50 protein-coding genes and 4 tRNA genes (2 of these 54 only partly in view) are annotated in these 57,671 nt (G+C 56.5%); 13 read left to right on the forward strand and 41 right to left on the reverse strand.

From position 1 onward, the window contains the following. Positions 1-1,358: the 3' portion of a DUF349 domain-containing protein gene (locus tag HMPREF0045_RS02535; RefSeq protein WP_005985196.1), read on the forward strand. Its footprint begins 121 nt before the window's first position; only the last 1,358 of its 1,479 coding nucleotides appear in the window; the start codon falls outside the window, past its left edge; its stop codon occupies positions 1,356-1,358. Between the two features lie 650 nt (positions 1,359-2,008). On the opposite strand, the gene HMPREF0045_RS02545 is transcribed toward HMPREF0045_RS02535, so the two are convergent. After that, positions 2,009-4,357: a RelA/SpoT family protein gene (locus HMPREF0045_RS02545; protein ID WP_005985199.1), complete on the reverse strand. Its 2,349-nt coding sequence runs from the start codon at positions 4,355-4,357 to the stop codon at positions 2,009-2,011. A gap of 120 nt (positions 4,358-4,477) precedes the next feature. Between HMPREF0045_RS02545 and HMPREF0045_RS02550 the strand changes: the two genes are divergently transcribed. Continuing rightward, the gene (locus tag HMPREF0045_RS02550; protein WP_005985201.1) at positions 4,478-5,314 is read left to right on the forward strand and encodes a hypothetical protein; all 837 of its coding nucleotides are present in this window, start codon (positions 4,478-4,480) and stop codon (positions 5,312-5,314) included. A gap of 92 nt (positions 5,315-5,406) precedes the next feature. On the opposite strand, the gene HMPREF0045_RS02555 is transcribed toward HMPREF0045_RS02550, so the two are convergent. The 21 genes from HMPREF0045_RS02555 to HMPREF0045_RS02655 all read right to left on the reverse strand — a co-directional run bounded on the left by HMPREF0045_RS02555 (position 5,407) and on the right by HMPREF0045_RS02655 (position 23,324). Next, complete coding sequence (locus HMPREF0045_RS02555) at positions 5,407-5,955, reverse strand: adenine phosphoribosyltransferase (protein WP_005985203.1); 549 nt, start codon at positions 5,953-5,955, stop codon at positions 5,407-5,409. Further along, on the reverse strand, positions 5,956-7,059 hold the full coding sequence (gene secF, locus HMPREF0045_RS02560) for a protein translocase subunit SecF (RefSeq protein ID WP_005985205.1): 1,104 nt from the start codon (positions 7,057-7,059) through the stop codon (positions 5,956-5,958). Continuing rightward, entirely contained in the window at positions 7,059-8,948 is a 1,890-nt protein-coding gene (secD, locus tag HMPREF0045_RS02565) for a protein translocase subunit SecD (protein WP_005985207.1), read from the reverse strand. Before secD ends, secF begins: the two co-directional genes overlap by 1 nt. 177 nt (positions 8,949-9,125) lie before the next feature. Then, positions 9,126-9,512, reverse strand: coding sequence for a preprotein translocase subunit YajC (locus tag HMPREF0045_RS02570; protein WP_005985209.1), 387 nt, complete (start codon positions 9,510-9,512; stop codon positions 9,126-9,128). Between the two features lie 79 nt (positions 9,513-9,591). Continuing rightward, on the reverse strand, positions 9,592-10,608 hold the full coding sequence (gene ruvB / locus HMPREF0045_RS02575) for a Holliday junction branch migration DNA helicase RuvB (protein ID WP_005985211.1): 1,017 nt from the start codon (positions 10,606-10,608) through the stop codon (positions 9,592-9,594). Then, positions 10,601-11,209 carry a Holliday junction branch migration protein RuvA gene (gene ruvA, locus HMPREF0045_RS02580; protein WP_005985213.1) on the reverse strand — a complete coding sequence of 203 codons (609 nt, stop codon included), beginning with the start codon at positions 11,207-11,209 and terminating at the stop codon, positions 10,601-10,603. The genes ruvB and ruvA overlap by 8 nt, the downstream gene beginning before the upstream one ends. A gap of 14 nt (positions 11,210-11,223) precedes the next feature. After that, positions 11,224-11,835 carry a crossover junction endodeoxyribonuclease RuvC gene (ruvC, locus tag HMPREF0045_RS02585; RefSeq protein WP_081466774.1) on the reverse strand — a complete coding sequence of 204 codons (612 nt, stop codon included), beginning with the start codon at positions 11,833-11,835 and terminating at the stop codon, positions 11,224-11,226. A 54-nt stretch (positions 11,836-11,889) separates the two neighbouring features. Further along, the gene (locus HMPREF0045_RS02590) at positions 11,890-12,654 is read right to left on the reverse strand and encodes a YebC/PmpR family DNA-binding transcriptional regulator (RefSeq protein ID WP_005985218.1); all 765 of its coding nucleotides are present in this window, start codon (positions 12,652-12,654) and stop codon (positions 11,890-11,892) included. 92 nt (positions 12,655-12,746) lie between these two features. Beyond that, positions 12,747-13,379, reverse strand: coding sequence for an NUDIX hydrolase (locus HMPREF0045_RS02595; protein ID WP_005985220.1), 633 nt, complete (start codon positions 13,377-13,379; stop codon positions 12,747-12,749). After that, the gene (locus HMPREF0045_RS02600; RefSeq protein ID WP_005985222.1) at positions 13,372-14,523 is read right to left on the reverse strand and encodes a PrsW family intramembrane metalloprotease; all 1,152 of its coding nucleotides are present in this window, start codon (positions 14,521-14,523) and stop codon (positions 13,372-13,374) included. Before HMPREF0045_RS02600 ends, HMPREF0045_RS02595 begins: the two co-directional genes overlap by 8 nt. Before the next feature lie 6 nt (positions 14,524-14,529). Next, positions 14,530-15,120 (reverse strand): hypothetical protein, encoded by a 591-nt coding sequence (locus HMPREF0045_RS02605; RefSeq protein WP_005985224.1) that lies wholly within the window; start codon positions 15,118-15,120, stop codon positions 14,530-14,532. Beyond that, positions 15,117-16,307: a glycosyltransferase family 4 protein gene (locus HMPREF0045_RS02610; RefSeq protein WP_005985226.1), complete on the reverse strand. Its 1,191-nt coding sequence runs from the start codon at positions 16,305-16,307 to the stop codon at positions 15,117-15,119. The genes HMPREF0045_RS02605 and HMPREF0045_RS02610 overlap by 4 nt, the downstream gene beginning before the upstream one ends. An 8-nt stretch (positions 16,308-16,315) precedes the next feature. Further along, complete coding sequence (locus HMPREF0045_RS02615; RefSeq protein WP_005985228.1) at positions 16,316-17,272, reverse strand: phosphatidylinositol mannoside acyltransferase; 957 nt, start codon at positions 17,270-17,272, stop codon at positions 16,316-16,318. Beyond that, the gene (gene pgsA, locus HMPREF0045_RS02620; protein ID WP_005985230.1) at positions 17,269-17,895 is read right to left on the reverse strand and encodes a phosphatidylinositol phosphate synthase; all 627 of its coding nucleotides are present in this window, start codon (positions 17,893-17,895) and stop codon (positions 17,269-17,271) included. Before pgsA ends, HMPREF0045_RS02615 begins: the two co-directional genes overlap by 4 nt. Positions 17,896-17,920: 25 nt before the next feature. After that, positions 17,921-18,535: an HIT family protein gene (locus HMPREF0045_RS02625; RefSeq protein WP_005985232.1), complete on the reverse strand. Its 615-nt coding sequence runs from the start codon at positions 18,533-18,535 to the stop codon at positions 17,921-17,923. After that, the gene (thrS, locus tag HMPREF0045_RS02630) at positions 18,536-20,590 is read right to left on the reverse strand and encodes a threonine--tRNA ligase (RefSeq protein ID WP_005985234.1); all 2,055 of its coding nucleotides are present in this window, start codon (positions 20,588-20,590) and stop codon (positions 18,536-18,538) included. A gap of 62 nt (positions 20,591-20,652) precedes the next feature. Then, positions 20,653-21,705: a lipid II:glycine glycyltransferase FemX gene (locus tag HMPREF0045_RS02635; RefSeq protein WP_005985236.1), complete on the reverse strand. Its 1,053-nt coding sequence runs from the start codon at positions 21,703-21,705 to the stop codon at positions 20,653-20,655. A 46-nt stretch (positions 21,706-21,751) separates the two neighbouring features. Continuing rightward, complete coding sequence (locus HMPREF0045_RS02640; RefSeq protein ID WP_005985238.1) at positions 21,752-22,969, reverse strand: carboxylate--amine ligase; 1,218 nt, start codon at positions 22,967-22,969, stop codon at positions 21,752-21,754. Between the two features lie 92 nt (positions 22,970-23,061). Beyond that, a tRNA-Val gene (locus HMPREF0045_RS02645) sits at positions 23,062-23,136 on the reverse strand. A gap of 1 nt (position 23,137) precedes the next feature. Further along, positions 23,138-23,208 (reverse strand) — tRNA-Cys (locus HMPREF0045_RS02650). 40 nt (positions 23,209-23,248) lie between these two features. After that, positions 23,249-23,324: transfer RNA gene (locus HMPREF0045_RS02655), tRNA-Gly, on the reverse strand. A gap of 170 nt (positions 23,325-23,494) precedes the next feature. Between HMPREF0045_RS02655 and HMPREF0045_RS02660 the strand changes: the two genes are divergently transcribed. Then, a tRNA-Val gene (locus HMPREF0045_RS02660) sits at positions 23,495-23,569 on the forward strand. Between the two features lie 190 nt (positions 23,570-23,759). On the opposite strand, the gene HMPREF0045_RS02665 is transcribed toward HMPREF0045_RS02660, so the two are convergent. Together HMPREF0045_RS02665 and uvrA are read right to left on the reverse strand one after the other, a co-directional pair. Next, a complete protein-coding gene (locus tag HMPREF0045_RS02665; protein WP_005985240.1) occupies positions 23,760-25,148 on the reverse strand; it encodes a UTP--glucose-1-phosphate uridylyltransferase in 1,389 nt (462 codons plus the stop codon). 58 nt (positions 25,149-25,206) lie between these two features. Next, the gene (uvrA, locus tag HMPREF0045_RS02670) at positions 25,207-28,053 is read right to left on the reverse strand and encodes an excinuclease ABC subunit UvrA (protein ID WP_005985242.1); all 2,847 of its coding nucleotides are present in this window, start codon (positions 28,051-28,053) and stop codon (positions 25,207-25,209) included. Positions 28,054-28,131: 78 nt separating this feature from the next. Here uvrA and HMPREF0045_RS02675 point away from each other — a divergent pair, with 78 nt between their 5' ends. Further along, complete coding sequence (locus HMPREF0045_RS02675) at positions 28,132-28,416, forward strand: YciI family protein (RefSeq protein WP_005985244.1); 285 nt, start codon at positions 28,132-28,134, stop codon at positions 28,414-28,416. Positions 28,417-28,581: 165 nt separating this feature from the next. Beyond that, positions 28,582-29,553, forward strand: a complete 972-nt coding sequence (locus HMPREF0045_RS02680; protein ID WP_005985246.1) for a bile acid:sodium symporter family protein — start codon at positions 28,582-28,584, stop codon at positions 29,551-29,553. Between the two features lie 65 nt (positions 29,554-29,618). Here the strand turns inward: HMPREF0045_RS02680 and HMPREF0045_RS02685 are convergent, their stop codons facing one another. From HMPREF0045_RS02685 to HMPREF0045_RS02695, 3 genes are read right to left on the reverse strand one after another with little or no spacing between them, the layout of a single operon-like run. Continuing rightward, positions 29,619-30,524 carry a sugar ABC transporter permease gene (locus tag HMPREF0045_RS02685; protein ID WP_005985248.1) on the reverse strand — a complete coding sequence of 302 codons (906 nt, stop codon included), beginning with the start codon at positions 30,522-30,524 and terminating at the stop codon, positions 29,619-29,621. Continuing rightward, complete coding sequence (locus HMPREF0045_RS02690; protein ID WP_005985250.1) at positions 30,524-32,101, reverse strand: ABC transporter permease subunit; 1,578 nt, start codon at positions 32,099-32,101, stop codon at positions 30,524-30,526. Before HMPREF0045_RS02690 ends, HMPREF0045_RS02685 begins: the two co-directional genes overlap by 1 nt. Positions 32,102-32,110: 9 nt before the next feature. Further along, complete coding sequence (locus HMPREF0045_RS02695; protein ID WP_005985252.1) at positions 32,111-33,322, reverse strand: sugar ABC transporter substrate-binding protein; 1,212 nt, start codon at positions 33,320-33,322, stop codon at positions 32,111-32,113. Positions 33,323-33,490: 168 nt separating this feature from the next. Between HMPREF0045_RS02695 and HMPREF0045_RS02700 the strand changes: the two genes are divergently transcribed. Beyond that, positions 33,491-34,513, forward strand: coding sequence for a LacI family DNA-binding transcriptional regulator (locus HMPREF0045_RS02700; protein WP_005985254.1), 1,023 nt, complete (start codon positions 33,491-33,493; stop codon positions 34,511-34,513). Positions 34,514-34,603: 90 nt separating this feature from the next. Here the strand turns inward: HMPREF0045_RS02700 and HMPREF0045_RS02705 are convergent, their stop codons facing one another. The 12 genes from HMPREF0045_RS02705 to HMPREF0045_RS02755 form a co-directional block, all read right to left on the reverse strand. Further along, positions 34,604-37,246, reverse strand: a complete 2,643-nt coding sequence (locus HMPREF0045_RS02705) for a cation-translocating P-type ATPase (protein WP_005985256.1) — start codon at positions 37,244-37,246, stop codon at positions 34,604-34,606. A gap of 106 nt (positions 37,247-37,352) precedes the next feature. After that, entirely contained in the window at positions 37,353-38,408 is a 1,056-nt protein-coding gene (locus HMPREF0045_RS02710) for a TerC family protein (RefSeq protein ID WP_005985257.1), read from the reverse strand. Positions 38,409-38,678: 270 nt separating this feature from the next. Further along, positions 38,679-40,766: an excinuclease ABC subunit UvrB gene (uvrB, locus tag HMPREF0045_RS02715; RefSeq protein WP_005985259.1), complete on the reverse strand. Its 2,088-nt coding sequence runs from the start codon at positions 40,764-40,766 to the stop codon at positions 38,679-38,681. Between the two features lie 39 nt (positions 40,767-40,805). Further along, on the reverse strand, positions 40,806-41,465 hold the full coding sequence (coaE, locus tag HMPREF0045_RS02720; protein WP_005985261.1) for a dephospho-CoA kinase: 660 nt from the start codon (positions 41,463-41,465) through the stop codon (positions 40,806-40,808). Further along, the gene (locus HMPREF0045_RS02725; protein WP_005985263.1) at positions 41,465-42,016 is read right to left on the reverse strand and encodes a pyroglutamyl-peptidase I; all 552 of its coding nucleotides are present in this window, start codon (positions 42,014-42,016) and stop codon (positions 41,465-41,467) included. The genes coaE and HMPREF0045_RS02725 overlap by 1 nt, the downstream gene beginning before the upstream one ends. Positions 42,017-42,184: 168 nt before the next feature. After that, entirely contained in the window at positions 42,185-44,026 is a 1,842-nt protein-coding gene (locus HMPREF0045_RS02730) for an alpha/beta hydrolase (protein WP_050807421.1), read from the reverse strand. A gap of 383 nt (positions 44,027-44,409) precedes the next feature. Beyond that, positions 44,410-44,916: a DUF2004 domain-containing protein gene (locus HMPREF0045_RS02735; RefSeq protein WP_005985268.1), complete on the reverse strand. Its 507-nt coding sequence runs from the start codon at positions 44,914-44,916 to the stop codon at positions 44,410-44,412. 116 nt (positions 44,917-45,032) lie between these two features. Then, positions 45,033-45,728, reverse strand: a complete 696-nt coding sequence (locus tag HMPREF0045_RS02740; RefSeq protein ID WP_081466775.1) for a DUF6318 family protein — start codon at positions 45,726-45,728, stop codon at positions 45,033-45,035. A 34-nt stretch (positions 45,729-45,762) separates the two neighbouring features. Further along, the gene (locus HMPREF0045_RS02745) at positions 45,763-46,479 is read right to left on the reverse strand and encodes a DUF6318 family protein (protein ID WP_005985273.1); all 717 of its coding nucleotides are present in this window, start codon (positions 46,477-46,479) and stop codon (positions 45,763-45,765) included. 31 nt (positions 46,480-46,510) lie between these two features. Beyond that, positions 46,511-47,362 (reverse strand): hypothetical protein, encoded by an 852-nt coding sequence (locus tag HMPREF0045_RS10375; RefSeq protein ID WP_005985275.1) that lies wholly within the window; start codon positions 47,360-47,362, stop codon positions 46,511-46,513. Then, the gene (locus tag HMPREF0045_RS09515) at positions 47,349-48,266 is read right to left on the reverse strand and encodes a DUF6318 family protein (protein ID WP_005985276.1); all 918 of its coding nucleotides are present in this window, start codon (positions 48,264-48,266) and stop codon (positions 47,349-47,351) included. The genes HMPREF0045_RS10375 and HMPREF0045_RS09515 overlap by 14 nt, the downstream gene beginning before the upstream one ends. A 158-nt stretch (positions 48,267-48,424) precedes the next feature. After that, complete coding sequence (locus HMPREF0045_RS02755; RefSeq protein WP_005985277.1) at positions 48,425-49,078, reverse strand: HEAT repeat domain-containing protein; 654 nt, start codon at positions 49,076-49,078, stop codon at positions 48,425-48,427. Between the two features lie 182 nt (positions 49,079-49,260). Between HMPREF0045_RS02755 and HMPREF0045_RS02760 the strand changes: the two genes are divergently transcribed. Continuing rightward, positions 49,261-50,217 (forward strand): alpha/beta hydrolase fold domain-containing protein, encoded by a 957-nt coding sequence (locus HMPREF0045_RS02760; protein WP_005985278.1) that lies wholly within the window; start codon positions 49,261-49,263, stop codon positions 50,215-50,217. Between the two features lie 6 nt (positions 50,218-50,223). Here HMPREF0045_RS02760 and HMPREF0045_RS02765 read toward each other — a convergent pair whose 3' ends face one another. Next, a complete protein-coding gene (locus tag HMPREF0045_RS02765; protein ID WP_005985279.1) occupies positions 50,224-50,448 on the reverse strand; it encodes a hypothetical protein in 225 nt (74 codons plus the stop codon). Next, complete coding sequence (locus tag HMPREF0045_RS02770) at positions 50,438-50,701, reverse strand: type II toxin-antitoxin system RelB/DinJ family antitoxin (RefSeq protein ID WP_004634447.1); 264 nt, start codon at positions 50,699-50,701, stop codon at positions 50,438-50,440. Before HMPREF0045_RS02770 ends, HMPREF0045_RS02765 begins: the two co-directional genes overlap by 11 nt. A gap of 200 nt (positions 50,702-50,901) precedes the next feature. On the opposite strand from HMPREF0045_RS02770, the gene HMPREF0045_RS02775 reads away from it, so the two are divergent. The 6 genes from HMPREF0045_RS02775 to HMPREF0045_RS02800 all read left to right on the forward strand — a co-directional run. Then, the gene (locus tag HMPREF0045_RS02775) at positions 50,902-51,333 is read left to right on the forward strand and encodes an integrase core domain-containing protein (protein ID WP_196793389.1); all 432 of its coding nucleotides are present in this window, start codon (positions 50,902-50,904) and stop codon (positions 51,331-51,333) included. 307 nt (positions 51,334-51,640) lie between these two features. After that, a complete protein-coding gene (gene cas6, locus HMPREF0045_RS02780) occupies positions 51,641-52,273 on the forward strand; it encodes a CRISPR system precrRNA processing endoribonuclease RAMP protein Cas6 (protein ID WP_040315930.1) in 633 nt (210 codons plus the stop codon). Between the two features lie 19 nt (positions 52,274-52,292). Continuing rightward, on the forward strand, positions 52,293-52,838 hold the full coding sequence (locus HMPREF0045_RS02785) for a hypothetical protein (RefSeq protein WP_005985287.1): 546 nt from the start codon (positions 52,293-52,295) through the stop codon (positions 52,836-52,838). 15 nt (positions 52,839-52,853) lie between these two features. Further along, positions 52,854-54,740 (forward strand): hypothetical protein, encoded by a 1,887-nt coding sequence (locus HMPREF0045_RS02790; RefSeq protein WP_005985290.1) that lies wholly within the window; start codon positions 52,854-52,856, stop codon positions 54,738-54,740. Then, on the forward strand, positions 54,737-56,836 hold the full coding sequence (locus HMPREF0045_RS02795) for a hypothetical protein (RefSeq protein ID WP_005985292.1): 2,100 nt from the start codon (positions 54,737-54,739) through the stop codon (positions 56,834-56,836). Before HMPREF0045_RS02790 ends, HMPREF0045_RS02795 begins: the two co-directional genes overlap by 4 nt. Further along, positions 56,833-57,671: the start of an RAMP superfamily CRISPR-associated protein gene (locus HMPREF0045_RS02800; RefSeq protein ID WP_005985294.1), read on the forward strand. The gene runs 1,975 nt beyond the window's last position; 839 of the gene's 2,814 nt are visible here — the first part of the coding sequence; its start codon is at positions 56,833-56,835; its stop codon lies off the right edge, out of view. The genes HMPREF0045_RS02795 and HMPREF0045_RS02800 overlap by 4 nt, the downstream gene beginning before the upstream one ends.

The raw sequence follows: 57,671 nt of genomic DNA on the forward strand, positions 1-57,671 counted from the left end.
AGAGCGAAGCTGCTAAGGCTGCTGATTCCGCCCCTGCCGACAAGGCTGGCGCGCAGGAAGCTAAGCCGGGCCAGGCAGCTGCCAAGCAGAGCGAGACTACGCTAGATCCCGAAGAAGCCCTGGCTGCCTCCAAGTGGGGCCGCGTTGATGGCGAGGGTAACGTCTACGTCCAAGACGGCGACAGTGAACGTCTAGTTGGTCAGTTCCCCGGTGCTCCGGTAGCTGAGGCGATGGCCTTCTACATCCGTCGCTACCTAGACCTAAAGGCGCAGGTAGCCCTGTTTGCTACCCGCCTGCCTCACCTGAGCGTGCGCGACATTGACTCCACGGTTAAGAGCCTTAGCAAGGCCCTGAAGGAGCCTGCCGCCGTAGGTGACCTAAATGGTCTACGCGCCCAGTTCGATGGCCTCAAGGCAGTAGCCAAGGAGCGCCGCGAAGTTGTGGTGGCTGAGCGCGCCGCTGCCCGTGCCCAGGCACTGGCTGAGCGCACCAAGCTAGTGGAAGAGTCTGAGGCTCTCGCTAGCCAGGACCCGGCCAAGACCCACTGGCGTAACTCCATGACTCGTATGCGTGAAATCCTCAACGAGTGGAAGGCTGCCCAGCAGCGCGGCCCGCGCCTGGACCGCGCCACTGAGGATGCCCTGTGGCAGCGTTTCTCTGGCGCCCGCAGCACTCTTGACCGTAACCGCCGCCAGTTCTTCAACGAGCTTGACGAGAAGAACAAGCAGGTAGTTGCTAAGAAGGAAGCGCTGATCAAGCGCGCTGAGGAGCTATCTACCACCACTGATTGGGAGCGCGGTTCACGTGGTTTCCGTGACCTGATGAGCGAGTGGAAGCAGGCTGGCCGCACTGCCCGCCGCCAGGATGACGCCCTGTGGGAGCGTTTCCACGCCGCCCAGCAGGTGTTCTTCAAGGCTCGCCAGGAGAAGGACGCTAAGGAAAACGCTGAGCTGACCGCCAACCTTAAGGTTAAGGAAGAGCTGGCTGCTCAGGCTGAAGCTCTACTGCCGATTAAGGACATCAAGGCTGCTAAGCGCGCTCTGCGTCCGATCCAGGACCGCTGGGAGGCGGTAGGTTACGTGCCGCGTAACGCTATGCGCCGCATTGAGGGCCGTATGCGCGCCGTCGAGGAAGCTATCCGCGAGGCTGAGCGTAACGAGTGGCGCCGCACCGACCCCGAGACCAAGGCTCGCGCCGAGGGCTTGGCCGGACAGCTTGAGGCCTCGATCGCAGATCTGGAAGCCAAGCTTGAAAAGGCTAAGGCTGAGGGCAAGGCCAAGGCTATTGCTGAGCACGAAGCTGCCCTAAGCGCCCGCCGCGCTTGGCTGGACCAGGTACGTCGCTCCGCTAAGGCCTGATAGCTACATATAGCCACGCTAAAGCCGGTGGGTCACTTGATCCACCGGCTTTAGTTATCCACAAACACAGTTAAAGACTATTTAAGATAACTACTTAGTATGACAATCGGGTTATGGAATACATTGCCTATGGCCCACCCGACCTGGAAGCTAACGTAACTGCTTTAAACACTACGGAGACGCAGGTTTTACGCTGCAACACACTAGACAGTGTCTGTTTTACTAGCGTACTGGGTAAACGAGTCCCTAATTATCTGCTTACCACCTGCGCGCAGCGGGCTTTACTGCTCTCCCCCAAGCTACCTAAATACACCTATATTTTTGGTGCTAGCGCCTGGTGGGTGTATACCGGCGAAAACCCACCGCAGCGTTTACAGGTCTGTGCCAACCTAGCGCGTTCAAGTTGGCGCAGCGTAGACATGGTGCGCCGCCAACTACCTGCCAGCCAGTATATACAAATTGCTTCAGTGCCCTGCATTTGTTTAGAACATGCTGCACTAGAAATGGCCCTGCACGCTGGACGCGCACAGGGCCATGAAGTTATCCTCACCGCTTGTCGCCATGGGGCTAACCGCAGCAGATTGCTAACTGCTTTTAACTATCTGCGCGGCCGTAGCCGCAATGGCTGGCTAGAGCAGTTAATTAACGAGCTACTCCCCGCCGTCATCTCGACTAGGACGCTTGGAACTGGTAGTGCGGCGGGCAGAATAGACACCGTCAATCTTGCGCACGATCGTTAGCACATCATCTAGGTGCGCAGCTTCAGCCAGCTCTACCACAAACCAAAGCTTAACTACGCGATCACGCTGCTTGGAGCCCATAACCGCTTCTACCAGGTTAATGTGAGCATCTGCCATAGCCCGGGTAACATCAGCTAGCAAGCCAAGACGGTCTAAACCTTCAACCTCAATTTGCACATTGTAGGTAGCGTGAGCATTTTGGGACCAGGAAACCCCAATTATGCGCTCTGGCTGAGACTCAAAGTTAGACACGTTTACGCAGTTAGCTGCGTGTACGCTGATACCGTTACCGCGGGTTACAAAACCAACAATCGGGTCTCCGGGCATAGGTGTGCAGCAACGGGCCAGCTTTACGTAAACATCACCCTCCTGCATCCCGTCTACAATCACACCAGTGTCACCAGGGCGGATAATCTTAGCTTCGTCTGAAGCACGCGAAGGCAGCATTGCTTCAGATAGAGATTCTTCTGTGCCGGCTTCTCCTCCCAAAGTGGACACCAGGTTTTCCACCACGTGCTGGGCGGAAATGTGGGAGTCACCAACTGCTGCGTAAAGACCGTCAATATCGCCCTTGTTCAGGTTCTGTGCCACTGCCATCAGCGAATCATGAGTCATGATCCGCTGCAGAGGCAGGTTCTGCTTGCGCATAGCCTTGGCGATCTGGTCTTTACCGCGTTCAATGGCTTCTTCACGGCGTTCTTTAGAGAACCAGGCCTTAATCTTGGCCCTAGCTCGCGGTGAAGCTACAAAGGTCATCCAGTCACGTGAAGGCCCGGCGTTTTGTGCCTTAGAAGTAAAGATTTCTACGGTGTCACCGGTTTCCAAGACAGTGTTAAGCGGCACCAAGCGACCATTAACCTTTGCGCCAATGGTGCGGTAACCAACCTCAGTGTGCACTGAGAAAGCAAAGTCAACCGGAGTGGCCTTAGCCGGTAGGGCCTGCACATCACCCTTAGGGGTGAATACATAAACCTGGTTGCCAGAGATCTCGAAGCGCAAAGAATCGAGGAAGTCTGCCGGATCCTGGGTATCTTTTTGCCAGTCAATCAGCTGACGCAGCCAATCCATTTCAGAGCTGGCAGAGGTGAAGTTAACTTCAAACTCGTTACCCTTAGAGCCCTTAGTGGCGTTGGGGTTCTGCTTGTAACGCCAGTGTGCGGCCACACCATACTCAGCCATGCGGTGCATCTCGTGGGTACGAATTTGTACCTCAACCGGTTTACCGCTGGGGCCAATCACGGTGGTGTGCAGCGAGCGGTAGAAGTTGAACTTGGGCGAAGCGATGTAGTCCTTGAAACGCCCGGGCATAGGTGTCCAGCGTGCGTGCACAATACCTAGCACCCCATAGCAGTCAGCTTCAGTATCTACAATTACGCGCACTGCCACTAGGTCATAGATGTCGTCAAACTCTTTGCCGCGCACAATCATCTTCTGGTAGATGGAGTAGAAGTGCTTGGGGCGGCCAGTGACTACACCCTTAATATTGTTTTCTTTCAGGTCAGCATTGATCATGTCAATGACCTGAGCTAGGTATTCTTCACGGGCCGGGGCACGCTCAGCCACCATATGCTCAATCTCGTCATAGACCTCGGGATAGAGCACCTTGAAGGAACGGTCTTCAAGTTCCCACTTGATGGTGTTCATGCCCAGGCGGTGTGCCAGAGGGGCATAAATCTCTAGAGTTTCGCGGGCCTTACCAGCTGCATTTTGGGCAGGAACATACTTCCAGGTACGGGCGTTGTGTAGGCGGTCAGCTAGCTTAATGAACAGGACACGGATGTCCTTGCTCATAGCTACGATCATCTTGCGCACGGTTTCCGACTTGGCGGCCTCACCGTATTGCAGCTTGTCTAGCTTGGTGACTCCATCTACTAGTAGGGCAATCTCATCACCGAACTGTGCACGCAGATCATCTAAGGTGAGGTCAGTGTCCTCAACCGTGTCATGCAGCAAAGCTGCGGCCAGGGTTTTAGGCAGCATCCCCAGTTCAGCCAGAATCGTAGCCACCGCAATTGGGTGGGTAATGTAAGGCTCCCCGCTTTTACGCACCTGCCCTTCATGGCAGCGCCTGGCTACCTCATAGGCACGCAAAATGAGGGTGAAATCCATCTTCGGATTATTAGCTTTAAAAGCGGTGATCACTGGCTCAATCGCTGGTGGCACCGAATGAGCACGCGTCCCAAAGCGGGCCAGCGCACTACGTACACGCGAGCCAGGAACTACACTTTCCCCAACACTGTTGTTCGACGTCTCTCCCATAAACACAGTCTAGTGTGTAATAGCCCATATGGCACGTTTGCCGCGCAACCAAATTACTTGGATATTTACTAAGCTGTTACTTAGTTATAAGGACTAGCCACATATTTAAGGAGTTGACTTATGACGCAACCAAATCCGCCTGGAGGTAACCAGGGTTATCAACAATTTCAAGGTGGTAGCCAGTTTCAGGGCGATAGCCAATTTCAGCAGGCCAACCAGTTCCAAACCGCCGATGGCAGCGGCCTAGGGGCTGGCCAGTCTCAAGCCGCAGCTCAGTTTGCGGGTAACGCGCCCCAGCCAGCTACGACGGCGCCCGTGGGGGCTTTCAAATATGAGCTGGGTCAGCCCTTTGCTATCCCGCTGAGCGAAGACTTTATTGAGGTCCCCCGCGCCATGTCGCGGGTGTGGATTTCTCTGGGTTTGGGCGTATTTTTCCTAATTCCTGTCATTAGCTCAGCGGCTAAATTAGTGGGCGGCAAGGCCACCACCACCGACACGGTAGTGCTGGTGATTTGTTTAATCCTTAGCCTCTTTTTGCTATTTGCAGCTTTTGTGTTGGCAAACACTAAGCTCACTATTAACGCCACCGGCTTCCACATCTCTACCGGCACTGCGCGTCAGCATGTGCCCTGGCCTCACTCACGCACGGCTTTCTACGCTTCCGTCTCTGGACGCGAGATTAACCCGGTTAAAGAAGCCACTATGCCGCACACTTGCAACTGTCTGCTGGTAGATGGCTCTGGTGCTCACCTACTGCCTGGTTTGGTATCTTCAGGTACCGGCACCAATGCGGCTGAGTCCAAGCTAGTAGCCGAAATTAACCGAATCTGGGCTTGGGGCCTAGCTAAGGGATATACGCAGGTATCCCCCGAGTACTTCCCGCTGAGCGGTGTGCACGCACTGAAAGAAAAGCAGCGTCAGGTACAAATCGCGCGATATCAGCTGCAGGATTTCTAATCCCACAGTAATGCGCATAAATGCACTAAAGAGTGCGCATAGATAAGGTGCCGGCAAGCTTTTAGCTTGCCGGCACTTTTGTAAGCGGTCAATTAATCTTCGATAACCACAATCGGCTCAAAGATCGATTGGTCAATCACGTTGCGGCCACCTAAACCCTCAAGTTCTAGTAGCACGCAGATCGCCTCTACCCTGGCACCGGCCTGCTCAAGGAGCTGGACCGAGGCCTTGGCGGTACCGCCGGTAGCCATAACATCATCGATCACCAGTACTCGGTCACCCTCATGCACACTGTCAGGACGCAGTTCCATCCGGGCAGTGCCGTATTCCAGGGCGTAGTCAACACCGATAACCGGTCCAGGTAGCTTGCCGCCCTTACGCACCGTCAACATGCCGATACCAAGTGCGGTAGCCAGCGGGGCAGCCAGGATGAATCCACGCGATTCGAGGCCGGCCACAGCATCAATGCGGCCCCGGTAGTGCTCGGCGAGCCCATCGATAAGCTGCTTGAAAGCCTTACCGTTAGCTAGCAACGGGGTGATATCGCGAAACAGTACTCCCGGTTCAGGGAAGTCTGGGATCTCGCGCAGATTATCTAGTACCAGATCGGTTAGCTCTGCGGGAATGGGGGTTACGCTCATTTAGCGACGCTTCCTGTTCTTCTTGGGCTGTGCCTTAACACCTAGGTGGTGACCGGGAGTTAACGGGGCAGCATAGACAGTGTCATCTGCTGCGTCGTCGCCGTCCACAGTTTCACCATCTGCTTCACGCTTAGCTTTACGCTCGCGCAGCACCTTGGCGTCGTGTTCCTTAATTTCCTTTTCACGCCCACGCAAGTCCACCAGCATAGGGGTAGCCAGGAAAACAGAAGATAGTGTACCGGCAATCATGCCGATAAACAGAGTTAGCGAAATATCGCGCAGAGTACCCGCGCCCAGGATGAAAGCACCCACAAACAAAATCGAGGCTACCGGCAGCACACCCACCACAGAGGTGTTGATACTACGCACGAAAGTCTGGTTAATAGACAGGTTAGCCAGCTCAGCGTAGGTGGCACGGTGCTGACGGGTAAAGTCGCGGGTGTTGTCGCGAACCTTGTCGAATACCACCACAGTGTCGTAGAGGGAGTAACCCAAAATGGTTAGCACACCAATTACTGTGGCCGGGGTAACCTCAAAGCCACTTAGCGCGTAAATACCCACGGTGATCACGACGTCGTGCAGCAACGCAATCAGCGCCGAGGCTGCCATCTTCCAAGTGCGGAAGTAAGCCCAAATCAGGCCGCCCACTAGCACGAAGAAAATTAGCAGACCACGCACGGCCTTAGCGGTAACATCCTTACCCCAGGTGGGGCCGATAGTGGTGGCGTTTACGTCGGCGGCCTTAGCGTTGTAAGCCTTAGCCAGGCCAGCGGAAAGCTTATTCAGCTTGGCCTTATCCAAGGCAGGAGTCTGTACACGCACCGAGGAAGAACCGGTGGTGGTTACACGCGCGCCGTTGGTTAACCCCTGCTGGCGTAGCACCGCATTAGCGGGGCCTTCCTTGGGGTTAGAGAGCGCGGTGATGGTGACTTCACTACCCCCGGAGAATTCAATACCGGGCTTTAGACCCACCGTGGCCACCAGCAGTAGGCTGATCGCCACCGCGCATAGGGCTACGGTGTACCAAACTTTGCGCTTACCTACAAAGGGGAAGGATCGCTTACCCCAATACAGATCGTTACCGATAGCTGCTAGCGATGCCATCAGTTGTCTCCTTCCTTAGCCTCGCTTGCATCCTGTTCACGCTTAGCCTCGCGCTTGGCGCGGGCCAAAGATTTACCGAGGTTGTCGGCAATCTTTTCGCGTCCAGAGCCGTAAACATTGCGTGAACGTGCCCCCAGGTGCTCAGGGTCTAGACCAGACAGGCGGTGGCCTTGACCGAAGAAGGCGATAGACAGGCAGGCCACCATGAGCGGGTGGGTGAAGAAAATAATTACTGCCAAGTCCACTACCGTCGTCACACCCAGCGTGAAGGCGAAGCCCTGCACGCCACCCACTGCCAGCACGTAGAGCACTACGGCGGCTACTAGGTTAACGGTGTCAGAAACGATAATGGTCTTACGGGCGTGCACCCAACCTTCATCGACGGCGGCGCGCAGGCTCAGACCGTGGCGCACCTCGTCACGTACACGTTCAAAGTAAATAATGAACGAGTCCATAGTGATACCGATAGACACAATTAAACCGGCCACCCCAGCTAGGGACAGGCGGTAGCCAATCCCCCAGCTCAGCAGGGCAATAACCACGTAGGTCAGGGCGGCGGCAGCCAGCAGGGAGGCTACGGCCACGCTAGCCAGGCCTCGGTACTGCCAAGCCAGGTAAATGATGATCAGTACGAAACCGATCAGACCGGCAATAAGACCCTTTTGTAGCTGTTCGCTACCCAAAGTGGCGGAAATCTGCTGCTCAGACTGTACCGTGAAGTTCAGCGGCAAGGAACCAAAGGACAGCTGGTTTGCCAGCGAGTTGGCGGCAGCCTGGGTAAAGCCGTGGGTGCCGTTGGCGTTGGTACCACCAGAGATCTGCGCCTTACCACCGGTAATAGCCGACTCAATACCGGGAGCCGAAACAGTCAAACCGTCAAGCACAATGGCGAACTGGTTCTTTTGCGGGGCGGTCTTGTCGTTGCGGTACTGCAGTAGGCGGGTAGAAATCTTGGAAAAGTCTGCCGTGCCCTGCTTGTTAAATTCCAGGGACACAATCCACTGGTTAGTGTTTGAACCCTGGCTGGTTTGCTCCAGTGCCGAGGTGGCGCTGGTCAGGTCAGTTCCCTTCAACTCAGCCGGGCCCAGAATGTAGACCGCGCCGGAGCCGTCACGAGCACAGGAAATAACAGCCTTCTTGGGGTCTTGCGCCCCACCTTTAAGGTTCTTGGGGTTCTTGCAGTCCAGCATCAGGGCGTCATAGATCATTTTTTCGCTGATCTGTGCGTCTGATGAGGCGTCATTACTGGTGGCGGTCAGCGGCGTAGTGTCAATCTTGCCGTTCTGGTTTACATCCGCATAACGGGTAGCCAACTGGGTGGCAGTGACCGGGGTGGGGGTTGCCTTGGGGGTGGCCGCAGCAGTAGCCGACGCCGCAGGGGTAGCCGGCGACGCCGTCGCGCTGCCAGTGGCCTTAGCGGTTGCCTTAGCAGTGGCCTTGGCGGTGGCGGCAGCCTTTATCGCCTGGTTCTGGGCCTGAGCAATGGTTTGCGCATTGGCGTTGTAGACCCGAATAACCGGACGGAAGTAAAGCACTGCGGAAGAACGCACTAGATCCAGGGTTTCCTGGGAGGGCTTACCCGGCAGTGCCACCACAATATTGCTTCCACCCTGACGTGAAATTTCAGCTTCGGCCACACCCGAGGCGTCAACACGTTGGCGAATAATATTGATGGCCTGGTTAAGGTCGTTGTCAGTAACCTGGCGGCCATCGGTGGTGGTTGGCGTGAGGATTAGCTGCGTACCGCCTTCCAGGTCAAGCGCTAGCCCGGGCGTTAGCTTGGTTTTACCGGTAAAGGAACCAATGATTAGCGCGCCGAAACCAATGGCGATTACTAGCAGGAACGTTAGTAAGCTACGTCCTGCGTGCTTGGTTTTATATTTGGACACGGGGTGTCTCTTCCTAGAATCGGTTGTGACTGGTCAGTTCCCCTTAACGCTAGCCGCAGTGCCGTTAAGTTAAGGGGACCAATTGCCACAGCTGAGACTACCAAAATCCCTATTTATTAGCGATTTTGCATAGCCCCAGCTGGTGGTAACTAGTTAAATCTAATCTTGTGGCGACGATTACTTTTTTTCATCGTCGCTAGAGTCTGCGTTATCGCTGTGGGCCTCTTTTATGGTGTTTTCGGCGTCAACTTCTAGCTCGTCGCTAGAGTCAACGTCTTCCTCTTCGTCCTCATCCTGGTCAGCAAAAGGCGGGTTAACTGCGCCATAAATAGCTTTACTGTCCCACATGGACTCCACGCCCTGAGGAGTACGCAAGGTGACCACATCGCCGTCGATCTCAACGAACTTGGCGTAGTAGCCAGAGGTAGTACGTACCCAGGTGTCAGGCACGCAAGCTTCTTCGAGGCGATTGCGCGCGGCTTGTTCTGCCTTAGCATTTTGGCGACGACCAAAATAAGACAGCGCCACCATGGCAACCACCATGAAGATCAGCATAGTGAGCATAGTTTTTCCTCCTAAGTTTGCCTAAAGTCTATGGGAAAGCCCGTATAAAACTAAGTGAGTCCTAAATAGCGGGCAGCGCTTAGATTTCAGGCATGTGTTCGGGCAGTTCTAAGCCCAGGTGGGTGTAGGCAGCGGCAGTGGCTGCACGCCCGCGCGGGGTACGCACCATTAGACCTTCGCGTACCAGATAAGGTTCAGCCACCGTTTCTACAGTTTCTGCCTCTTCACCTACGCTTACTGCCAAAGTAGTCAAACCTACCGGTCCCCCACCAAAGCGGGTGCATAGGGCAGTTAGCACTGAGCGGTCTAGGCGGTCTAGCCCCAGAGCATCCACCTCAAACACTTTTAAAGCCGCCTGGGTGGAAGCCAGGTCAGCTACTCCCGGCGTGCCGTGCACCTGGGCCCAGTCTTGGACGCGCCGTAGCAGGCGGTTGGCGATACGCGGCGTACCACGCGAACGACTGGCCAGCTCGTGGGCGGCCTGAGCATCTATTTCAAGGCCTAACAGTCCAGCGCTGCGGGTAACAATCTGGGCTAGTTCACTGGCGCTGTAGTAGTCCAGGTGCCCAGTGAAACCAAAACGGTCACGTAGCGGCGCCGGAAGTAGACCCGCCCTAGTGGTAGCCCCAACCACGGTAAAAGGAGGCAGTGACAGCGGGATCGAGGTGGCCCCAGGGCCTTTACCTACCACCACATCTACCCGGTAATCCTCCATGGCCAGGTAAAGCATTTCTTCAGCGGTGCGTGCCAGGCGATGAATTTCATCGATAAACAGCACGTCGCCTTCTTCAAGTGCGGAAAGAATAGCGGCTAGGTCACCGGCGTGCTGCACTGCCGGGCCACTGGTTAGCCGCAGTGAGCCACCCAGTTCATTAGCAATAATCATGGCCAAAGTGGTTTTACCCAGCCCAGGCGGGCCAGATAGCAGCACATGGTCAGGGCTAGAACCGCGTGAAGTGGCTGCGCGCAGCACCACGGACAGCTGCCCGCGCACCACATCTTGACCCACAAAATCTTCTAGGTGGCGTGGACGCAGAGCACCTTCAGCAGCCCGCTCAATCTCATCAGCTTCCGGGCCTACAAAACGATCAGACACGCTTTGCTGCTCCTAAGTTTCGCAAGGCTGCCCTCAGCAGCGCCGATACATCAGTGGCATTTTGTGCAGTAGTAACCTGTAGCACCGCGCCGGTGGCCGCCGCTTCATTCCAGCCCAGCCCCACCAAAGCTGCAACTACCTGCGGGTTAGCCTCATCAGTAGCAGCTGGCAAGTCAAATTCCAGCTCCCCTTCACCGCGCAGAGGCCCAAGTTTATCGCCCACATCTAGGATCACCCGCTGCGCGCCTTTAGGCCCTAAACCGGGTACGCGAGTTAAAGCTGCTGTGTCTTTAGCGGCAATAGCTTGGCGTAAAGCGTCAGGAGTATGCACCGCCAACATGGCTAAAGCCAGCTTGGCTCCTACACCTTTAGCGCCCATCAGGGTGGCGAAAGTGTCGCGTTCATCAGTGGTAGCGAAGCCATAAAGAGTCAACGAATCTTCTTTAACCACCAGGTAGGTGTGCACCTTAGCTTGGGCGCCCACCTGCAGGGTACTTAAAGTGTTGGGCGTAGCGTTGAACAACAGGCCCACTCCCCCGGTTTCAATCACGGCGGAGCTTAAAGTCACTGCGGTTACTTCACCGCGCAGGGAAGAAATCACATTAATCCTTGTTATTAGCCACGTCTGCGGCGGGGGTCTACAGCACCGGTTCTGCGAGCATTAGCTTGGGCTTGGGCCCAGCGGCGTTGGGCTGGGGTGCGCGCTGAGGCTCGCACCTGGCCACCGGCACTAACCATTTCAGTAATGCCGTCTTGCCCAGTGCCTCCCCCACGCCAACCGTGACAGATGGCCAGCGCTAAAGCGTCAGCTGCGTCAGCTGGCTTAGGTAGCGCATCCAGGCCCAACACGCGGGCCACCATGGTTTGCACTTGTGCCTTATCAGCCCGGCCATTACCGCTGATAGCAGCCTTAACTTCACTAGGGGTATGCAGAGCCACCTCTAGATCGTGGCGGGCACCAGCCAACATGGCCACCCCCATAACCTGCGCCACCGCAATAACCGAACGCATATTTTCTTGGGCAAATACCCGTTCAATGGCAATTACATGCGGGCTGTGGCGTGCAATCCAGTCATCAATTGCGTCCGCAATACTTTTAAGGCGCAGCTCTGGGGATTGGTTAGGAGGAGTACGGGCAACCCCCACTTCAACTAGTCGCACTCGCCGGCGTGAATCTACATCCACGCAACCTAGTCCACAACGGGTCATACCTGGGTCGATACCCAAGACGCGTTGGTCAGCTACGAATGCTCCAAGTGAAGCGGGGGCCAAGGCGTTTACTCAGTCCTCGTCAGCGTCCAGCTCGGCAGCCACCTCGGCGCTGATGTCCATGGAGGTGAATACGTTCTGTACGTCGTCGGAGTCTTCCAGAGCGTCGATTAGGCGCATAACCTTGCGGGCGGTGTCAGCGTCAACCTCGATCTTGGTACCAGCCACAAACTGAACTTCGGCACTGTCGTAGTCCATGCCGGCCTCGGTTAGGGCGGTACGTACAGCTACCACGTCGTTAGGCTCGCAGTAGATGGAGAAGCCTTCGCCTTCGTTAACAACTTCCTCGGCTCCAGCGTCGAGCACAGCCATCAAAATGCTGTCCTCGTCGACGTCGTCAGCAGCGGAAACCTCAACCACACCCTTACGGGAGAAGTTGTAGGCCACCGAACCGGGGTCAGCCAGGGAGCCGTTGTTGCGGGTGAAAGCCACGCGCACGTCAGAGGCAGCGCGGTTACGGTTATCGGTAAGGCACTCGACCAGGAAAGCTACGCCATTGGGTCCGTAGCCTTCGTACATGATGGTCTGCCAGTCTGCACCGCCAGCTTCTTCACCGCTACCACGCTTAACAGCGCGAGTGATGTTGTCTGCGGGTACAGAGTTCTTCTTAGCCTTCTGAATGGCGTCGAACAGGGTGGGGTTACCTGCGGGGTCTCCACCACCAGTGCGCGCTGCAACCTCAATGTTCTTGATTAGGCGGGCAAATAGCTTGCCTCGCTTAGCATCGATGGCGGCCTTCTTGTGCTTGGTGGTTGCCCACTTAGAGTGACCCGACATAAAAACTCCCGTTAGTTGAAATAACAGTCCGCATAGATTCTACCGCTCCCCTGGCCGGTTTTAGCCCAGCAAACGTGTGTTTATTGCGGCTTTTAGGTGAATTTAAGCAGTGTGTCATCCCAGCCGGTAACTAGCTTAGCGGCGTGATTTACCAGTTCTGACGGGTAAATTGCCAGGCCGGCTTGGCTGAGTTGACGTAATTTATGTGGGCTATACCAATTTAATCCGTCGAGCAGTGAGCGCTCATTAGCGGTCCAGCGTTCTTGGTTGAGCTGGGGTTTGCGCTCAAGGTGCAGATAGTAGAAGGTTTCATTAGCTAGGCAGGTTAGCGCCCTGAATTCAAAGCGGGCCTGTCTGTAGCCCAGCAGAGTGAGAGCGCCGGGGTCCACTATGATGCCGGTTTCTTCAGCTAGTTCACGCGCGGCGGCCTGAGCTGGGCTTTCACCTGCTTCTATACCTCCGCCGGGGGTAAACAGCCAGTGATGCGTGGCGTCAGAAAAATCGTGTCCGGCTACCAGCAGCATTTGTCCTTGGGCTACTACCACTACGCGTCCTGCCTGGCGCGAGGGCATGCCCTGCTGGTTTAGTTCCCAGCCCTGCCCTAGCAGTTGGCGCCAGTTCGCGGGCAGCTGCGGTTTGCTTTTGGCCCCAGGGACGACGACGGCGCTGTCAGGCGCACATTGACGGCCTGCAGCGTCGTCGAGCCCATTTTGGCTGCTAGGCATTGTCTAAACCTAGGAAAACCTGACGTTTAGCAGATACTTCCTGCAGCAGCTTAAGCTGACGTTCACGGTCTTCGCTGTCACCTTCACCAGCTAGGAAGCGCCCGCGAATTTCGGCCAGCTCCATTGAGTCACGCTGAAAATCGAGCATGGCCTTACGTGCCTGGGGACCATGTGAGCGCGCCCAGGCAGTACCCTGACGCCGCCCAGTATTGGTGGTAAGCATGGCCACTTCTGCTGAGGTGTACCAGCCACCAGCGGCGTAATCCATTAGGTTGGTGGCGTAATCACTCTGTTCACGTCGCTTTAGGTAGGACACCAGCAAGCCCATCAGCACGAATATTGGGGCTGAGACCAGCATATAGAACCACCAGTTAGGGCCTGAAAGTAGGTTCCAGCTAAAGTGCAGTACCACCGCGCATAGGTAACCCAGCAGGGTCATCCCTAGCCAGGACCAGCGCCCACGCATGTGGATACCAAAGCCCAAAGCCATACCGGTACAGGCAGTGAAAATTACGTGGGCGAAAGGTGAGGCCACCCCGCGTAGCAGGAAGATTTGTGCCAGCTGATCACTGTAGCGAGCAAAGTACAAAATGTTTTCTGCGAACGCGAAGCCACCTGCAATTACGGTGGCGTAGACGACGCCGTCGACCGGGCCGTTAACGATCTTGCGCCACAGCAGGTAAATAAGCACCAAACCCAGGGCCTTGGTAAACTCCTCAATTAGTGGGGCACTAACCAAGGTGGCGAAGGTGCCGCCGGCGGCTTTAGATTTAGTCATTTCCGCGACCGCAATGGTGGAAGAGTTGTTGACCATCAAGGAAACTAGCGTGGCCACGCCCGCCCCCCACAGGAAGGCGGCTACCAGCACTCCTAGAGGTTCAGGGTCCTGATAGTCAATCCAGCGCACCACCAGCAGTACCAAGCATAGCGGCACTAAAGCCAACAAGAAGGGAACCAGCAAACTGGTGCCCCCTGAATTAGCGTTGATGATCATCATCAACACGCCAAAACCTACCAGGCCACCCATGGCGAGAGCGGTGATTAAGAAGGTTCGCCAAGAGTAGGCGCTTTGCTTAGTCCAAGCGGGCGTGTGTAGGGAAGCGCGGGCGCGAGAGGCAGCCAGCGTGGGAATTTTTTCTTTCACGTAAGTTTAAATCTCTACCAGGGCTGGTAGCGGGGCGCGTCCAGCCAAATGAGCAATTCGTACCAAGGTCCGCTGGCGTACTTTTCTAGCGTCCTTAACCTGGTTGTTGTGGACGTGCACGGCCACTTCAAGTTTTTGTTGGGCAGCGTCAAGGCGACGCAGTAAAGCAGTAGCGTCAGTTTCTTGCATCAGGCGGCTGCGAGTTTCATCGGTTAAAACTTCGCGCATAACGCGAGTCAACTGATTTTCGTAGGCCACGCGTTTAGCGGCGTTACCGGTGCGATTACGCGGATCTAAGCCGTCACCCACAATTGGTTCTTCACAGCGCGAAGCATCGTGGGCAGCCTGGCACAGTTTTTCACTGTCTGCCTGATCCAGCACCTGCGCATTAGCTAATTCAATGGCGGCGTGGGCCCGTTTAGACAGTTGCCCACTGACAATCAGGCGGGCAGCCAGCACTTGGCGATGTAGGCGGTCTACTCGTACCGCATAGGCGAACAGGAACCAGCCAGCTACCAGCACTATTACTACAACGAGTAATACTGCCAGTAAGGCATCAATAGCTGCGGGAGGTAAAAGTGGTGCAGCGCTTATCACAGGCTTTCTCCTTCACGCAGGTTACGCAGCGCCCCGAGCATGGTGCGCTCGCCAGGTTCAGCTTCAATGCGGCTGTTAATGGTAGTTACGGCGACGTCATAAACCGCCAGGATCTGATCGGTTACGTTGGACCAGTCGTAACGCTCCACGGCCACATTGGCAGCGGTAATCTTGGCCTGAGTGGTTTGGGGGTCATCAACTACCCCAATAATTGCCTGAGCTAAAGCATCACTGTCACCGTTTTTGAACATGGTGCCCAGGCGGCCGTTTTCAAGCACCGCTGCAAAAGCTGCCAGATCGGAGGAAATTACGGCGGTGCCCGCCGCCATGGCCTCCACCAGCACGATACCGAAGGATTCACCACCGGTTTGGGGTGCCACATAGCAGGTGGCCGAAGCCAACAAAGCGGCCTTATCGGCGTCGCTAACTCCCCCTAAGAAAGTTACTGCCGCCGCGCTATTGGCATCTAACTGGGCCAGGGCCTGGGGATTTTCACCGCGCCCGGCCACCAAAAAACGTGCCTGCGGGAAACGTGCCAGTACCTGAGGCACAGCTTTTAGCAGCACCCCCAAGCCTTTACGTGGCTCATCAATACGGCCCAAGAAAGCAATAGTGGGGGCCTGCGCGGTGCCGGTGAAACGTTCCTGCTTAGGGGCAGTGCGAAATGGCTTGGTGTATACGCCATTAGGGATCACTACGGCGTCGCCACCATGGAAATGCTGCAGGGTCTTTTTGGCCTCATTAGATACGGCAATTCGGGCCGTGAGCTTTTCGATCAGCCGCGAAACCATAGGCGCAGTGGCTTCACGCACCATGGAGTGGTCCATGGCCGCATGGAAAGTACCTACGATCGGGCCACGCGCCGCTTGCAGCGCCAGCATACCGATTGAAGGAGTGATGGGCTCATGAATATGCAGCAGATCAAAATTGCCTTGCTCAATCCAACGACGAGTGCGCACTGCTGGCGCCGCCCCAAAGTTTAGACGGGCGATGGAGCCGTTATAGGGAATCGGAATCGCGTTCCCAGCGCTGGTGATCCAGTCAGGTAGCTCCATTTCTGGGCCAGCCGGGGCCAGTACCCTCACCTCATGGCCGCGTCGCATCAACTCTTGCGCTAAATCTGTGACGTGAACCTGCACCCCACCTGGCACATCTAAGGCGTAGGGGCAGACGATACCAATGCGCATAGCTTCCTTTAACTTTCTTCACGCTGGCGAGCATGGGAACGTGCCAGGCGTTCTAGATCCAAGTCTTTAGTGTAGATAGCCTGTAGCATATGCCAGTCCTGGGGATAGCGTGCTAGCAGTTGTGCCATCTGAGATGCCCAAGCTTGGGTTTTGTCGAAAATATCTCCTCGATCATTGCTGACCTGATCAGCAACTTTACGCACATGGATGACAATCCCCCAACTGCTGCCAGCTAGGCGACGGCGTTGGCCCTCCAAACGTTCATAGCTAATTGCGCCCATCCACAGTGGCGAGTGGGTGCGGGCCGCCAATACTGCCGGCCCGGCAGCTACCCGCGCCGGTTGACCACCAAAATCCACCTCAATGCCCGCCGCGCTTAGATCACGGTCTGCTAGCAGAGGGATGAAATAGTGGCCCTGCTGGGCTTTTTGAACTAGCTGCTCAAAAACTTTTTGACCCGGCGCCTGAGCAATAATTTCCATGCCCAGCCCCTGGCGAAACTCAATGAACTTTTCAAACAGTTGGGGTGGCTCTACCTTTTCTGCCACGGTGAGTACGGTAGCCAGTTCCTGGCTGGCCCAAGCCCCAGCCAGATCCCAGTTACCGCTGTGCGAGAGAGCAAAGACCACATTAGCCTTGGCTACATCTGCTTTTAGGGCTGCAAATTCGCCTTCTACACGTACCCTATGGCGTAGTTGCTCTGGCTGCACACCGGCCAGAGCAAAAGCCTCATAGAAGTAACGCATATAGGAACGCATACCTTCTCGGCTTAGACCACGCACATCACTGTTGCCAGTAAGGGTGTGTAGATTTGCTTCTAGCTGGCCCACTCCGCGTTTAGACGGGCGTAGGCGCTGGTGCAGCCAAGCCACATCGGCGCCGCGATTTGCTAGTGCGTAACCAAGTCTGGCAGGAATTTTGGGAGCTAGTGACCAGGCGGCTAAATATAGTTTTGCCCCGGTCATTTAGCCTGCTTTGCAAAGTGGGAGCGTACCGCCAAAATTCGCTGCACTACCGTGATAAAGGCAGCTAGCGCCACTACCCCTAAGGCCACAGTTATGCACCAGGTACTCAGGCCAAAACCTACCGCCAACGCCCCTAGGCCAGCGATAATTAGTCGGTCAGTGCGCTCAGCTAGACCCTTATGGGCGTCCGCCCCCACTGATTCGGCGCGGGCACGCACATAGGAAACGCAAGCGCCCAGTCCTACACAGGCCACTGCGAAAGACACTGTCAAGGTGCGCTGGGTGCCGGCAGGCATGTGCAGGGCTGCCCACACTGCCAAGGAACCAAACACGGCGGCGTCGGTCAAGCGATCCAGGCAGGAATCAAGAAAGGCTCCAAAAGGAGAAGATGTGCCCGTGGCGCGTGCCAAGATTCCATCAAAAGAATCCCCGAACAGCACGATCAGCAGCAGCCCTACCCCCAGCAGAAAGTGTCCCTGCGGCAGGGTACAAACTGCCACCACTACCGAAAGCACCGTGCCGGTAACTGTCAGCATGTTGGGGGTAATACCAACTTTAGCCATCGCCAGGGCCGGCTTGGTAAATAGGGTTTTTGTGATGCTACGCCCATGTTCGCCGAGCATAGTTACTCCTCAGTTGCGCTTAGTTTTATTTGACGTCCGCAGCAGTATTGGCTGCATCCCAGGCCTGTGCTAAAGCCTGGCGGGCGTCATCTAGTAACTGTGGAACTGCCTTGGTTTGCGCCACGATAGGCAGGAAGTTAGCGTCCCCACGCCAACGCGGCACCACATGCTGGTGCAGGTGCGCGGCAATACCGGCGCCAGCTACCTCCCCCTGGTTCATACCCAGGTTAATGCCGTCAGGCCCAGAAACATGGCGCAAAGTACGCATGGCCTGCGCGGTTATTTCACCTAACTCAATGCGTTCTGCATCGGTTAGCTCGGTGTAGTCAGCCACGTGACGGTAAGGCAGCACCAGCAGGTGCCCAGGGTTGTAGGGGTACAGGTTCATCAGGGTGAAGCAATGGCTACCCCGGCGCACCACTAAGCTGGCCGCGTCGTCGTCGCTAGCTGCGGCGCGACAAAACGGGCATTTAGGGGCGGAAGGATCCTCAGGCTTATCCTGACCGCCAATGTAAACCATGCGGTGAGGTACCCACAGGCGCTGGAAGGCATCGGGTACCCCGGGGTGATCAAAGGTATCTTCAATCACCCCAGGGATAGCCTGACCAGCACTATCAAGCTGCTCAGCGGCGCCGGTCACTTAAGCTACCTCAAGCTTTTCGCCAGCAGGGTCATTAACGCGACGCTTGATCACATCCACAATGTGGGCCACAGCCTCATCCACGGGCACCTGGTTGTGCTGGCTGCCGTCACGGTAGCGGAAGGAAACCGCGCCGGCCTCCACATCCTCGCCACCAGCAATCAGGGTGAAGGGCACCTTTTCCTTCGAGGCGTTACGGATCTTCTTACCGAAACGGTCGTCAGATAGGTCAATCTCCACGCGCACGCCCTGGCTGCGCAGTTTGGCAGCAACTTCCTTGACATAGTCATCAAAGACCTCAGCCACAGGCACCAGCTTGACCTGCACTGGAGCTAGCCAGGCGGGGAACGCACCGGCGTAGTGCTCTACCAGCACCCCGATGAAACGCTCTACCGAGCCCAGCTTGGCGGAGTGGATCATCACCGGGCGGCGGTGAGAGCCGTCAGCGGCGGTGTATTCCAGGCCGAAACGCTCGGGCTGGTTGAAGTCATACTGCACGGTAGACATCTGCCAGGTACGCCCAATGGCGTCCTTGCACTGCACCGAAACCTTGGGGCCGTAGAAGGCGGCGCCACCCGGGTCGGGTACAAGGTCCAAGCCAGTAGCTGCGCAGGCGTCTTCTAGCGCCTTGGTGGCCGCCGCCCAGTCCTCATCGGAGCCGATGAACTTGTCTTTCTTCTTACCATCCTCGTCGCGGGTGGATAGCTCCAGGTAGAAGTCGGTTAGACCGAATTCTTTAAGGATGGAGATGAAGAAGTTCAGCTGCATCCGAATTTCTTCTTCAGCCTGTTCAGGAGTGCAGTAGGTGTGCGAGTCGTCCTGGGTGAAGCCGCGCATACGGGTTAGGCCGTGTACCACGCCGGACTTTTCGTAGCGGTAGTCGTGGCCCATTTCGAACAGGCGCAGCGGCAGTTCACGGTAGGAGCGGCCGCGTGAACGGAAGATCAGGTTGTGCATCGGGCAGTTCATGGCCTTGAGGTAGTACTCTTGGCCGGCCTTAGTGATGTTGCCTTCAGCGTCGCGTTCCTCATCAGCCAGCATGGGCGGGAACATGGTGTCGGCATAGTAAGGCAGGTGCCCGGAGGTGTGGAACAGGCCGCCCTTAGAAATTTCGGGGGTGTGCACAAAGTCAAAACCGGCCTGCTTGTGACGCTCAATCACGTAAGACTCGATTTCGTGACGCAAAATTCCGCCCTTAGGGTGGAAAATCACCAGGCCAGGGCCGATTTCCTCAGGGAAAGAGTACAGGTCTAGTTCCTGGCCAAGCTTGCGGTGGTCACGGCGGGCCGCTTCAGCTAGGCGGGTCTGGTATTCCTTGAGGGCTTCCTTGCTGGGCCAGGCGGTGCCGTAGATGCGCTGGAGGGAGTCACCGGACTGGTCGCCCTTCCAGTAAGCCGATGAGGACTTGGTTAGCGCAAAACCTAGGCCGATCAGCTTGGTGTTAGGCAGGTGCGGGCCACGGCATAGATCGCTCCAGGCCACTTCCCCGTTGCGACGCACATTGTCATACATGGTTAGGCCGCCGGCGCCTACCTCAACTGAAGCGGCTTCAGCGCCCTTACCCTTGGTCTGGATTAGCTCCAGCTTGTAGGGCTGGTCTGCTAGTTCCTTGGCCGCATCGGCTTCGCTGATGTCGCGGCGCACAAAACGCTGGCCTTCTTTAACAATGCGCTTCATACGCTTTTCGATTTCGCGCATCAGCTCCGGGGTAACGGAGTCAATGTTGCCAAAGTCGTAGTAGAAACCGTCAGTGATGAACGGACCAATACCGAGGTTTACCTGCGGGAATAGCTCCTGCACAGCCTGGGCCATAACGTGGGTGGCGCTGTGACGCAGGATGTTTAGGCCATCTTCACTGTCGATAGCGATGGGTTCTACTGCGGCGCCAGCAGGTAGCTCACGCTCCAGGTCCCAGGGCTGGCCATCGACTTTAACCGCTACTACCTCTTTACGGTCTGCATAGATGTTGGCCCCGGTAGTGCCCGCCTCTACCTTGGTGGGTACGCCGTCGATGTTTAGCTCGATTTGCGGCTGCTGGCTGGGCTGCTGGCTCACAGTATTCTCCTTTAGTTTGTGTTCAGGACGCTGGACAGGTGCGGCCTTTTCAAAGGCTAAGTTTAGCGCTTGATAGCCTCTGAGGCTTTCGCGGCCACCACAGTGGCTTTACGCACTAGGTGCTTGGCCTTCTTGGCGGCCACTAGTGCCTCGAAAACCGGGCGCTGTACGGGCACGTCCCAGGCGCCGTCGACTTCCGTGGGGTGCTGGGCGAAACGCTTCTTGTACATGCCCACGCTGTACAGCTCGGGCACGCGAGTAGAGCCGGCGCCCATAAAGTCATAGCCCTTGTAGCCCTTGGTAGCCAAGTCACAGGCGGTGTACCAGTCGGTGGCCTCGGCAGCGCGGGTAGCGCGGTCAGCGGTGGTAGAGGCGCCATAGTAGGCAACCGCACTAATGCCGTTAACAACGACTAGTACCCAGGCCACGGGGCGCCCGTCTAGGCGAGCCACGTACATGCGGGCCTGCTCTCCTAGGGTGGTGAGCATGGTCCAGTACACGTCTGCACTGTGGGGGGTGAAGCCGTCACGCTCACTGGTTTCTTCTAGGACGCGGTAGACCTCATCGAAGGTGGCGCGGTCCATGCCGGTTTCGTCCTTAATGACGACGCCGGCTTCTTTGGCCACGCGTTCGGCTCGCTTAACCCCACGGCGGCCGTCCTTAGGCATGGCGGCGGCGATTTTCTCAGGGGTCCGGCCGGTTAGGTCGATGATGTAGGTGCGGTCATAGGTGAGCGTGTTAAGTAGCTCGTGGCAGTCCGGGGCGCTGAAACGGGCGTGCATACGCACAAAGGCGATGTTCTTATCACGACGGCGCACCTCGGGGATCAGCAGGCTACGCAGGTGGGCTTCACGCTCGGGTGACTGCTCTTTGAACCAGATGGGACCGTGCTTGGCCCATAGGAAAGGGCGGCCACCAATCTCGTTGGTGTACAGCACCACGTAGGCTACTGGCTGCTGGCCGTCTTCATAGACGTAGCGTCCCCACACCTGGTGGCCAAGGGCTTTTTCATAGCGGGCCCAAGCAGCTGACTGCTCAATGGGGTAGTCACGGCCAGTTAGTAGCTTTTCAGCTTCCTTGGCGGTAAGGCGACGCAGAGTTTCGGTACGGGTCATGTTAGCCCTCCTGTTGATGACGTAACTTCGGTGCGCTGAGCGAACCTTAGAACGAGGTGTCAGTAGCCTTCGGGTAGTAGCGTGCAAACTTACGGTAGTGGTTGGCGCGCTGCGCTTCTACTAATAGCTTACGTTTGATTGAGCGCTCAAGGGGGTTACGCAGCGGGTCAGCTACGCCTTGAGCAGCCAGTTTACGTACCCGGTTGCGTAGGGACTCGTCACGCAGGTAGCGCAACAGCAGCTTGGTGGGCACCAGGCTGTAGAGCACTTCACGGCGGGCTTGGCGCTGTTTAATCTGCTCCCCTTCAACCAGGTCGGCCAGCATAACGCCCATAGGGTTGACTCCCCCGGCGGTCATGTAGAAGGAGTTGCGACCAATACGAGCGTTGACCTCAAAGAAGACTTCACGCCCGTCAGGAGCGATTTTGACGTCAAAGTTAGCAAATCCACGGTAGCCGGCAGCCTTGAGGATCTTTTCGGCTTGCGCCCATAGTCCTTCGAAGGGCTCTACGATCATGGCCACCGGGTTACCGATCATGGTGGGGGCGTGATCTTCAAGCAGCACGCGGGCCGAGCCAATCATGGTCAGTTTGCCGTGAGAGTCCATATAGGCGGTAATTGAACGCATGGCGGTGTTGTCACCGGCGATTAGTTCTTGCACCAGGAAAGTGGAGGTAAAGCCGGCTCCGCGTAGCTTTTCCCAGAGCGAGTCCAGTTCAGCTTGGGTGTTGATGAACCAGATCTTGCGTTTGCCCGGGAAGGAGATGTTGTCGTAGTCAGCTCCGACGGCGGCCTTGGCTACTACCGGGAAGGGAATGTCGATGTCCGGGGCCTGCCACTGCGGGTCGTCGCTGCCGGCAAAGTCCACCAGGATTTCGCGCGGAGTGGTTACCCCTACCTGTTTGCACAGGGCAGAGAAGGAAGCCTTATCACAGACTGCGTCATAAGCCTCCTGACTGGGGAAAGGCACTACCCAGTCGGTTAGTTCATCGCGGCGCTGCACCAGCATTTCGGCATGCTTATCGGTGTTAGCCATTACTACACCGCGCTTACCTTGGCTGGCTGGGTCTAGAGCTTTCAGGGCGGCGATCGGGTCTGCGCCGGGCTCTAGGTGCTCTACATCAATAAAGTCCGAAAGCGTAATAGCTTCGATAGGGGCACTACCAAGTACGGTCACGCGCTGGTGCAAAGCCATGTTTAGCTGTCGAGCTAAGGCATAAGCTCCAATATCTCCACCAATAACAACCGGTAATAGCTCGCTCACGCTTATCCTTTCCCTGTTTTTGCTCAGGTTAGCTTAGCTGCCTGAGCGCTACCTGGATATGAAAAAACCCCGCCACTGACGGGGTTTACATATGGTGGGCGATACTGGGATCGAACCAGTGACCTCTTCCGTGTCAGGGAAGCGCGCTCCCGCTGCGCCAATCGCCCGAGGTGGGTACCGGATTCGAACCGGTGTAAACGGCTTTGCAGGCCGGTGCCTAGCCACTCGGCCAACCCACCAGGAGAAGCGGAAGCACGGAACTAAGCACTACCGGCTTCATGGAGCGGATGACGGGACTCGAACCCGCGACCCTCACCTTGGCAAGGTGATGCTCTACCAACTGAGCCACATCCGCAATATTTAATTAGCTAACCGAATCTGTTCTTTCGAAGCAGGTCCGGCTCGCAACGGGTTAAAGCTTAGCACCCACCAGGCAGGGCTTTGCAACTTTTCAGAGCGTGATCCACCCCACTAGTTTTCAGTTTGCATTGTTAGCCCCGGACCTATTAGAGTCTTTCCACGCAAGGGCGATTGGCGCAGTGGTAGCGCGCTTCCTTCACACGGAAGAGGTCACTGGTTCGAACCCAGTATCGCCCACCAAAGAAAGTGAATATTTCAGCCACCGCAAGCGGTGGCTTTTTTGTTTCACGCCCACTTTTTAACGCCCCACTGAGCTAAGCGTCAACAAGCTGGCTGGGGTGGCGCCAGGCCACCCCAGCCCCACCTCAGCTAGGGATAACAGTTCAACTGGGCCTCAACTCATCTTTAGAGGCCAGCTTTTAGTTGACTACTAGTTGGTTTGTTCCAGGAGTGTGCCGTCGGGTACTTGTGAAGCTACCCCAGCGTCAGCCAGCGTGACTTCACCCTTAATCACTACGTCTGCCCCAAAAGTCCAGTCTCCGTGCACTACTAGGTGCTGAGCTTGACGCAAGGATGGTGCACCTTTACTAATGCGCTGCTCAAACTGGTGAATGGTCTTGTAGTACCTGGGGTCTAGCTCGGCCACACAAACCTGATCCACAGTGGCGTGCAGCTGGCCGCCGTCGTCGATCTCATAGGCGTCACTGCGCAGCACCATCAGGTCATTGGTGGTTTTAACCGGTAGGAAGCGTGAACGGGGCACCTCAATGGCACTAGCCCCTTCAAAGGCTTCAATTGCGGCGCCCATAGCGCATTCGATCTGCACTACCGGCGTGCTGGTGGAGTCGGCCGGATTTACGGTTTTAGCGTTCCTGATCAGCGGCAACCCTAATACGCCGTCGCGCTGACGCAGCACTTCACGCAAGGCCAGCAGGTCAAACCACAAGTTGTTGGTGTGGAAGTAAGGGTGACGGTACTGGTCAGTGAAATAGTGCATCTGGTCGCTAGGAGTCTGAGCAGTGTCACGCAAAATAATGCGCCCATCACTATTACGCACCGCCAAGTGTCCACCCTTAACGTCTGCCAAAGTACGCTCGCACACCTCAGCGGCGTAAGGCGCACCACTGGAGGCAAACCAGCCAGCTACCTTAGCGCTGGGGGCAGAGCCCAAGTTGTCGGCGTTGGCGGTGGTGGCATATTGGAAGCCGGCATCGATCAATTTATCTAGCAGACCAGAGCCGTAGAGCGCAGTGTAAATGTCACCGTGGCCGGGCGGGCACCACTCCAGTGAGGGATCTTGTGGGTAGCTAACTGGGCTTAGATCATCAGCGCGTAGCTTGGGCTCCTGGTTTTGCACAAAATCTAACGGCAGATCATCTACCACCAGCTGCGGATACTTAGCCAAGGCGGCCAAAGTATCAGCCTGGGTACGGAAAGAATCCATGAAGATTAGCGGCAAACGCACGCCGTAACGCTCACGAGCAGACAGCACCTGGCGCACAATAATGTCCAAGAATGTGTCTCCGTTGCGCACTGGCAGCAGCGTCTTGGCACGGTCCATCCCCATCGATGTGCCCAGGCCACCATTAAGCTTGATCATCACTGTTTTAGCCAGCGCCTCACGCTCAGCCGCCGGGCTAACTTCCACCTCTTGCAGGCTTTGCACCTGCGTTAAAGGAGAGATGGTCTCCTCCGGGATCAGTCCGGTGGTGCCCGCCTCTAGCTGGTGGTAGTAGTGGGTGAATACCTTAACGGCAGCCTCATTAACGCCAGCTTGGCGCATTTTGTTCTGTGCGGCTTGCAGCCCCGATTCGCTCATAGAACGATAATAAACCAACAAAATCGAACACGGGGAGGTTTTTAACCTTTTACCCCAATTAGTTTCGTGACTTAGCTAAAACTGGCGCCAGGAATTTACCGGTATAGGACTTTTCAACCTTAGCTACCTGCTCAGGCGTGCCAGTAGCCACCACAGTGCCACCGCCAGAGCCTCCCTCGGGACCCATATCAATGATCCAGTCAGCATTGGCAATAACATCCAGGTTGTGTTCAATCACCAGCACTGAGTTGCCCTTATCTACCAGGCCCTGCAGCACCAGCAGCAGCTTGCGGATATCTTCAAAGTGCAAGCCGGTGGTGGGCTCATCAAGCACATAGATAGAACGCCCGGTTGAGCGTCGCTGCAGCTCAGTGGCCAGCTTTACACGCTGAGCCTCACCGCCAGAGAGTGTGGTGGCGCTTTGCCCCAAACGCACATAACCCAAACCCACATCTACCAGGGTGTTTAGATGACGGGCAATTGCTGGGGTGGCCGCAAAGAAATCTGAGGCTTCACTGATAGTCATATCCAGTACATCAGCCACATTCTTGCCTTTATAGCGGATCTCTAATGTCTCACGGTTATAGCGAGCCCCATGACACACCTCGCAAGGCACGTACACATCCGGCAGGAAGTTCATCTCGATCTTCAAGGTGCCGTCACCCTTACAGGCCTCACAGCGCCCACCCTTAACATTGAAGGAGAAACGCCCAGGCCCATAGCCGCGCACTTTAGAGTCCGGTACGGCCGCAAAAATTTTACGGATATGATCCCACACGCCTGTGTAGGTGGCTGGGTTTGAACGCGGAGTGCGCCCAATTGGTGACTGGTCTACATGCACCACCTTGTCTAGGTGTTCCAAACCAGACACTGTCTTGTGGCGCCCGGGCACGCCCTTAGCGCCGTTAAGTTTATTGGCCAAAGTCTGATACAAAATCGAGTTGACCAGGGTGGATTTACCAGAGCCAGACACCCCGGTAATAGCCACAAAGCACCCCAGCGGGAAGGCGACGTCGATATTGCGCAGGTTGTGCTCACGTGCCCCCTTAACCACCAGCTGACGCTGCGGGTCTACCGGACGGCGCACGGCGGGGATCTCAATTGCCCGGCGCCCGGTCAAAAAAGCTCCAGTCACTGAGTTGGGGTTCTTTTTCAAGCCTGCCAAGCCACCCGAGTGGACCACGCGCCCGCCCAGCTCCCCCGCGCCTGGGCCGACGTCGACAATCCAGTCAGCTGCCCGGATAGTGTCTTCGTCGTGCTCAACCACAATCAGGGTGTTACCCAAGTCGCGCAAACGCTCCAGGGTGCTAATAAGGCGCTGATTGTCGCGCTGGTGTAAACCGATAGAGGGCTCATCAAGCACATACAGCACCCCCACCAGGCCCGAACCAATCTGGGTGGCCAGGCGAATACGCTGGGCTTCACCACCAGAGAGCGTGGCCGCGCCGCGTGAAAGCGACAAATAATCCAGACCCACATCAACCAAGAAACCCAAACGGGCGTTAATCTCAGTCAACACTGCCGCAGCAATCTTGGCGGCAGCACCCTCCAGCTTGAGCTCCGCCATAAACTTACGTGAGCTGGCAATAGGAAGCTCACACAGCTGGGAAATATTTAGGTCCCCCACCCGCACGGCCAAAACCTCCGGGCGCAGGCGGGCACCTTTACAGGTAGGGCAGGCTACCTCACGCATATAGCCCTTGTAACGTTCACGCGACCAGTCAGACTCTGTTTCGTCATACTTGCGTTTGACGTAACCCAATACGCCCTCAAAACCGGTGGAGTAAGAGCGCTCGCGCCCCCAACGGTTGCGGTATTTGACGGTGACTTTATAGTCCCGCCCGTTCAAAATAACCTCTTTGACCTGCTCGCTTAGGTCTTTATAGGGGGTGTTAAGGTCAAAGCCAAGCTCCTGGCCTAGCACCGACAGCTGTCGCAGGAAGTATTCCGAGTGCGAATTCCAGGGCGCCACCGCCCCCTCCCCCAGGGTTAGGTCCTCATCTGGGATAACCAGGCTGGGATCCACCTCCAGGCGCGAACCGATCCCGTCGCAGGCCGGGCAGGCGCCGTAGGGAGCATTAAAGGAGAATGTACGCGGCTCAATCTCATCTAGAGTCAGCGGGTGGGCGTTAGGACAGGCGCGTTTTTGGGAAAAGCGCCGCTCACGCTGAGGATCGGCGGCGTCTAGATCCACCCGCTCAATCACTACTAGGCCCTGGGCTAGATCAAGTGCCGTCTCCACCGAGTCGCTCATGCGGCTGCGGGCTGAGTCTTTAACCACCATGCGGTCAACGACGACGTCGATGTCATGTTTGCGGGTTTTGGCTAGTTTGATTTCCTCATCTAACCGACGCAACTGGCCATCCACCCGCACCCGCGAAAAGCCGCGTGAACGCAGGTCTTCAAACAGATCCAGGTACTCGCCTTTACGTCCGCGCACCATCGGCGCCAACACCTGGAAGCGGGTACCCTGCCCAAAATCAAGGATTTGGTCAACTATCTGCTGGGGCGTCTGGGAGGAAATCACCGCATCGCATTTAGGACAGTGCTGTACCCCGGCGCGCGCATAAAGCAGACGCAGATAGTCATAAACCTCAGTAATGGTACCCACGGTTGAGCGCGGGTTACGTGAAGTGGATTTCTGGTCGATAGATACCGCCGGGCTTAGGCCCTCAATGAAGTCCACATCAGGCTTATCCATCTGCCCCAAAAATTGGCGGGCATAGGAGGATAGTGACTCCACATAGCGGCGTTGACCTTCAGCGAAGATAGTGTCAAAGGCCAGGGAGGATTTACCTGAGCCTGACAGCCCCGTAAAAACGATCATCTTGTTGCGGGGTAGATCCAGATCTACACCTTTAAGATTGTGTTCACGCGCGCCACGGACAATCAGGGAATCAGTCACCTGTTCAGTCTATTAGGACAAAGGGCTAACGTACACCTGTTCGAGGTAAACTCACAGTTTTCCGCGTAGAATGCGGCTATGGCTATTTTCGCAGTTGAATACAACTATGTAACTGACCGTGACGAGGAAATGGCGCAGGTGCGCCCCACTCACCGCGCTTTCAATGGGGAGCTGGCTGAGCAGGGCAAACTCATTGCCGCCGGCCCTTATGTAGGCACTCACGACGCCCTGATTGTGGTGCGTGCAGAGTCCGCTGAGGCCGCCCTAGAGCTGCTTGAAAGCGACCCCTTCAACCAGGCCGGTTTCATCGCTAAGCGTACCCCGCGTCAGTGGAACCCGGTGATCGGCCAGATCGAGGCCTGAGCTACCGATACAGATTCTGGCCAGGGCAACCTGGCCAGAATCATTTTTTGTCCCCCGCAGTGTTTGTTTCCCGTAGTGCCTGTGCCCCACCCTGCTTGCCCCTCGCAGTGTCTGCGCCCCTAGATTCTTTCCCACTAGTTCTTGTCCAGATTAGAAACTAAAAATATGCAGCGCTTTAAAATTGATCCGTTTATTATCGGCATTGTCTCTTGCGCAGTACTGGGACTGATAATTCCTGTGCCCACCGCCGTAGCCAAGGTGCTAGATGAAATAAAGATCTGGGCTATTGCTCTATTGTTTTTCCTTTACGGCGCCCGCCTGCGTAGCCGTGACGTGCTTAAAGAGTTGCGTTCGTGGAAGCTACAGGGCGCTATTTTGCTGGCCACCTTTGGGCTGTGCCCACTGCTGGCTTGGGCTACTAGCACCGCCTTTTCGCCGCTGGTAGGTCACACTTTGGCACTGGGGTTACTGTTTGTGGGTTTGCTGCCTTCCACGGTGCAGTCCTCAGTGACGATGACGTCGATTGCGCGCGGCAATATTGCCGCCTCAGTATGCGCCGCCACTATCTCCACTATTGCTGGGGTGGTGCTCACCCCCCTGCTGGCCTTGCTGTTCTTAGGTCAGGGCGGGCAGATTAATGCCTCTGGACTAGTGGATGTGTTTGTGCAGATCGTAGTGCCCTTTGCCCTAGGACAGTTGGTTGAACCTAAGGTGGGTAGCCATGTGCGTCGCCACAAGATGGCTTTGCGTCAATATGACCAGGCGGTTATTTGGCTGATTGTGTTTGCAGCTATGAGCGAGTCTATGCGCCTGCATGTTTGGACCGCCGTGAAAGCCTGGCAAATTGGGCTGATGCTAGTGGCTATTGTGGTGGAGTTGGCGCTGGCCTTGGCCTGCACCTGGTACCTAGGCAAACCCCTTAAATTTGCTTACGGCGACCGAGTTTCACTACTCATGTGCGGCTCAAAGAAATCTTTAACTACCGGCCTACCTTTAGCTGGGGCCATGTTCTCCCCCGCCATGGCAGCTACCGTGGCCGTCCCTATGATCTGTTTCCACCAGCTACAGCTACTTATTTGCTCAGCTTTAGCCAGCTGGCTCGAAGCCCACATAGCCCCCACACAAACCAGCGAATAAAAAAACTGCCCGCATACAGCAAGGAGGCCCCGGCAAAATGCCGAGGCCTCCTTAACTTTTAGCTACTAGCCCTTAACCGCACCGGCGGTCAGACCAGAAACAATGTACTTCTGCAGGTACTGGAACAGCAGCACCACGGGCACAGCCGCGATTACCGCACCAGCAGCGAAGATACCCCACGGGGCGTTACGTGCGTCCGAAGCCCAGGCGTACATACCCACAGCCAGCGTGTACTGGTCTTGAGTCTGCAGCACTACGCGGGCAATCACGAAGTCGCCGAAGGAGGAGATGAAGCTCAGCAGCCCCACCACGGCCAGTACCGGCAGCACCAGCGGCATGATGATGGTCCAGAAGGTCTGGGCGTGCGAGGCGCCGTCGATCTCCGCAGCCTCATCGAGCTCACGCGGAATGGAGTTGAAGAAACCGTAGAGCAGGAAGGTGTTGCTACCCAGCGCACCACCCAGGTACACGCAGATCAGACCTAGCTTCGAGTTCAGACCCAGAGCCGGGAATACATCCTGCAGGCCCAGCAGCAACAGGAACAGTGCCACGAAGGCCAGCATCTGCGGGAACATCTGGATCAGCAGCAGGCCGGTCAGAGTGCCGCGACGGCCACGGAAACGGAAACGGCTAAAGGCGTAGGCCGCAGCCGCACCCATCAGCACGGTACCCACAGCGGTCACAGAAGACACGATCAGCGAGTTGAGGATCCAGGACCAGAACACGGAGTACTTACCCGCGCCCAGGGCGGTGAAGTTTTCGAACATGGTGGAGAACTGGAAGTTCTTGAACAGTCCACCGGTCAAAGTGGCGCGCGGCGTTAGAGCCACCGAAACCACGTAGATAAGTGGCACTAGGCAGTAGATAACTGCCAGCACGCCCACAATGTGGCGCCAGCCTACTTCTTGCCACCAGCGCTTGCCGGTGATGGCAGTGTGCAGCTTGGGCTGATTTTTCTTGGTCTTAGCCATCACAGTTCCTCCAGTGCCTTAGTACGGCGGAAGCCGAGCCAGGCGATTACGCCCACCACCACGAAGATGAAGATAGACATGGCTGATGCCAGGCCGTAGTTGGGCGAGCCACCGGCGAAGGCAATCTTGTAAACCATGGAGATAAGCACGTCGGTTTCACCAACGGGAACCGAAATGTTCTTGTAGTTGGGGCCACCACCCGTGAGCATGTAGATCAACGAGAAGTTGTTGAAGTTGAATGCGAAGGAGGCAATCAGCAGCGGCACAGTGGACTGTAGTACCAGTGGCAGCTTAACTGACCAGAAGGTACGCAGACCAGTAGCGCCGTCCATCTTGGCAGCCTCTTCCACATCACTGGGCAGGGACTGCAGGGCACCCAAGCACACCAGGAACATGTACGGGAAACCGAGCCACAGGTTCACGCCCAGGATCGAGAGCTTGGCCAGCCAGCCGTTTTCGAGCCACGGAATGTGGGCACCGCCGAAGAAGAACTGGTTGATGAAACCGAAGTCCTTGTTGAGCATACCGTGCCATACCAGCGTGGATAGGAAGGCCGGGAAGGCGTAGGGCAGGATCAGCAGCGACTGGTAGATCTTGCGGCCCTTTACGCGCTTGTCGTGGAAGACCATGGCCAGGAACAGACCCAGCGCGAAGGTAGACAGTACCGACACCAGGGAGAACACGAAGGACCAGATCAGTGCCTTAACGAAAGGCCCTGCCAGCTCCGAGCCGGTGAACATTTCGGTGTAGTTCTTGGTGCCTACGAATACGCGCCAACCGGGCTTGAGCTCAACGCCGCTAGCGCCTTTGAAGACACCGGTCTTGTTGTCAGCCTGGTAGACCGCACCGGTGTGGGTGTTGGTCAGCTTGTCGCTCTTAGCGTCGTAGCTGTAGATGGACTTGGCCAGGTAACCGTGGGTGCCGTCGGTGGTCTTGTAGTGACCGTCGGCAGCCTTATCGCTAACCGGAACCTGTAGCTTAGCTACCTCGTCCTGACGGGCTACGATCTGGTCGAAGGTTAGGATCTTGTGGCCATTAACCGAGGTAATGGCGGTGGCGGTGGACTGACCGTCAACATCCTTTAGCTTGGTCTTGGCGTCACCGATCATAAGCTTGCCGGTTTTTGCGTCACGGATTACCAGCTGTAGTTTGTCACCGTTTTCGACGACGGCGGTGGGCACGGTGGGTGCACCCTCGGCTCGCTGCTCACCGGCAGCCAGGATCGAGTTGACGGCATCGTCCTTGGTGGAGTTGTGGCCCTGACCGTAGTTGGTCAGCGACACGTAACCGGTGTAGCCCATTACGAACACCTGGTAGACCAGCAGGAATACCATGCCGGGAACCAGGTACTTGGCGGGCAGCATCCGCTTGGAGAAGTAAACCCAGTTGATGATGATTAGGCCGATCACCATGGTGACGGCGATGGCGGTGGAGCCAGCAGCCCAGGCCGCGAATAGACCGTAGAGGCCTAGCGCGTCGATGAGCATCATCAAAACTAGTTTGGCAATGAAGCCAGGGCGCATAACGTCGCGCGCATGTGAAGGCGAATAGCTCGCCTGCTTCTTAGTGTCAGCCATTATCCGCACTCACTTCTTGAACTTGGACTCGATGTTTTTGATCATGGCGTTCCATGCAGCCTGGGGAGCCTGGCTACCGTTGGCAATGTCAACCTCGGTGGTGCCCCAGTAGTCCCATACGTAACCCATTTCCGGAATTGCCGGCATGGGCACACCTTCACCGGCCACCTGCGCGAAGGCCTTAATGTCGGGGTCGGTAACTTCCTTGGCTACTTCCTTCATGGCCGGTACACGGCCACCAAGCTTCTGCAGCTTGGCCTGAGCAGCCTTGGTCTGCAAGAACTCGAAGAACTTAGCTACCAGCACGGGGTTCTTAGTCTTGGAGGACTGGTAGAACATCTGTACACCAACGAAGGGTCGAGCCGGCTGCCCACCAGCAGAAGGAATGGGCAGGATGGTGATGTCCATGTTGGCCTTACGGAAGTCGGTGACGTTCCAGGGGCCGGTCACAATGTAGGGTGACTGGCCGTTGAGGAAGGCTTCCTTGGCGATGTCAGAGGTGATGGAGGGGTTGAAGATACCAGCCTTACCCTGGGTGCGCAGCCAGTTAGCGTAGTTCTGGCCGTTTTGGCCACCTAGCGCCAGCTGGTTGGTGTAGGAACCATCCTTACCCTGTTTGAATACGGGAGCACCAAACGAGGTCTGGAAGGCGTAGAAGTGGTAAGGGTCGCCCTTGTCGCCCATCTGCACGATGAAGGGGTACTTAACACCGGCGCTCTTACCGGCGCTAATCATTTCATCGAAGGTCTTGGGGGTGGCGGTGGTGAGCTTGTTGTTACGCACCAAGGCCACAGACTCTACCGAGTAGGGCACACCGTAGGTCTGACCGTCGTAGGTTACACCCGCAATGGCAGCCTCGGAGAACTTGTCTTTGTTCTCACCTAGGTCCACGGGTGCAACTACACCGTTAGAAACTAGGGAACCTAGCTTGTCGTGGGCCATTACGGTGACGTCAGGGCCCTTGCCAGTGGGAACCTGAGTAATGAATTCCTGGTCCATGTTCGACTCGGACTTTTGGACCACATTGACCTTAATGCCGCTGGAAGCGGTGAAGTCTTTTGCCAGTTCCTGAATCTGGGTATATCGCGTATCATCAGCCCAGACAGTAAGTACAGCTGTACTTGCGTCAGACTGGTTTTTAGTAGCGCTAGTTGAGCCACCACAGGCAGCCAGTGAGGCTGTCATGATCATGGCTACAAGCGCCGCTATGCCACGTCGCATGTCAACTCCTGTTGTTGCGTGTCGCCCTACTCCCGTTAGCGGCCGACCTAAACCCCACTGTAAACGCCCTGAAACGTTTCTGCAACAGTTTTCTTTAAAGATTTTTAATTGCTATATTGGTTAGGTAAGTTTCCCCTGAAATAGCCCCGCATTTAGAGAGGGTCTTCAATGTCGAAGCAACGCACTCGTATGACAGACATTGCTGCACGTGCGCAGGTTTCTACTGCAACCGTATCGCGTGTCTTCAACGGGGTGGGTCAAGTTTCCGAAGCGACTAGGGCTAAAGTACTTACCGCTATTGATGAGTTGGGCTATGAGCGCCCTGTATTAGAGCCTACCAGCGGCGTTCCGAATGTGGGAGTGATTTTACCTGAGCTGACCAACCCAATTTTTGCGGCTTTCGCCCATAACCTGCAAAACGCTATTGCCGCCTCTGGTGGGGTGGCCATGCTACGTTCACAAACTCCCGGCGCTACCTCAGAACTAGACCATCTTGAGTCACTTATTGCTCACGATGTTGACGGCATTATTTTTGTCTCTGGACGTCACGCTGATTATTTAGGCGATCTTAACCGCTATCAGGATTTAACGGATCGGCGTATTCCATTTGTGACTATTAATGGCGCCCGCCCAGAAATTGCCGCCCCAGACTTTTCTACTGGCGACGCCGCCGGGATCCGCGCTGCGGTAGGTCACCTGGCCCAGCTGGGGCACCGCAATATTGCCCTGCTGACCGGCCGCTCCCATGTGGTTCCCTCAGCCCGGAAACTAGCTGCCTTCCGTGAGATTATGAGCGAGCTATTTGACGTAGAAGACCCGTTAACAGCAGAGACTTTCTACACCTATGAGGCTGCGGCGGCGGCTACTGGTCCGCTTATTCGCGCCGGGGCTACAGCGGTAGTGTGCGGCTCTGACATGCAGGCGCTGGGGGTAATTCGGGCTTTGCGCGACGCCGGCTTGAGCGTTCCCGACGACGTCTCAGTAGTGGGTTATGACGACACTTTCCTTATGAGCCATACTGACCCGGCTCTAACTACTGTGCGTCAACCGGTTAACGCCATTACTAACGCGGCCGTGCAAACCCTGTTTGACGCTATAGGTTCAGCCCGCACGCTTGTCCATGAGGATTACGTTTACAACCCTGACCTGGTGGTACGCTCCTCTACCGCGCCAATGCGACCGCGTTCTTAAACGCAGACGTCCCTAACCACGCTAAAGGGGCCAACTAAAAGTTGACCCCTTTGTACTCTAAGCTCCCACCAGCTTAGGCGCCGCACCAGCTTAGACCCCGTGGGACTGCCTGTTTTGCGCACGGGCGGCGTTGTAGCGCCCTAGGGTTTCTAGAGCCGCGCACACTATCCCTGCTGCGCAGGCGAGCACCAGCCAAGAGTTTGCGGTTAACGCTGCCAGGTCAAAGAAGCTGCGTAGCGGCGCCAGCAGCACCACAGCTAAAGCAGCTGTGCTCATTAGGGCCACTAGCGAGGCTCGCCACCACACCCAGGGGCGCGCCGTCAAAGACAGCAGCCACAGTCCCCCGGCCACAAGCACCAGGGTACATACCGAACTGATTTGGTTACGGTTGGACCCCATCAAAATCAAGGTTAGCCGCGCACACAGCACCCCAACCACCACAATCACGCCGGCGGGCACAGACAAGCGCAGCACACGGCCCAAGAAGCCTGCATGGTAACGCTGATTAGTGGGCGCCAGGGCCAGTACAAAGGCTGGAATACCAATGGTTAGCGAAGAAACAATGGTCAGCTGACGTGGCAGGAAGGGATAAACAAACCCAGTTATAGCCACTACTGCCGCCAGCAGCGCCGCCCAGGTGGTTTTGGTTAGGAACAGTGAGGCTACGCGTTCCATATTGGCAATTACGCGCCTACCTTCAGCCACCACTGAGGGCAGGGCATCAAATTGGGAGTTAAGCAGCACCAGGCGCGAGACCGCTTTAGTGGCTGGGGCCGCATTACCCATGGCAATACCCAGGTCAGCGTCTTTAAGCGCCAAAGCATCATTGACACCGTCGCCGGTCATGGCCACAGTATGGCCGCGAGATTTAAGGGCGTTAACGAAGGCGCGTTTTTGTTCCGGGGTTACGCGCCCAAACACGGTGTGTTTTTCGAGCGCGTCAGCTAAAGCCTGGGTGTCTTCAATGGCGGGCAGGGTGCGGGCATCAACCCCCACCGGTTCGCCACCGTCGGGGTTACGTAGACCCAGGTGCGCAGCAATAGCGGCCACAGTAACCGGGTTGTCACCGCTAATTACTCGCACTGCCACGCCTTGGCGCTTGAAATAGTCCAGGGTTTGGGCGGCGTCGGGACGCACCTGCTCAGCTAACACCACCAACAGGGCGGCGGTTAGATCTTTTGGTAGCGTGGGGTTTTCACTTTGATCTAGCGCCTGGTTTGAGTGGGCTAGCACCAGCACACGTTTACCCGTGCCCGCCAGAGCTTTGACTCGCTCCAGTGCGGCGTTGTCAGTGCTGCCTAAGCCAGTGCCGTCAGACTCCCCATTGTCCGCCTCCGTGCTGCCTGAGCCAGTGCTACCAGCCAGCACGATTTCTGGGGCGCCTAAAACATAGGCTCCCGCCGAGGTTTGCACTGCCGACCATTTACGGGCGGAGTTAAAAGCAATCGCGTAGCGAGCCTGGGCTGGTTCAAGGCCGGTTAGTCCAGCGGCGATAGCGCTGCCGGTAGCGTTAGCCTCACTGCCACCCACCAGATAGGCCAAGGCAGCCCGAGCGGCGTCGTCGCCACTGGCAGGGACGACGGCGCCAGAGCCAGTCCCAGTGCTACCCCCAGCGGCGTCGTCGACACCAACCCCAAGCGCCACTGCGGCGTCGGCACTAACCTTGCCAGCAGCGGGAACGCCACCATCACCACCAGCGCAAGCAGAACCCAAGCAGCTTTCAATATGGTCAAGCTCCACCGCGCCACTAGTGAGCGTACCGGTCTTATCTAGGCACAGCATGTCCACGCGCGCCAGCACCTCAACCGCCGGCAATTCCTGCACCAGCACTTTGCGTCGGGCTAAAGTCATGGCTGCTGCCGCGAAGTTAACCGAAGTTAGCAGCACCAAGCCCTGAGGCACCATGCCCACCACTCCGGCCACAGCCAACACCACTGCGGCCTTCCACTGGCCACTGTCAAGTGAGCCGCTAATACCGCCCGCGACCCGCAGCTGCGACCACAGCAGCAGCAGCGTCATGGGCACAATAACCCAAGAAATCCAGGTCAGCACCCGGTTAGTGCCCTCTTGTAGCTCGCTGGTGACCACTGAATATTTACGGGCCTCCATAGCCAAGCGGTTAGCGTAGGAGTGCTCCCCCACTGCCGTGACGCGGATACGGGCGCTACCACCAATGACGGTAGTGCCGCTTAGAACTTGATCATTTTCGTGCTTACGCACCGCCACCGATTCGCCAGTAAGAATCGACTCATCAATTTCGCAGCCATTAGAGCTAAGCACCTGGCCATCTGCGGGCACCTGATCGCCGCTACGTAGCTCCAGCAACTCCCCCAGTACTACCTGGGAAACCTCAATGTCTTTAGCTTCCCCATCGCGAATAACATGCGCCGCTGGGGCCGCTAACACCGCCAAATTATCCAGGGCGCGTTTAGCTCGCAGCTCCGCGATAGTGCCGGTAAGCGTATTTAGTAGCAGTACAAAACCGAATACGGCATCCTGCCAAGAGCCTACCGCCAGCACCACCACCACGGCGCTAGCCAAGATCGCGTTAAAAATTGTAAATACGTTCGCCCGCAAAATCGCGACTATAGAGCGCGAAGAAGAGTTATCAAACTCGTTAGTTTCGTCTGCGGCGCGCGCCTGGGCCACCTGTTTAAAACTAAGCCCTTGAGCTAAATAAAGCTCGTCTACTGCAGGCGGCGTATAGGAAGCGTGACCCACTCGCGCACTCATATTTTTCCTCTCTGTCAGCTTCAGTTGGCTGCTAGCCTCGGCCAGTTAGCTTTTAGTCTCGGCCAGCCAACCCCCTCGGCCAGCCAGCACCCTCAGCCAGTTAGCTTCAGTCAGCTTCAGGAATGTGACGGCGGCCAGACTCGGCGCTAACCGCCTGGCTTAGCGGTCCCTGCTTGCGCTGCATAGCGCGCGTGGCCAGCAGCGACGCCACCGCCGTAACCACCAGCGTCACCACAATCACTGCCAGAGAAAGCAGGTTTGAAGGCTCGGGCACAACCTCAATGGGCTTACCGGAGTTAAGGAAAGACAGGTCGTTTTCGTGCAGGGCGTGGTTGATCAGCTTGAAACCAATGAAGCTCAAAATCACGGCCAAGCCGTAAGACAGGTAAATCAGGCGCTCCAGCAGCCCGTCAATCAAGAAGAACAGCTGGCGCAAGCCCAGCAGCGAGAAAGCGTTAGCGGCCATCACCAGGTAGGGCTCCTGGGTTAAACCGAAAATCGCGGGGATAGAGTCAAAAGCGAACATCAAGTCCGCGCTACCCAAAGCGATAATCACCAGCAGCAGCGGGGTGATCATCAGCCGGCCACCGTGGCTAATAACCAGGCGGTTACCTACAAAACCCTCAGTGGTGGGCACCAGCTTACGTACCCAGGAGGTGAAGGTGTTTTCGTGGTACTCCTCGTCCTCTTCCTCATCTTTTTTGCTGATAGCTTCGCGCACCTGGTTGATAGCGGTGTAAATCAAGAACGCGCCAAACAGGTAGAAAACCCAGCTGAACTGGGAGATCAGCACCGCACCCAAGGCAATAAAGACAAAGCGCAGCACCAGGGCAATGATGATGCCGTACATCAGGGCTTTTTGCTGGTATTCACGCGGCACCCTGAAGGCACCCAAAATAATGATGAAAACAAACAGGTTATCTACGCTCAAAGACCACTCGGTGAGCCAGCCGGCATAGAACTGGCCAGCATATTGGCCCCCGTAGATGGCCCACACCAGCACCCCAAACAGCACTGCCAGGCTGATATAGCCAATAGACCAGGTGGTGGCTTCTTTCATGGTGGGGGCGTGCGGTTTGCGCACATGGCCCACAATGTCCACCGTAATCAGCGCAGCGATGATGGCAATTAGGCCAATCCAGCCAAGCAAATGGACGTGCACTTAGGTGCTCCTCCGGTACGTGTCGCAGGTATCGAAGGTCTCCTCCCGCCCGCTTAGCTGGGCCCGCGACGCCGGGCTTGCCTGCTGCAAACCGTGATGACGACGTCGTTGTTAGTGGAAGTACTCCCCTTATGGTCGCTGTTAACTATACCGCGAGCGCGGGTGGGTTTTGAACTGTGGTGGGTTTTGGGTTGTGGTGTGGTTGGTTGTGGGTTGTGTGGTTGTGGGTGGGTGGTTGGTTGTTTGTGTTTGGGGGTGTGTTTGGTGGGTTTAGCTGACTTGGTTTATGGTGCGGAGTTCTTTTTTGAGGTCTTTTAGTTCGTCGCGTAGGCGGGCGGCGAGTTCGAATTGGAGGTTGGTGGCGGCGGTGTGCATTTGTTGGGTGAGTTCTTCGATGAGGTTGGTTAGGTCTGTAGTGGTGGCGTTGGGTTTGGGGGTGGTTTGGGGGGTGTCGCGGGGGGTTTTGGTGTTTTTGGGTTGGGTGTTTTTGTGGTTGTTGCGGTAGCCGGTGGCGAGGAGGTCTTGGGTGTCGATGTCTTCGCGGGCGAGCATGTCGGTGACGTCGGCGATTTTTTTGCGTAGGGGTTGGGGGTTGATGCCGTGTTTTTTGTTGTAGGCGATTTGTTTGGTGCGGCGGCGTTGGGTTTCTTCGATGGCTTGTTGCATGGCGGGGGTGATTTTGTCGGCGTACATGTGTACTTCGCCGCTGACGTTGCGGGCGGCGCGGCCGATGGTTTGGATGAGTGAGGTGGTTGAGCGTAGGAAGCCTTCTTTGTCGGCGTCGAGGATGGCGACTAGGGAGACTTCGGGTAGGTCTAGGCCTTCGCGTAGGAGGTTGATGCCTACTAGTACGTCGTAGGTGCCTTGGCGTAGTTCTCGTAGGAGTTCTACGCGGCGTAGGGTGTCTACGTCTGAGTGTAGGTATTCGACGCGGATGCCTCTCTCGGCCATGTAGGTGGTTAGGTCTTCGGCCATGCGTTTGGTGAGGGTGGTGATGAGGATTCTTTCGTTTTTGTTTACGCGTTGGCGGACTTGGTTGAGGATGTCGTCGATTTGGCCTTGGGTGGGTTTGACGATGATTTTGGGGTCTACTAGTCCGGTGGGGCGGATGATTTGTTCTACGGGGGTGTCTGAGCGTTGTAGTTCGTATTTGCCGGGGGTGGCGGATAGGTAGAGGGTTTGGCCGATGCGTTGTTCGAATTCGTTGAATTTGAGGGGGCGGTTGTCGGCGGCTGAGGGTAGGCGGAAGCCGTGGTCGATGAGGATGCGTTTGCGTGAGGCGTCGCCTTCGTACATGGCGCCGATTTGGGGGATGGTGACGTGGGATTCGTCGATGACTAGTAGGAAGTCGTCTGGGAAGTAGTCGAGGAGGGTGTGGGGTGGTTGGCCGGGTTGGCGGCCGTCGATGTGCATGGAGTAGTTTTCGATGCCTGAGCAGATGCCTACTTGTTGGAGCATTTCGAGGTCGTAGGTGGTGCGCATTTTGAGGCGTTGGGCTTCGAGGAGTTTGTTTTGTTTTTGGAGTTCTTTGAGGCGTTGGGTGAGTTCGGTTTCGATGCCTTGGATGGCTTGTTTCATGCGTTGTTCGCCGGCTACGTAGTGGGAGGCGGGGAAGATGTAGACGTTGTTGGTTTGGTTGATTACGTTGCCGGTGATGGGGTGGAGGGTGGCTAGGTTTTCGATTTCGTCGCCGAACATTTCGATGCGGATGGCGAGTTCTTCGTACATGGGGATGATTTCGATGGTGTCGCCGCGTACTCTGAATGTGCCTCGGGTGAAGTCGATGTCGTTGCGGGTGTATTGCATGGCGACGAATTTGTGTAGGAGGGTGTCGCGGTCGATTTCTTGGCCTACTTGGAGGGGTACCATGCGGGCTACGTATTCTTCGGGGGTGCCTAGGCCGTAGATGCAGGAGACTGAGGCGACGACGACGGTGTCGCGGCGGGTTAGTAGGGAGTTGGTGGCGCTGTGGCGTAGGCGTTCTACTTCGTCGTTGATGGAGGAGTCTTTTTCGATGAAGGTGTCGGTTTGGGGGATGTAGGCTTCGGGTTGGTAGTAGTCGTAGTAGGAGACGAAGTATTCGACGGCGTTGTTGGGTAGGAGCTGGCGGAATTCTGCTGCCATTTGGGCGGCGAGGGTTTTGTTGGGTTCGAGGATGAGGGTGGGGCGTTGGATTTGTTCGATTAGCCAGGCGGTGGTGGCTGATTTGCCGGTGCCGGTGGCGCCTAGGAGGATGATGTCTTTTTCGCCTGCGTTTAGGCGTTTGGTGATTTCGGCGATGGCTTGGGGTTGGTCGCCGCTGGGTTGGTAGGGGCTGATTACTTTGAAGGGGTTTTGGGCGCGGCGCAGGTCTGGCATGGCCCTATTTTATGGGGGGTTTGGGTGGGGGTGGTGGTTTTATTCTGGGCGCGCAGCTGTGTGGCTTGTTGGGGTTGTGGTGGTTTGGGTTAGGGCGTTGATGGCTTGCCAGACTTTTTTGGTTTGGGTTTGTAGCTCGGCGGGGGTGGTGTTGTTGGTGATGATCCAGTGGTGGGGGGCTTGGGCGGCGACGCGGCGGCGTTGGGTGTCGCTGGCTTGGTTGGCGATGCGGGCTTTGGCTTGGGTGGGGTTTAGGCCGCGTTTGTTTAGGCGTTGCAGGCGGGTGTTTAGTTCGGTTTCTACTACGACGACGCCGTCGTAGGGCGGTAGGTTGCCTTCTAGGGCTTGTTCGGCTAGTAGGGGCACGTCATAGATAGCGATGGGGGTTTTAGCTTGGGTTAGCTGGCTCCAGGCTTGGGCGGCGATTAGGGGGTGGGTGATGTTTTCTAGGTCGGTGCGGGCGGCGGGGTTGGTGAAGACGATTTTAGCTAGGGCGCCCCGGTTTAGTTGGCCGCTATCATCAATAATGTCGGCCCCAAAACGCTTAGCTACCTGGGTTAGGGCTTTGCTGCCTGGGGCTAGTAGGTTGTGAGCGATTTGGTCGGCGTCGACGACGGTGGCGCCCCAGGTGGCGAAGAGTTTAGCGACGCTAGTTTTGCCGCTACCTATCCCCCCGGTGAGGCCGACAATGAAAACCATTAGTTTTCTTCCACCCAGGCGGCCAGTGTGGCTGCTAGTTTAGGTACGTCCACGTCGGTGGGTACATGCAAAAACCCGGCTTTAGCCCCATAGGTTTTGGTGGCTTGGATGGCGCTGTAAAGCGTGGTGTTACAAACATAGGTGCCCGCATGCCAGGAGATGGCGGCGTCAAAGCCAGCGTTTTTTAGCTTACCTAGCAGGGCACAGGTGTTGATAGTGGCAAACAGGCCGTCGGCGTCGGCGGGGTCTACCGCAGAGCGGGTGGGGCTAAAACCACTGTTGTCTTGGCCTTCTTGCTCGTTAACCGCGATGCGTTCAACATGCAGCTGCCTGGCGGCGGCGTAAAGCCCGCAAGATAAAACAATCTGGGGGCGTTTAGCTTCAATCAGGGCCTGGATACGTCCGCGAGCGCCAGTGAAGGTTACTGGTAGTAGCTGTGCTTCTAGGCCGCTGCCAGAGTAGTTAGCTTGTAGGAGCTCTACTAGGGCTTGGGTGGGGTTTACCGGGTTGGGTCCAAAGGGTTCAAATCCGGTGATAAGCGCGCGCGTCATGGTTTCACCCTAGCACCGCTTAAAAGCTAGTCAACTAGTTATAGCGCCTTAAGTAGGCTCTAGTGGCTCTGGCTTGGGGCTAGTGCACCTATCCGCAGCGTTTAAACCCCGTGGGTTACCTGGTCTAAGCACTTACCCTTTGATCTGGATGCTCCCCTCGGTTGTGGTTTAGCTGTTTTGGGTTAGTTGGGTGACGAAGTTTTTGATTAGCGCCTGTACTTGGAGCCAGGTTTTAGTGTTTGGGGCGCTAAGCAGGCCGTGTACTGTGCCGGGGGGCATGTGTAGTTCTACCTGGGCGCCGCCGTCGACTAGTTCAAAAGCCCAGGCTTGGCCTTCGTCGCGTAGGGGGTCGGCGGGGTTGATGAACACGATCACTGGCGGCATTTTTTTAGCTAGTGCCCGCGCGCAGGGGTAAGGGGTGAAACTGGGTTTGTCTGGGGCGTAGTGGTGCCAGGCGTGGGTGGCGGCGGTTTTAGTCCATACTGGCCCGCGCGAGTATTGGTTGTAGGAGGCGGTTTTTAGGCGTGGGTCTAGGCAGGGCTCTAAAGCGATAAAGCCACTTACCCCAAGCGGTTTTTGGGCCTGGATGAGGCGGGCTAGTGTTTGGTAGCCAAGGCCAGCCCCGGCTGAGTCGCCGTAAATAAACACGGGCACACCATAGGTGGCGGCGCGTTCTAGAACTGCTTCGCATTGGGTGGCGGCGTGGGGGTATTTAGCTTCTGGCGCCAGGGTGTAGTTGGGGCTTAGCACCACGGCGTCAAGCAGGTCAGCTAGCTCTAAGTTACGGGCGTCGTCGAACCTGGCCCGGCCGCAAACGTAGCCGCCCCCGTGTAGTGACACCACCACGCAGCGCGGGGTGCGTCCTTTAGGCGACAATATGCGCAGCTCTATTGCCGCGCTGCTTTGAGCCCCTGCTTTTACCGGCAGTTGGGTTACCTCAACTAGGTGGCTTGGCTCTAGTTGGGCCTGGGCGCCTAGTAGTTTGTCGCCGCGTTCACGTAGCGCTTGCACCTGCCAGGTGGTTTGGGGTGGGATACCTTCCACTAGGGCCGCTATTTCGGGGGCTATATAGGCGCTCGCGGATACTTCAGGCAGCTTGGCGAGGAAAGAGTTAACTGTCTGCTGGAATTTTTCGCTTTTGTCGCGCCGCACGCAGTGGGTGGCGCCGCTGATCAAGGCGGTATGCAGGTGGGGGTTAGCGTATGTGGCTAGCTTTTCTAGGCCCGCTTGGCCGAGCAAAACGTCGGGGCCGTCACCGGTTAGCACCAAGGTGGGTACTTGTAGCTCTTTGATTATTTCGCGCCCAGCCAGGCCCACCACCCCGGTGGCGATGAAAGCGCGGTCCACCTGGGTTTTGGCCTGCGCCCAGGGGCCGTATTCGCTTAGCGGCCAGTTGCGATAAGCCTGCTGGGCTAGCAGTAGGTTAGCGATGGCGCCGCTTTGGTCGCGGCTGATGTGTTCAAGGCCGCCCACAGACTCCCCCGCATTGTTTTTGTAGGTTGCCTCCTGGGTGGGGGTGAGCAGGGCGGGGTCTTCTAGCACCACCGCCCGCACCAGCTGGGGGTGGTCTCTGGCCACGCCGGCCGCTATCGCCCCACCCATAGAATGCCCAAAAAGCACCACCTGGCCGCCAACACTTTGGCTCGCCTCGACTCGAACCACCTCGGCGGCGGCTTGCAGAGCGCTTTGGAAAGGGGCCTGTAACTGTTGGGGGCTAAAACGCGGCGAAAGGCCGTGACCCAAACTGTCTACCAACACCACCCGCCACTGCTCACCCCAACGCGCCCCAATATCGGCTAGCGAGGCGCCGTTGTCACTAACCCCGTGGAAAGCCACGATAGTGCCTTTAGGGTTAGCGGCCCGGTCAACGATAGTGCGGGACAAAACCATGTAGCCACCCTCGCTTAGCTGTGGATCCTGACCATTTAGGTGCAGGTCCTGGCCATTTAGCTGCGGCTCCTGACCTTTTAGACGCGGCTCGCCGGGGGTATTAGGCATATCAAGCTCCATTGCAAACACCTACAAAATCATCTCTTCCCTAATAATTATTACATGGGGTTTTATAGGCAACGGACGAAATGTCCGTATCTGTAAGACCACACCACTACCGGGCCACCTACCCCAAACCCCTGCTGCTCCCCTACCAGATCCTTTACCGGCCCTCTACCGGAGGTCACTTTTTTTAAGACGTGCAGCCAGGCAGAGCAAACCTTGCTCACTTTTCTGCCAGGCGACCAGCCAGGTTCTGCGCCCTAGCTCGTCTACCAGCTAGCCTCTCCCCCCACCCTGGCCCCTGGGGATAAACTTCCCCAGCCTTTGCTGCCATAGCAGCCAAGTAGTCCTTGCGTGTCAGCCTTAAACTATGACGACGGCGCTCGTCCTTGGCTGGGACGTTAGCTTTCGTGGGCTAGAGAAACTACCTGTTTTTCTAGATCAAAATAGATAACCAATAGTTCATCAGTTAGTTCAGGGTTGAAGCTTAGATCGATGACGAAAGCTTGCTGGCCTGTTTCTTCATCAAGCAAACTGCCAAAACGCACGATTTTCAAGAAATCTATCATTTGCTCAAATGACATTGCCTCCGGGTCACATGAGGGGAACAGTTCCGCTAGCGTATCCGGGTCTAGCTCGCCTCGGTGGTACTCCATGAAATATGCGACAGCCCCATGGTAGCTAGCATCATCGCTTGACAGTGTCTTTTTCAAAAATTCTTTAGCAGTTGCAAGCAACCCATCTGCATCATCCAGGGTTGAGGCCACTAAAGACATTGCCGCGTCATTAGAGGTTAGCTCTTCATCAACATCCAAATAGAAGGAAGTTCCAGCTTCTTGCGGGGAAAGAAAAATCTCTTCCCCTGCCTCATATTCAATACCAGGATATTTGCTGCTCTTTAAAAACATTAGATCCTCCATGCCAAGCAGGGCTTCTTTAGCCTCACGCTCGAAGCACTTTACACTCTAGCATAGACAACTAGTGTTTTTAAGTCAGATGCTCCCTACGGTAATTAGCGCAAACTCTATTGTGGCGCGCCATAGATCTCTTCAACCTGCCAACTGTTGCCGTTATATAACAAAGTAACTAATGCCGCCCATTTACTTTGTTTAACATCAACTTTTGTCCCGTTGCCGAGATATTCGATGCCACCAGTTTGGTAATACCAAAGCTCAACCACAACTTTATCTTTGATGTCTTTACGTACCCAACCATCCGTAAAAGTTACATGCATTTCATCAACCCAACCACCATCAGCATGTAATTTCTGTATAGCCGCCGGAGTCGTGACACAAGATTTATGAGCCCCTTTACACAGCACCTTATATTCTTCGACTTTTCCCGTAGAAAATGCATAATTGTATAAGTCGACTGCATACTTAGCGGTAGCCACTGCACCTTCGTCAGTGTTTTGCGTGATTTCTTCAGGCCTGACCGGAGCTTGCATTTTCAAAGCCTCAGCGCGCTTCTTAGCCTCCTGGGCCGTAGGCGTCCATTTAACCGAAGCAGAAGGCATCAATGTTGGTTTTGGTGAAGCTGTATTACTAGCCCCAGAGCAGCTCGCACTCGCATTGGCCACACCGCCACCACCAGGCAAAGCCTGTCCAACATGAACCTCCTTGAGGCTATAGAAAACCACACCGCACAAAGCCACACTGACACAGAGCATTAAAACAATCACTATCCGCACAGGCAGACAAGTAATTTTCAAGTTTTTCACCAAAATCGCCTTAGATGAACTAAACTAACAGCTTTTACTTATCGTCTTCAATGTAAATTACCTCTACTTTCCATTCAGCTCCATCATATTTGAGGGTTAGAAGCGCTACGCATTTCGTTGAGGCAATTAACTTTTTTTCACCAGTTCCACTATATTCAATGGCTTCTGGCTGATAATAGCGCAGTTGAACAACGACATCTTTAGCGTCTTTCCTGACGTAACCTTCAGTGAAGACTACATTTATTGGTGACAGCCAGCCGCCTTTATTATGCAATCGTTGAACACTAGCTACGGTTTTAACGCAAGACCTTTTTTCACTAACACACAGTGACTTATATTCATTAACATGCCCAGTCGCATAGGTGTAGTTATATAGCTCAATCGCATACTTGGCCGTGGCCACAGCACCTTCATCAGTGTTTTGCATAATCTCTTTCGGTTTAGCCGGAAGCGGCATACTCAAAGCATCCGCGCGCTTCTTGGCCTCCTGCGGCGTAGGCGTCCACTTAACCGAGGCAGAAGGCGCCGGCGTCAGCATCGCTGTCGGCATCACTGGAGCCGCTCCTCTCACCCCTGCACGGTCCACACTTGTCGCACTCACACTGACCACACCACCACCACGAGGCAAAGCCTGCCCACCCTGAGCGCCTTTACCACCACAGAAAAACATGATGCATAAGCCAGCAGTGATACAACTTACTAAAGCAGCAACTACCCATGCCTGTTGCCAACCAATTTTTAATCTCTTCATTGAGCTCACCCCTATTTTCAGAGTTAAACTGCTACCTAGGTTTATCTACAGGCGGCTCAATCGTGGGCGAAGGCTCATAGTCGGGCACCACCCCATATGAATCTGGTAAATATAAATCGAAATATGTACTAAATTCATGCGTAGTAATCGTGCCACGTACAGTTTGCCAAGCTCCACCAGCTAAACGCCAACGAGCAACCCACACCACAGTTAACTGGACTCGGAAATTATTGCCAGTATCCTTGAATTGATGAACGATTCCACCTACTGGAGGTGGAGACCCAGGATAGTCAGTTTCTTGGATTACCCCATCACCAAAGTCCCAGATGTATTTAACTGGACTGGCTTCAATTTCTACCTGACGACCTAACAGGTTAGAAGTAATGGACTGCTTATTCCCGCTAGTCCAAAACGTAATATCGTGATCAATCACTAATGTTCGTCCAGCTGGATAACGTTCAACGCCGCTGCCTTTTACGAATAATTTCGCAACTTGCTCACGTGTAACCACAAACGGTTTAGCCTGCACAGGTGCACCTTCACCTTGAGGTTGACCAGGCATTACTTCGCAAGAGTCATATCGCGAGGGATCTAAATCGCTACCCTCAAAAACAACCCCTTCTGCTGCGCCACTTCCATAGCACCGCAATACAGGCTTAGCCGCACCTTCTTGCGCTTGTTCTGGCAGCTCCGAGCTTCCAGTGGCCTCTACAGGGCCCGCATTTGTGCTTTCGTCTTGACCCTTAACAGTTATAGAGTCATCATTTCCATCATAGTCCCCCGTGTAATTATTGGTAGCTTCAGCAAAGGCAGATACAGGCAGGCATGCTAAACTAAATACTAGGAAGGCATTTATAACGTATGATAGCTTATTTTTCTTCAACGTAAATTTCCTGCACTTTCCATTCATTACCATCAAATTTCAAGGTAACTAAAGAAGCGAACTTACCAGCAGGAATATCCTGAAGCTCACCTTGACCAGAGTGTTCTTGACTAGCATTACGGTAAAACCAAAGCTGCACAACTACATTTTTAGTAACATCTTTGCGAACCCAACCGCTAACAAAAGTTACCTGTATTGGATCTACCCAACCACCATTTTGATGCATCTTAAGCGTGTCCGCCGGAACCTTAACGCACGATTTCCTATCGCTAATACATAGGGCTTTATACTCATCTACATTCCCTGTAGCAAACGCATAGTTGTATAACTCAATGGCATACTTGGCCGTGGCCACAGCACCATCATCGGTATTCTGCGTGATTTCTTCCGGTTTAGCCGGAAGCGGCATACTCAAAGCCTCAGCGCGCTTCTTGGCCTCCTGCGGCGTAGGCGTCCATTTAACTGAGGCAGAAGGCGCCGGTATTGATGTCGGCGTCGGCGAAACCTCACCTCGCGCCCCTGCACGGCTCACACTTGCACTGGCCGCAGCGCCCCCGCCAGGCAAAGCCTGCCCAGCCTGGGCGTCTTTACCACCATAAAAGTCCACAAAGTACCAGCCGGCGCTGATACACAGCACCACTACCAGCGCTACTCGCACCAGCGGCCAGCGGTCTTGCGGTTTAATGCGCAGCCAGGGTGGCAGCCCACTTCTAGCCCGCTTTTTCTTGTGGCCCGCAATGCCAGTCTCACCGCTACCCTTAGCGCCGCCCTCAAGGTGAGCCTCACCATTAGCCTCACCACCGCCCTCAAAGCGAGTCTCAGGCGCAGCCTCATCTTCACCAAATTTGGCCGCGCTAGGTTCAGCCGCCGGCAAGACGGCTGGCTTATTTTTAAATCCCTTCATTGGGATCGCCCCCGTATTTCAGCTGGTGAACAGGGCTGAAACACGACTTAGTGCGCCAGCCAGTTCAAAACAAAGTTGAATCAGAGTAGCGCACATCACTTTAATTACACAAGGGAATCTGACAATCTGTGGATATTGCATGTAGTTCTGACATGCATCTAACCCTTACTCAAGAACCTGACGGCAGCCCTGCGACCCTTTTCAATCTTTTCCAGTTCGCGCCCCTCTACTGCGCTTGCCGACACCCACCGCTTAGAAAACAGCTCCTGCGCCGCCTGGATCATGACCCCACAGGCATAGGGATCTTTTTCCTCGCTAATCGCCTTGGCAAACACCGCCTTGGTTTTTAGCCTAAGCTCCTCCCCTTGAGCGCAGTGGAAGGACATTTGCATGAGACTAGCCGCGCCCCAAGCCCGGCACAGTGCGTCGTCGTCGTTAAAAAGCACCCGAGCCAAAACGTCAATCTCACCTGCGCCACCAACCCAACCCAAAGCGATAACCACCTTGCGGCGAAGCTGAACGTCCCCGGTAGCAAGCAGGGCGCAAAGCGGCCCCACAAGCCTGTCACAGTAGGGCGCGTAAAAGTCTAGGTGCCTTAGTTTGGTCAATACCTCAGCTGCCAGGGCGGCGGTAAGCACCCGGATTTTCTCCTCCCCTCCCCCAGACAGCTGCGCCAACAGGAAGTCGAGCCCCGCCTGCCCGTGCTTGTCGAAACGGGCGGCCAAATAGACTTCTTTGCCCGCCCGCCAATCTGCACAGATAAGCTCGTAGTGCGCGGCAATGTCCTGGGCTTTGTCGCTCCCCTGCTCCATGGGCCTCCTTACGTCATTGGTGCCGACGGCGCCATTGGGTTCGCTCTCGACGCCGGCAATGCCTGGCTCGCCGCCGTTACCTACAAAATCGTCCCTCGCCTATAAAAACAGTATTGAAAAATCATAGGCGACGGACGATTTTACCTGTAAATCTCAGGTATAGACCCGGAAAGGATTTAGACATGTCCACTGAAATGAGGCTAGCTAAACTCAGTCAACGCCTAGTGCCACCAATTCTTAACTCGCAGGCGGCCACGCGCTTCGCCGCCCTGCACCCCCTGGCGCCCGCCCCTGCCCCATTTTGGATGCGCAAGCGTTTTTGCCTGCGCACCCACGGCCCACTGACCTGGGTTACCCCCAAGCACCCGGCCGCAAAATTTCAACTAACTCACCATCCCAGCCAGGCTGACCCAGATACGCGCCCTGATTTAGATCCCCAGTTGGCGCCGGCTGATACTGCGCTGATTTATCTGCACGGCGGCGCCTATGTCCAGGCCATGTCTGCTTTCCAATGGAATATTGTGGCTGGGCTATCTGACCGCACAAGCCTGCCGGTGCTTGTGGTGGATTATCCGCTGGCCCCCGCCCGCTGCGCCCAGGATGCGTTTGCGCTGGTGAACGCAGCTATCGACTATGCGCAGCTGCTCTATAAGCGCGTCATTTTGGTTGGCGACTCTGCTGGCGGCGGCCTGTGTGCGTCCCTAGCAATGCAGCGCCGCGACCTATCTTTAAGCCAGGTTGACGGCTTGATTTTGTACTCGCCGTGGGTTGACGTGACCATGACCAACCCGGATATTGCCCCCATTTTGCCTCGCGACCCGATGCTTGGGGTGCCCGGCGTGAAGTGGGCGGGGCAGGTTTGGGCTGGCAGGCTGGCAACTAAGGATCCACGCATCAGCCCCCTATACGGCTCATTTGACCGCTTGCCGCCCATGCGTGTTTTCGCAGGTAGCGACGATATTCTCACGCCCGACGCCGTGGAGTTTGCCCGCCGAGCACTGGGCGCGGGGGTTGACGTCAAGCTGCGTTTTGAGCCTGGAGCCTTCCATGTTTATGTGGCCGGGGGCCCACTTATCCCCGAGGCTAGGCTGGCATTGGATTATTCGGCCCAGTTCATCAACCAGATCAGGGGGCTTTAAGGGAATTTAAAAGACTTTAAGTAGGCGGTTTTCAGCGGGAGGTTTTAAGTGGGGGATTTTAAGCCCCTGGGCTAAGGGCCCCTTGGGGTAGCGCCGGGTAGGCACGGCAGTGGTTGCAACGCCGACGGCGCCGATCACGACCGGACATACCTTCGCCACGCCGGGCTGATCCTCGTACTCGAAGGACATCTGCCAAACGTCGTAGGGACGCGGTGGGCTCTCAGTCGTCATCCTCGTCCCTCCAGGCGGCAGGAACGACGAGGCGGCCGTCGCTTACCTCGGCCACGGCGATGTCGGAGTTATCAAAGTTGATCCTCGGTTGGAGCCGCACATCAAAGGGGAAGCCCTTGCACTGGTTGAACATGCGCACGAACACCTTGATCGCGGCTGACGGCGTCATCCCCAACGCCTCCGCGTTTGCCTGGAAGTCGAGCTTCTCCTGGAGGTCGATCTTCGTATTGAGCGATGCTGTTGCACCCATCATGGTACCTTTCTCTTTCTTTGAAAGATACCACGTTAGACCACTTTAGACCACATTGACGGATTATTCGATTCCGAATCGCAAAGCACGTGGAGGGGTCTGGGTTTTTCGGACCGTTTGTTTTGAGAGGGTTGTTCTGAGTAGTCCCGGCTGCTTGTGGCCGGGCAGAATGGATGACCATGAGGAAGTTTTGGAAGGGGCGCGTGTTCAAGGTCTGTAACGTTATCGATGAGTTCACCCGTCAACACCTGGCTTTCCGCGTCGAGCGGCGCATGGGAGCCGCCGACGTGATCGAAATGCTTGACCTGGCTGTCCTGGCCCATGGAGCACCCCAGGTGCTAAGGGCCGATAACGGGCCTGAATTCATCGCCGGAGCCGTGGGGTGCTGGGCCAGCGAGCATGACACGCTTCAAGCATTCATCCCACCGGGCCAGCCGTGGCTGGGCGGGTTCGTGGAGTCCTTACACAACCGCATGCGCGACGAACTCCTCGAGGACAACATGTTCGAGGACCTCGACCATGCCCGCGCCCTGATCGGCGCCTGGTCCCAGCACTACAATGAAGAACACCCCCACAGCACGCTAGGCTGGCTCTCACCCAACCAATACACACGCCAATGGGCACAACACCACTAATAACAACCAACAACCCTCAAAACACCCGGTCCACAAAACCAGACACAGACAACTTGACAGCTGGCCATGTTTCCGGAGATCAAAAGTGGTAGCGTCAGAGACGACAGTCACACGCGAGTGATGGGAGGCACCGATGCCAGCGTCCGTCTACGTTCGCTTTGACGCGCCCGAGGGGGGAGTGCCAGCGACACCAAGAAGGCTCCACGCAGCCCTGTCGGCGGTTCTGGACTTACCGCCAGGCATTAGCCCGGAGAGGGCCGCACAGTTCCCAACACTCGCACACCGACCGGTTCATGGGTCGGGTGGGGTGAAGCCCTATTCGCTCGGCGAGCTGAGCCATTCGGAGTCGACATTCGGCGTCGAGGTTCGATTCCTGGACGATCGACTGATTGACACGCTGGATGCGTGGCTGTCGTGGGGTGGGGTGATGCGCCTCGGGGCTGGCACCAACGACGACGCCGTTCTGATCGCATCCGAGGGCCAGATCATCAGCCAGGCCTCATGGGAAGAGCTGGCGGAGCGAGACCAGGACACTGCGTGGGAGATACGCCTTGTCACGCCAACGACGTTCTCGTCAAAGGGGAATCACGTGCCGCGCCTGTCTCCGGCGACGATTGCAACGAGCTTGCAGCAGCGCTGGTGGGCCTGGAATCGAAGGCTCGCTCCCCCACGGATTGATCGGCATGCCATGGCGAGCGTGTTAGCGACGCAGGATTTCACGCGCTCCTCCGTGGTGTCGCTAGCGATGCCGCGCCGCGCCGGCCAGGGCCGCCTGAGCTCCCGGTGCATCCCAGCCCACGAGGGCCACCTGCGCATCAGCGGCGTCGAGGGCGCCGAAGCGACCCGGATCTTCTCGCGCCTCATGGCGCTGTCCGCATACACGAACGTCGGCTCACACACGAGCTTCGGCATGGGCGTCATAGACGCTGTGGCCGCGTAACACCTAAGTAAGGATAGAAATGACACTGCAATTTTTCTGCGATTGGCTCTGGGCTCCGATCATCGCGCCTTTTGTGACCTACCACATCGGCAAGCTACTTTCAAAATGGAAGTATGGTCGCCAGCTTCTCCGCAAATTAACACTTGGAAACCCAAAGATTGCACTCATAGCCGACCATACAGAACAAAATAATATTAGCAAATCAATATCCTCAACAGAATTATTTAAAGAAAAGAATATCACATGCGAAACTTTCGCAGACACACACAATCCTTCATTTCATAGTACATTTGACATCATTGTCATCGTATTTGAATACGAAGGAAAACCATCAAATCCAAACGAAAACTACATAAATCCCAAACAAGAACAGGCAGAGAGAATACTCGAAGAGCACTGCAACTCTTTCAAAACATCAGGCGAGCCGATTGTTATTTTCGCGAAAAAGATGATGAACCCTGAACTCTTCAAAAAGATTGCAGACCGCCCAAACACTTCAATTTGCCAGGCGCGCGGAAGGCTCACAGCGGATATTATCGCTCAACTCACTGCCTTCAATGGATAAAATTGGGGAATCACGATGACAAGTTACCTCGTCATGCTGCAGACGAACAGCAATCAGCCGTTCATCTTCTCCTCGCCTCGCCTGCGCGAGCAGATCGGCGCGTCCTTCGAGATCACGCTGCTGTCCCGCTGGGTAAAGGAGGAAGCTGAAAAGCTCCTCAAGCAAAAGCCTCTTCCAACCTCTTTCTGGGTCTCCGACTCATCCGGCAAAGTGATCGTCCGATTCACTGACGATGAAGGCGCCCCAAAGAACTTGGCGAAGCAACTGATCCGAGAGGTCACGCTCCGTGCGCTGACTGACGCCCCGGGCCTTGACGTCACGGGTGTCTTCATTGAGGCGACATCCAACACGGTAGATGCGGACGACCTGCAAGAGCTTGATCGTGTCTTTTTGGAGTACTCGCTGAACCGCCGCCCGGCAGCGGCACGCTTCCCGCAGTTCCCGTTCCTGGAACGCGGCTCAGAGTCCGCTCTTCCCGCATCTGCATCGCTAGGCACTCTGGAGTTCTCTCAGGAGTCCCTGCAGCCGGATAACTTCGACGAGTCCTCCCCCTTATCCCTCCCGTCGCGCGTGAAGCGAGTGTTCGCATCGACATCGCGTAAGCGGCAAGTCGACGATGTGCAGGAGCGGCTTGCGAAGCAAGGAAAGGAACTCAAACAAGAACTCCCGCTCGATCCAACCAAGCTTGCGGCTGCGTTCCAAGACGGCGAGGAGTTCGAGGACGCCAAGGACATGTTGTCGTCGGTCGGAGTCGTCCATATTGACGGTAACGGCGTTGGCGCGATCATGCGTGATCTAGGTTGCGCCCATCGTGCGGTCCAGAAGGTTGGAGTCAGTACGATATCTGATGAGGAAAGCAAAGGTTTGCAGTCGTTCATCATGGAGGTGAACCGCAGACTCGACGATGTCGTGAAGGACGCCATCGCACTTTCGTGGTACTACGTTCAGGAACTGACTCCAGATACAGTCGTTCCCATCGTGCCCGTTCTCGTGGGCGGCGATGACGTCACGGTCTACACGGATGGGCGCTACGCGATCCCCTTCGCGGAAGCCTACATCCACCATTATGAGAAGCTAACGAAGGACGACGATCTTTTGTCAGTTCTTGCCATTGTTGCTGGAGGGAAAAAGACCGACGCACCAGAGCGGGACCAATTCGAAATCGACGACTACATCATTCAAAACCCCGGCCCGCTCACGGCCTCAGCGGGCGTGGCCATCGTGGGCCGCAACTTCCCGTTCCACATCGCCTACGACCTGGCGGAAGAGCTGGTGTCGCGAGGAAAGAAGCTTGGCAAGAAGCCGGGGACGGTCCCCTGTTCGACGATCAACTTCCACGTTCTGCGCTACGCGACGGTCCTCGACCCGGACGACACGCTGGACGAGTACAAGGGCCGTGCGCAGCGCCCCTTCCTGATCGGATGCTACGCGCCGGATCGGATCGGGGACGCACCCACGACCTCGCCTGAAGAAGCACCCACTGCGAAGCCGCAGCCGTTGTCCTCCTGGGCGCGCATCCTTCAGGCGGTCGCAGCCTTCGACGGCAAGAAACCGGACGACCCCACGCAGAGCACCGGCGACCCGTTCCCGCGTGCCCGCGCGAACCGCATCGTCAAACTCCTCGCAGAAGGCGATGCCGAGAAGGCCACAACCGAGTGGAACGTCGCGCTACAGAATGCCACCGGCGCTGGACGCCTCGCCAAACAGTTGGAGCATCTTCCGCCTCATCCGTCGGACTCCGCTGGAACTGGTGATTCTCTTGAGCAGATCAAGTGGCTCCTGGACCTCATCGACCTGTCCGGGAACTTGCCCGACGGGTACCTCGCTTGTCGAATCGGCCAGGGCAACGACGACGGCTCTGCGGCAACAACAGACGATCCCACCGAAGGAGATGCAAAGTGACCACCGTTTCACATACCACTTCTCCTACCGCGAGCGGCCACGTGACCATCGTGTTCACCTCCGACTGGGGCGTGTCCACGGGCGTGGGCCACGCGGGACGCACACACTCAACAATCGAGCGTTGCGGTGACGACCCGGTCGTGCGCGGCACGGTCATCACGGGAGTCCTGCGCGAGCAGGCCATGGTCGCGGCAGAAGCCTTCGATCGAGCGATGGGCTCTTCCGGCGAGCACTGGAAGGAATTCGCCCTGTGGCTCTTCGGTCAGGACCCCGACAGCGAGCCGGGCTCAACTCCCCACCCGCGTCACGTTCTCTTCACGGACGCGACCCCGGCCTCGAAAATTCCAATCCACGACACGGTATCCCTCTCCATCGACCCGACCACGGGGACGGCGCGCGACCAGTTCCTGCGTTTCACGGAGCGCGCAGCGGCCGGCGTCCTCACGGGCACGTTCACCCTCATCGACGAGGCCGGGGGGCCTCTCTCCGTTCAGGCGACGATTGAGGCCGCGCACTTCCTCCTGGGGGTTGCGGGCCTCATGGTCCGAGGCATCGGCTCGGGCTGCAGCGGAGGCGACGGCGAGTGCACGGTGGCGGTCAGCGACAAGGACTACACGAAGACTGACCTGCAGGATGAGAAAGCCGCCGACGCGCTGACACGGATCCTGGCGAACCGAGATAACGACGACACCCCCACATATTCATCGGAAGACGTGAAGAACGTCGCAGATCACCTGCGGAACCGCGTTCGGGAGAGCTTGCGGGAGGTCCCAGCCCTGCCAAAGGATCTTCCGAAAGACAGCCCCCAAGACATCGCAATGCCTGACCTCCAGCAGTCGGAGTCCGGTAACACGACCTGGTACGAAACGTCCCTCGACATCGTTCTTGAATCTCCGGTTGTTTCCTACGAGGTCCCTTTCTCGAACGAGGTCCGGTCGTTGGACTTCCTTCGCGGAACCGTGTTGGTCCCGTGGCTGCACGGGCTGCTGCGCAAGAACTACCCGGACAATCCCCTCGTGAATTCCGCTATCGTCAGCGGTGACCTGCGTGTCAGCGATGCGCTTCCGGTTTACGAGAAAACTCCTGGTTTGCCTGTGCCTTTTGTTCTGGAGAATGAGAAGGTTCCCGAGGACAAACAAGGAGATATACAACCCTGCACGCTCTTCAACAGGCATATCCCAATCGACGATCAGGTATGTGGAGACCACACGATTCCCAGTCGTGGCAGCTATCTATTCGTTAAATCGAACGGCGCTCCCGTCACGGGGTGGATCGGGAAGCCCTCGCTGATTGGTCGACAGTCGACGGCGATCAATTCGGAGACGGGCGCAGCGAAAGATGGACAGCTGTTCCTGGTGCGTGCTCTGCCTGCCGGGTTGACGCTGCGTGCCTCGATTGTCGTGTCGAAACGACTACTGAGCGAGCTTCGCGGCACCGCTGCTACATCCACTGATTCACCTCTGACGCTCGACCTCGGCATTGCTGAGCAGCCAGCCTTCCTCGGATCCCGCAAGCTCACAGGCACATTCGGACGCGCCCGCTGCACTGTGGGTAGTACCTTCACCGAGGTGGGAAGCACCCCGCCCCCGGTAGAGGGTCCTGTCACCGATGAGGGAACACAGGCCTCGTCCTGCGAACCCACCGAGGTTGTGTCTCTGTGGTTCACGTCCGACGTGCTCGCACGGTCGAGCGCTCTGGGACCGGGCGGGAGCGTTGAGGATCTGGAGCTTGCCTTCAGGCGGGCCAACGTTCCGGTCACGGTCGTTCAGGAGAGCCCCGATCAGGACTCGGGCGACAAGAATCGTAAACGGATTCTGACTGCGATCCGACACCGGCGTGTGGACTCGTGGTCGCCGAGGGATAACGCACCTCGCGCCACGCGGCTGGCAATCCAAGCGGGTTCAGTAGTCCAAGTGCGTCTCTCCCCGGACGATCTGGGGTCGCTCAAGGTACTCGGGCATATCGGCGTCGGTGAACTCACGCCCCAGGGATACGGACGCTTCCTCGTAGACTCCCCCATCCTGGCGAAAGCGACGCTGCCCTTATTCACGACCAAGAGTATGAGCTTTACAGCACCAACGGAGGCTGTCTCATGACCATCTACCGCTACGACATGACAATCCCCGTGCGCGTCGTCTCCGCGCTGCACTCCGGCGGCGTCGATGAGGTACCTGTGCGCCCCATAACCGACGAGGACGGCCGGACTGTGCAGCCGAACGCTTTCGTGCGCAATGGGCTGGGCGAGGCGATCCTACCGGGTCGCTCCATCAAGGGAGCCATTCGTGCCGCATTCGAAGAACACATGGATGAGCTTGGCTTCAGCGAAGAGGAACTCAAGAGCCTGTGGGGCGGTGAGATGCGTCGGGATGTCGGCACTAGCAAACCGGCCCGCGGCATCGGCACCGACAAATCCCTCCCACTGCGGGCAAGCGCCCTCACCTTCCACCACGCCGTGGTGTGGGACCGCAATCAAGGCGATCTCCCCCACCGCATGAGCACGGCCATTGACCGCGCCACTGGCGGCGCCGCAGACGGTGCACTTTTCGCGTACGAGTACCTGCCCGTGGACACGACTTTCGAGATCCGAATCAGTGCCGAAGCCCAGGACCCGGCCCCAGACCCCACAAAAAACGAGGATGCACAGTCCACAACACAGAGTGAGGCAACAAAGGGGACACCGCCTGCACCCCCTGCTCTCGTCAAGAAAGCCCTGCAAGCGGTCGTGGCACTCCTCCACGGCAAGTGCATCAGCCTCGGAGGCAGGACAGGGTCCGGTTGGGGTCGCATCGAACCACTCAACGAGAATGCTAGGTATGACTGCAAGCTGGTAGTCGTCCCCGGTTCAAAGAGCGAAAAGGGGGATCCAACTAGCGTTCTTGCTAACATACTTGACCAGCGCTCGCCTGTAGACATCGAGCCTGACAAGAACCT

This window comes from Actinomyces graevenitzii C83 (assembly GCF_000239695.1).
Taxonomy (GTDB): domain Bacteria; phylum Actinomycetota; class Actinomycetes; order Actinomycetales; family Actinomycetaceae; genus Actinomyces; species Actinomyces graevenitzii.

Coding starts and splice junctions, on each gene's coding strand:
- HMPREF0045_RS02735 (WP_005985268.1), bottom strand. CDS start 44,916: ATGTTTTTAAAGAGCAGCAAATATCCTGGTATTGAATATGAGGCAGGG.
- HMPREF0045_RS02700 (WP_005985254.1), top strand. CDS start 33,491: ATGTCGAAGCAACGCACTCGTATGACAGACATTGCTGCACGTGCGCAG.
- HMPREF0045_RS02615 (WP_005985228.1), bottom strand. CDS start 17,272: ATGACCGGGGCAAAACTATATTTAGCCGCCTGGTCACTAGCTCCCAAA.
- HMPREF0045_RS02680 (WP_005985246.1), top strand. CDS start 28,582: ATGCAGCGCTTTAAAATTGATCCGTTTATTATCGGCATTGTCTCTTGC.
- HMPREF0045_RS09515 (WP_005985276.1), bottom strand. CDS start 48,266: ATGAAGGGATTTAAAAATAAGCCAGCCGTCTTGCCGGCGGCTGAACCT.
- HMPREF0045_RS02690 (WP_005985250.1), bottom strand. CDS start 32,101: ATGGCTGACACTAAGAAGCAGGCGAGCTATTCGCCTTCACATGCGCGC.
- HMPREF0045_RS02695 (WP_005985252.1), bottom strand. CDS start 33,322: ATGCGACGTGGCATAGCGGCGCTTGTAGCCATGATCATGACAGCCTCA.
- uvrB (WP_005985259.1), bottom strand. CDS start 40,766: ATGCCAGACCTGCGCCGCGCCCAAAACCCCTTCAAAGTAATCAGCCCC.
- HMPREF0045_RS02745 (WP_005985273.1), bottom strand. CDS start 46,479: ATGAAGAGATTAAAAATTGGTTGGCAACAGGCATGGGTAGTTGCTGCT.
- HMPREF0045_RS02730 (WP_050807421.1), bottom strand. CDS start 44,026: ATGGAGCTTGATATGCCTAATACCCCCGGCGAGCCGCGTCTAAAAGGT.
- HMPREF0045_RS02760 (WP_005985278.1), top strand. CDS start 49,261: ATGTCCACTGAAATGAGGCTAGCTAAACTCAGTCAACGCCTAGTGCCA.
- HMPREF0045_RS02595 (WP_005985220.1), bottom strand. CDS start 13,379: ATGCCTAGCAGCCAAAATGGGCTCGACGACGCTGCAGGCCGTCAATGT.
- HMPREF0045_RS02755 (WP_005985277.1), bottom strand. CDS start 49,078: ATGGAGCAGGGGAGCGACAAAGCCCAGGACATTGCCGCGCACTACGAG.
- HMPREF0045_RS02785 (WP_005985287.1), top strand. CDS start 52,293: ATGACACTGCAATTTTTCTGCGATTGGCTCTGGGCTCCGATCATCGCG.
- HMPREF0045_RS02665 (WP_005985240.1), bottom strand. CDS start 25,148: ATGAGCGAATCGGGGCTGCAAGCCGCACAGAACAAAATGCGCCAAGCT.
- HMPREF0045_RS02610 (WP_005985226.1), bottom strand. CDS start 16,307: ATGCGCATTGGTATCGTCTGCCCCTACGCCTTAGATGTGCCAGGTGGG.
- HMPREF0045_RS02570 (WP_005985209.1), bottom strand. CDS start 9,512: ATGCTCACTATGCTGATCTTCATGGTGGTTGCCATGGTGGCGCTGTCT.
- coaE (WP_005985261.1), bottom strand. CDS start 41,465: ATGGTTTTCATTGTCGGCCTCACCGGGGGGATAGGTAGCGGCAAAACT.
- HMPREF0045_RS02765 (WP_005985279.1), bottom strand. CDS start 50,448: ATGACGACTGAGAGCCCACCGCGTCCCTACGACGTTTGGCAGATGTCC.
- pgsA (WP_005985230.1), bottom strand. CDS start 17,895: ATGCTCGGCGAACATGGGCGTAGCATCACAAAAACCCTATTTACCAAG.
- HMPREF0045_RS02590 (WP_005985218.1), bottom strand. CDS start 12,654: ATGTCGGGTCACTCTAAGTGGGCAACCACCAAGCACAAGAAGGCCGCC.
- HMPREF0045_RS02725 (WP_005985263.1), bottom strand. CDS start 42,016: ATGACGCGCGCGCTTATCACCGGATTTGAACCCTTTGGACCCAACCCG.
- HMPREF0045_RS02555 (WP_005985203.1), bottom strand. CDS start 5,955: ATGAGCGTAACCCCCATTCCCGCAGAGCTAACCGATCTGGTACTAGAT.
- secF (WP_005985205.1), bottom strand. CDS start 7,059: ATGGCATCGCTAGCAGCTATCGGTAACGATCTGTATTGGGGTAAGCGA.
- HMPREF0045_RS02545 (WP_005985199.1), bottom strand. CDS start 4,357: ATGGGAGAGACGTCGAACAACAGTGTTGGGGAAAGTGTAGTTCCTGGC.
- HMPREF0045_RS02550 (WP_005985201.1), top strand. CDS start 4,478: ATGACGCAACCAAATCCGCCTGGAGGTAACCAGGGTTATCAACAATTT.
- HMPREF0045_RS02635 (WP_005985236.1), bottom strand. CDS start 21,705: ATGACCCGTACCGAAACTCTGCGTCGCCTTACCGCCAAGGAAGCTGAA.
- HMPREF0045_RS02685 (WP_005985248.1), bottom strand. CDS start 30,524: ATGGCTAAGACCAAGAAAAATCAGCCCAAGCTGCACACTGCCATCACC.
- HMPREF0045_RS02705 (WP_005985256.1), bottom strand. CDS start 37,246: ATGAGTGCGCGAGTGGGTCACGCTTCCTATACGCCGCCTGCAGTAGAC.
- HMPREF0045_RS02770 (WP_004634447.1), bottom strand. CDS start 50,701: ATGATGGGTGCAACAGCATCGCTCAATACGAAGATCGACCTCCAGGAG.
- HMPREF0045_RS02675 (WP_005985244.1), top strand. CDS start 28,132: ATGGCTATTTTCGCAGTTGAATACAACTATGTAACTGACCGTGACGAG.
- HMPREF0045_RS02790 (WP_005985290.1), top strand. CDS start 52,854: ATGACAAGTTACCTCGTCATGCTGCAGACGAACAGCAATCAGCCGTTC.